The organism is Methylobacterium sp. Leaf112 (assembly GCF_001423295.1).
GTDB lineage: Bacteria > Pseudomonadota > Alphaproteobacteria > Rhizobiales > Beijerinckiaceae > Methylobacterium.
Genome location: NZ_LMNG01000009.1, coordinates 1 through 57383 on the forward strand (window position 1 = coordinate 1; position 57383 = coordinate 57383).

At 69.1% G+C, this 57383-nt stretch carries 46 protein-coding genes, 1 tRNA gene, 1 pseudogene and 2 riboswitches (1 of these 50 running past the window's edge); of the genes and pseudogenes, 16 read left to right on the forward strand and 32 right to left on the reverse strand.

Features of this window, described 5'->3' with window-relative positions; translation table 11 throughout:
* The 10 genes and pseudogenes from ASF52_RS05720 to ASF52_RS05765 all read right to left on the reverse strand — a co-directional run.
* Positions 1-682: pseudogene (locus ASF52_RS05720) on the reverse strand (undecaprenyl-phosphate glucose phosphotransferase); the annotation flags it as partial.
* A 189-nt stretch (positions 683-871) separates the two neighbouring features.
* A complete protein-coding gene (locus ASF52_RS05725; protein ID WP_056169072.1) occupies positions 872-2035 on the reverse strand; it encodes a DUF1624 domain-containing protein in 1164 nt (387 codons plus the stop codon).
* Positions 2032-2295 carry a hypothetical protein gene (locus tag ASF52_RS05730; RefSeq protein WP_244473711.1) on the reverse strand — a complete coding sequence of 88 codons (264 nt, stop codon included), beginning with the start codon at positions 2293-2295 and terminating at the stop codon, positions 2032-2034. The genes ASF52_RS05725 and ASF52_RS05730 overlap by 4 nt, the downstream gene beginning before the upstream one ends.
* 44 nt (positions 2296-2339) lie before the next feature.
* Positions 2340-3818, reverse strand: a complete 1479-nt coding sequence (locus ASF52_RS05735) for a DUF3526 domain-containing protein (RefSeq protein ID WP_056169077.1) — start codon at positions 3816-3818, stop codon at positions 2340-2342.
* A 29-nt stretch (positions 3819-3847) separates the two neighbouring features.
* Positions 3848-5236, reverse strand: a complete 1389-nt coding sequence (locus ASF52_RS05740) for a DUF3526 domain-containing protein (RefSeq protein ID WP_056169080.1) — start codon at positions 5234-5236, stop codon at positions 3848-3850.
* Complete coding sequence (locus tag ASF52_RS05745; RefSeq protein WP_056169083.1) at positions 5233-5955, reverse strand: ABC transporter ATP-binding protein; 723 nt, start codon at positions 5953-5955, stop codon at positions 5233-5235. Before ASF52_RS05745 ends, ASF52_RS05740 begins: the two co-directional genes overlap by 4 nt.
* Positions 5955-8099: a TonB-dependent siderophore receptor gene (locus ASF52_RS05750; protein WP_082515209.1), complete on the reverse strand. Its 2145-nt coding sequence runs from the start codon at positions 8097-8099 to the stop codon at positions 5955-5957. Before ASF52_RS05750 ends, ASF52_RS05745 begins: the two co-directional genes overlap by 1 nt.
* 350 nt (positions 8100-8449) lie before the next feature.
* Positions 8450-8658, reverse strand: a riboswitch (cobalamin riboswitch).
* Between the two features lie 197 nt (positions 8659-8855).
* Positions 8856-10577, reverse strand: a complete 1722-nt coding sequence (locus tag ASF52_RS05755) for a response regulator (RefSeq protein WP_056169085.1) — start codon at positions 10575-10577, stop codon at positions 8856-8858.
* Complete coding sequence (locus ASF52_RS05760) at positions 10577-11038, reverse strand: response regulator (RefSeq protein ID WP_056169090.1); 462 nt, start codon at positions 11036-11038, stop codon at positions 10577-10579. Before ASF52_RS05760 ends, ASF52_RS05755 begins: the two co-directional genes overlap by 1 nt.
* Positions 11039-11041: 3 nt before the next feature.
* Positions 11042-13273: an ATP-binding protein gene (locus tag ASF52_RS05765; protein WP_244473712.1), complete on the reverse strand. Its 2232-nt coding sequence runs from the start codon at positions 13271-13273 to the stop codon at positions 11042-11044.
* Between the two features lie 353 nt (positions 13274-13626).
* On the opposite strand from ASF52_RS05765, the gene ASF52_RS05770 reads away from it, so the two are divergent.
* The 3 genes from ASF52_RS05770 to ASF52_RS05780 all read left to right on the forward strand — a co-directional run bounded on the left by ASF52_RS05770 (position 13627) and on the right by ASF52_RS05780 (position 18578).
* The gene (locus ASF52_RS05770) at positions 13627-14712 is read left to right on the forward strand and encodes an efflux RND transporter periplasmic adaptor subunit (protein ID WP_056169094.1); all 1086 of its coding nucleotides are present in this window, start codon (positions 13627-13629) and stop codon (positions 14710-14712) included.
* Positions 14709-17828: an efflux RND transporter permease subunit gene (locus ASF52_RS05775; RefSeq protein ID WP_056169097.1), complete on the forward strand. Its 3120-nt coding sequence runs from the start codon at positions 14709-14711 to the stop codon at positions 17826-17828. Before ASF52_RS05770 ends, ASF52_RS05775 begins: the two co-directional genes overlap by 4 nt.
* Positions 17829-18035: 207 nt before the next feature.
* Entirely contained in the window at positions 18036-18578 is a 543-nt protein-coding gene (locus ASF52_RS05780) for a TetR/AcrR family transcriptional regulator (protein ID WP_056169100.1), read from the forward strand.
* Positions 18579-18943: 365 nt separating this feature from the next.
* Here the strand turns inward: ASF52_RS05780 and ASF52_RS05785 are convergent.
* The 12 genes from ASF52_RS05785 to xseA all read right to left on the reverse strand — a co-directional run bounded on the left by ASF52_RS05785 (position 18944) and on the right by xseA (position 30190).
* Positions 18944-19020, reverse strand: a tRNA-Met gene (locus tag ASF52_RS05785).
* A gap of 110 nt (positions 19021-19130) precedes the next feature.
* The gene (gene trpB / locus ASF52_RS05790) at positions 19131-20372 is read right to left on the reverse strand and encodes a tryptophan synthase subunit beta (RefSeq protein ID WP_056169103.1); all 1242 of its coding nucleotides are present in this window, start codon (positions 20370-20372) and stop codon (positions 19131-19133) included.
* A 201-nt stretch (positions 20373-20573) separates the two neighbouring features.
* Positions 20574-21236, reverse strand: a complete 663-nt coding sequence (locus ASF52_RS05795) for a phosphoribosylanthranilate isomerase (protein WP_056169105.1) — start codon at positions 21234-21236, stop codon at positions 20574-20576.
* A gap of 7 nt (positions 21237-21243) precedes the next feature.
* Positions 21244-21618, reverse strand: coding sequence for a lipopolysaccharide assembly protein LapA domain-containing protein (locus ASF52_RS05800; protein WP_056169107.1), 375 nt, complete (start codon positions 21616-21618; stop codon positions 21244-21246).
* A gap of 34 nt (positions 21619-21652) precedes the next feature.
* Positions 21653-21970, reverse strand: a complete 318-nt coding sequence (ihfB, locus tag ASF52_RS05805) for an integration host factor subunit beta (protein ID WP_056169109.1) — start codon at positions 21968-21970, stop codon at positions 21653-21655.
* A gap of 30 nt (positions 21971-22000) precedes the next feature.
* Positions 22001-22987 carry a signal peptide peptidase SppA gene (sppA, locus tag ASF52_RS05810; protein WP_056169111.1) on the reverse strand — a complete coding sequence of 329 codons (987 nt, stop codon included), beginning with the start codon at positions 22985-22987 and terminating at the stop codon, positions 22001-22003.
* A 411-nt stretch (positions 22988-23398) separates the two neighbouring features.
* A complete protein-coding gene (gene rpsA / locus ASF52_RS05815; protein WP_056169113.1) occupies positions 23399-25129 on the reverse strand; it encodes a 30S ribosomal protein S1 in 1731 nt (576 codons plus the stop codon).
* A gap of 279 nt (positions 25130-25408) precedes the next feature.
* Positions 25409-25963, reverse strand: a complete 555-nt coding sequence (locus ASF52_RS05820; RefSeq protein ID WP_056169115.1) for a hypothetical protein — start codon at positions 25961-25963, stop codon at positions 25409-25411.
* A gap of 203 nt (positions 25964-26166) precedes the next feature.
* The gene (locus ASF52_RS05825) at positions 26167-26880 is read right to left on the reverse strand and encodes a DUF1013 domain-containing protein (RefSeq protein WP_056169117.1); all 714 of its coding nucleotides are present in this window, start codon (positions 26878-26880) and stop codon (positions 26167-26169) included.
* A gap of 187 nt (positions 26881-27067) precedes the next feature.
* Entirely contained in the window at positions 27068-28012 is a 945-nt protein-coding gene (locus ASF52_RS05830; protein WP_056169120.1) for a ribose-phosphate pyrophosphokinase, read from the reverse strand.
* A 161-nt stretch (positions 28013-28173) separates the two neighbouring features.
* Entirely contained in the window at positions 28174-28401 is a 228-nt protein-coding gene (locus ASF52_RS05835) for a DUF4170 domain-containing protein (protein WP_056169122.1), read from the reverse strand.
* A gap of 145 nt (positions 28402-28546) precedes the next feature.
* Complete coding sequence (gene xseA / locus ASF52_RS05840; RefSeq protein WP_056169126.1) at positions 28547-30190, reverse strand: exodeoxyribonuclease VII large subunit; 1644 nt, start codon at positions 30188-30190, stop codon at positions 28547-28549.
* Positions 30191-30641: 451 nt separating this feature from the next.
* Here xseA and purD point away from each other — a divergent pair, with 451 nt between their 5' ends.
* Complete coding sequence (purD, locus tag ASF52_RS05845; protein ID WP_056169129.1) at positions 30642-31925, forward strand: phosphoribosylamine--glycine ligase; 1284 nt, start codon at positions 30642-30644, stop codon at positions 31923-31925.
* Positions 31926-32136: 211 nt separating this feature from the next.
* Positions 32137-33039: a polysaccharide deacetylase family protein gene (locus ASF52_RS05850; protein ID WP_056169132.1), complete on the forward strand. Its 903-nt coding sequence runs from the start codon at positions 32137-32139 to the stop codon at positions 33037-33039.
* A 123-nt stretch (positions 33040-33162) separates the two neighbouring features.
* On the opposite strand, the gene ASF52_RS05855 is transcribed toward ASF52_RS05850, so the two are convergent.
* The 5 genes from ASF52_RS05855 to otsB all read right to left on the reverse strand — a co-directional run bounded on the left by ASF52_RS05855 (position 33163) and on the right by otsB (position 37156).
* Complete coding sequence (locus ASF52_RS05855) at positions 33163-33942, reverse strand: outer membrane protein (RefSeq protein WP_443136656.1); 780 nt, start codon at positions 33940-33942, stop codon at positions 33163-33165.
* A 315-nt stretch (positions 33943-34257) separates the two neighbouring features.
* Positions 34258-34527, reverse strand: a complete 270-nt coding sequence (locus ASF52_RS05860; protein ID WP_244473714.1) for a hypothetical protein — start codon at positions 34525-34527, stop codon at positions 34258-34260.
* A 242-nt stretch (positions 34528-34769) separates the two neighbouring features.
* Complete coding sequence (locus ASF52_RS05865) at positions 34770-35294, reverse strand: hypothetical protein (protein ID WP_056169137.1); 525 nt, start codon at positions 35292-35294, stop codon at positions 34770-34772.
* Between the two features lie 8 nt (positions 35295-35302).
* Positions 35303-36313, reverse strand: a complete 1011-nt coding sequence (locus tag ASF52_RS05870; protein ID WP_056169140.1) for a glucokinase — start codon at positions 36311-36313, stop codon at positions 35303-35305.
* A 75-nt stretch (positions 36314-36388) separates the two neighbouring features.
* On the reverse strand, positions 36389-37156 hold the full coding sequence (gene otsB / locus ASF52_RS05875) for a trehalose-phosphatase (RefSeq protein WP_443136657.1): 768 nt from the start codon (positions 37154-37156) through the stop codon (positions 36389-36391).
* Between the two features lie 125 nt (positions 37157-37281).
* Here otsB and ASF52_RS05880 point away from each other — a divergent pair, with 125 nt between their 5' ends.
* Together ASF52_RS05880 and ASF52_RS05885 are read left to right on the forward strand one after the other, a co-directional pair.
* Positions 37282-37776: a DUF427 domain-containing protein gene (locus ASF52_RS05880; RefSeq protein WP_056169143.1), complete on the forward strand. Its 495-nt coding sequence runs from the start codon at positions 37282-37284 to the stop codon at positions 37774-37776.
* A gap of 70 nt (positions 37777-37846) precedes the next feature.
* Entirely contained in the window at positions 37847-39073 is a 1227-nt protein-coding gene (locus ASF52_RS05885) for a serine hydrolase domain-containing protein (protein ID WP_056169146.1), read from the forward strand.
* A gap of 91 nt (positions 39074-39164) precedes the next feature.
* Here the strand turns inward: ASF52_RS05885 and ASF52_RS05890 are convergent, their stop codons facing one another.
* Together ASF52_RS05890 and ASF52_RS05895 are read right to left on the reverse strand one after the other, a co-directional pair.
* Entirely contained in the window at positions 39165-39764 is a 600-nt protein-coding gene (locus ASF52_RS05890; RefSeq protein ID WP_056169148.1) for a DUF2147 domain-containing protein, read from the reverse strand.
* Between the two features lie 274 nt (positions 39765-40038).
* Positions 40039-40248 (reverse strand): hypothetical protein, encoded by a 210-nt coding sequence (locus tag ASF52_RS05895; protein ID WP_056169151.1) that lies wholly within the window; start codon positions 40246-40248, stop codon positions 40039-40041.
* A gap of 189 nt (positions 40249-40437) precedes the next feature.
* A riboswitch (cobalamin riboswitch) is annotated at positions 40438-40653 on the forward strand.
* A gap of 316 nt (positions 40654-40969) precedes the next feature.
* Here ASF52_RS05895 and ASF52_RS05900 point away from each other — a divergent pair.
* Together ASF52_RS05900 and ASF52_RS05905 are read left to right on the forward strand one after the other, a co-directional pair.
* Positions 40970-43147 (forward strand): TonB-dependent receptor, encoded by a 2178-nt coding sequence (locus ASF52_RS05900; protein ID WP_056169154.1) that lies wholly within the window; start codon positions 40970-40972, stop codon positions 43145-43147.
* Positions 43148-43174: 27 nt separating this feature from the next.
* Positions 43175-44590: a peptidase gene (locus ASF52_RS05905; protein ID WP_056169158.1), complete on the forward strand. Its 1416-nt coding sequence runs from the start codon at positions 43175-43177 to the stop codon at positions 44588-44590.
* A 6-nt stretch (positions 44591-44596) separates the two neighbouring features.
* Here the strand turns inward: ASF52_RS05905 and gyrB are convergent, their stop codons facing one another.
* Together gyrB and ASF52_RS05915 are read right to left on the reverse strand one after the other, a co-directional pair.
* Positions 44597-47065: a DNA topoisomerase (ATP-hydrolyzing) subunit B gene (gene gyrB, locus ASF52_RS05910; RefSeq protein ID WP_056169161.1), complete on the reverse strand. Its 2469-nt coding sequence runs from the start codon at positions 47063-47065 to the stop codon at positions 44597-44599.
* Between the two features lie 174 nt (positions 47066-47239).
* Complete coding sequence (locus ASF52_RS05915) at positions 47240-47884, reverse strand: MBL fold metallo-hydrolase (RefSeq protein ID WP_056169164.1); 645 nt, start codon at positions 47882-47884, stop codon at positions 47240-47242.
* A 246-nt stretch (positions 47885-48130) separates the two neighbouring features.
* Here ASF52_RS05915 and ASF52_RS05920 point away from each other — a divergent pair, with 246 nt between their 5' ends.
* From ASF52_RS05920 to ASF52_RS05935, 4 genes are all read left to right on the forward strand, one after another.
* Positions 48131-49765 carry an ABC1 kinase family protein gene (locus tag ASF52_RS05920; RefSeq protein WP_056169167.1) on the forward strand — a complete coding sequence of 545 codons (1635 nt, stop codon included), beginning with the start codon at positions 48131-48133 and terminating at the stop codon, positions 49763-49765.
* A 143-nt stretch (positions 49766-49908) separates the two neighbouring features.
* Entirely contained in the window at positions 49909-52965 is a 3057-nt protein-coding gene (locus tag ASF52_RS05925) for a penicillin-binding protein 1A (RefSeq protein WP_056169170.1), read from the forward strand.
* A gap of 148 nt (positions 52966-53113) precedes the next feature.
* Positions 53114-54160: a hypothetical protein gene (locus ASF52_RS05930; protein WP_056169172.1), complete on the forward strand. Its 1047-nt coding sequence runs from the start codon at positions 53114-53116 to the stop codon at positions 54158-54160.
* Positions 54161-54255: 95 nt separating this feature from the next.
* Positions 54256-55029 carry an SH3 domain-containing protein gene (locus tag ASF52_RS05935; RefSeq protein ID WP_244473716.1) on the forward strand — a complete coding sequence of 258 codons (774 nt, stop codon included), beginning with the start codon at positions 54256-54258 and terminating at the stop codon, positions 55027-55029.
* Between the two features lie 53 nt (positions 55030-55082).
* On the opposite strand, the gene ASF52_RS05940 is transcribed toward ASF52_RS05935, so the two are convergent.
* Positions 55083-55301 (reverse strand): hypothetical protein, encoded by a 219-nt coding sequence (locus ASF52_RS05940; protein WP_056169178.1) that lies wholly within the window; start codon positions 55299-55301, stop codon positions 55083-55085.
* A 254-nt stretch (positions 55302-55555) separates the two neighbouring features.
* Between ASF52_RS05940 and ASF52_RS05945 the strand changes: the two genes are divergently transcribed.
* From ASF52_RS05945 to ASF52_RS05955, 3 genes are all read left to right on the forward strand, one after another.
* Positions 55556-55804 carry a hypothetical protein gene (locus tag ASF52_RS05945; RefSeq protein ID WP_082478859.1) on the forward strand — a complete coding sequence of 83 codons (249 nt, stop codon included), beginning with the start codon at positions 55556-55558 and terminating at the stop codon, positions 55802-55804.
* Between the two features lie 245 nt (positions 55805-56049).
* Positions 56050-56856, forward strand: coding sequence for a Crp/Fnr family transcriptional regulator (locus ASF52_RS05950; RefSeq protein ID WP_056169184.1), 807 nt, complete (start codon positions 56050-56052; stop codon positions 56854-56856).
* A 144-nt stretch (positions 56857-57000) separates the two neighbouring features.
* On the forward strand, positions 57001-57383 hold the 5' end (the start) of the coding sequence (locus ASF52_RS05955) for a PAS domain-containing sensor histidine kinase (protein WP_056169203.1). The gene runs 1909 nt beyond the window's last position; 383 of the gene's 2292 nt are visible here — the first part of the coding sequence; it begins with the start codon at positions 57001-57003; its stop codon lies off the right edge, out of view.

Here is a 57383-nt window from a genome sequence, read left to right on the forward strand (position 1 = left end):
CCCCCGCCACGACGGTGTCGGAGCGCCGGTCGCCGCGGTCGTCGAACACGCCGACGATGCGGATGCCGGACTCGGCCTGGGCGTCGAGGGCGCGGATCAGGTCCTCGGCCACGGGCCCGCCGCCCACGATGGCCGTGCGCCGGTCGAACCGGCCACGCCGCATCCGCGTGCGGATGATGCGGGCGACGGCGAAGCGTTCGGCGAGGAGAAGGCCGAGGCCAAGGGCGAAGAGGTTCGCGAGCCAAGCCCGGGTGCATGGATCGTCGGCCTCGGCCAGGACGAGGCCGGTGCCGACGACGAGGACCGTCGCCGTCCAGGCCAGGCCCAGCCGCAGGCCCGTGCGCAGGCTGCGTACGGCGTCGATGCGGTAGGCGCCGGCAGCCTGGAACAGACCGACGGCCAGAACCGCGACACCGAAGGCGGCCGCGAATTGTCGAAACGAGAGTGGGGCGAGGCAGGTGGCGGACAGGTGCCGGACCGCGACGCCGAGGGCGAGGATGAGGAGAAACTCGCCGGCCCGCACGCAATCGACGAGCACCACCGGGGACAGCGGCTCCCCCCTCCCCGCATTCCCCCGTCCCTGCGCCTCGGTTGTCCCGATGGGCTGGGTCGTGGGAGCGGCGGCCTGCCGGTCCGTCTGACCCGCCGCCTCCAACAAATCGCGGACGTCGAAGGCAGGCATCGAAGCCTCCAGATCTCAGGGCATGCGGCGTGCCCCGCGCCACGCCCGGTTCTGAAACCGGACAACAGGGCGCAGGGGGCGTTTCACGAGGGGAAACGCGACCCACAACCCCTGGCATGACCGCCTCACGGAACGTTTAACGCGATCCGCCGGATCGGCGCTCATCGCGTCGGATCTGGGGATACGCCCTCAGAAGTAGCTGACCCAGGGCGCGGTGCTGCGGCGCTTGAACCGGACCGCCCAGCGGCAGGCGGGGTAGAGCGCGAGGCTCAGGGCGGCGGCGATGAGCCAGAGATAGCCCGGACCCGGCGCCTCGATCCGTCCGGCGGAGCCGGCAAGGCCCGCCCAGAGGAGTCCGTCGTGGAGCAGGCGCAGGGCGTAGAGGTGCGTGACGTAGAAGAACAGCGGCACGCCGCCGAAGGTACAGAGCCAGGCGAGCCGACGCGGCGGAACCGCCTCCAGGCATGCCAGCAGAATCAGGCCAGGGCCGAGGGTCGCCAGGAGAAAATCGGCCGAGGGCGGGTACTTCGTCAGGTTCAGGAACGCCCTGAGCGTCGCGTCCCAGGAGGCGCCGGCTTGCCACGGCACCGGTTCGCCGTAGCCGTTGAGGCCGCGCAGGATCGCGAAGCCCGCGAGCGCCGCCGCCCCGAGGCCGAGGAGCCGGCGCGTCGGCCCCGGCATCGTTCCGACGAACCACGGCCCGAGAGCGTAGCCGGCCGCGATGACGCCGATCCAGGGCAGGACGGGGTAGGAGGTGCGCGCGACACCCCACGGCAGGTCGATGAAGCCGCGCTGGTGCAGGATCGTCCACAGGATGTAGCCGGTCTCACCCGGCACGAGGGCGAAGGACGTCAGCAGGTTGTGCCCGAGCATGATCGCCAGGGCGACGCCGATGAGTGCCGCGCGGGGTAGCCACAGCAGTCCGGCCAGGGCGATCATGCTGATGCCGATGGCCCAGATCACCTGGAGGTAGAGGATCGGCGGCAGGAGGCTGCGCGTCCAGGCGACGTTCACCAGGGTGACTTCGAGGAGCACCAGGATCAGGCCCCGCTTCAGCATGAAGGCCGAGGCTTTCGCACGATCCCCGTGCTTGCCGGTGTTTTGTTTGGCCGCGTAGAGGCTGGCGGACAGGCCGGTGAGCAGGACGAAGACCGGCGCGCAGATGTGCGAGGCCGCCCGGGTCCAGAACAAGCCGGGCTCCGTCGCCGCGAGATCCATGGGGTCGCGGACCTGGGCGTGCAGGAAGAAGAACTCCCGCACGTGATCGACGAGCATGAGCAGCATCACGAGCCCGCGCAGGGCGTCGATGGCGGCGATGCGCCCTGTCGGCCGCGCCGGACCGGAGATCGTCATCGTTCCGCTCCCTCCCCAAGTGTGCGCAGCAGCTTCTGCACGCAACTCGCCGCCCAGACGGTGCTGCCGCGCGGTTTGCGGACCCCGCGCCGGGTCATGGCCCGGGCGATGCCGCTCGGCGTCGTGAATCCCTCTGCCCGGATCTCCAGCAGGACCGGCGCGAGGCCGCGCGCGAATCCCCGTGCCCGGGCGATGGCGGCGCGCCGCCCGGCATCGCCGCAACGGCGTGGTCGCGGGCCGGCACCGGAGGTCTCGGGCATGGGGTCCATGGGGTGTGCGGGCAGGGAACGCCGGGCAGTCCGCTTCACGCCGGCCAGGCTTTCAGCCGGGCCCGGGCGGACAGCGCGAGACCGCCCGCGAGGACGATGAGCCAGGCCAGGGCCATGAGGGCGCCCCGGCGCCCGGCTGTCAGATCGATGCTGGGCTGGAAGCGGGGCACGTCGTCGTAGGCGTCGAAATCGAGGCGGGCCTGGCAGCCGGCGCAGACCGGCACCGGGTTCAGGGCCTGCGCGACGATGCGCGGCTCGAAGAAAGCCCGCAGGGTCCGCCGGTAGGCAGCGGCCGAGGCGAGGAAGGCGGCGTGCCGCCCGGCATCGGTGCCGGCGGCCCGCTGGAGGGCGAAGTCGAAGGTGGTGACGGGCGAGGCCAGGGCGAGCCACCGGCTCAGCGCGGCGCTCTCCCGGTCGTGCGCGCGAAAACTCTCGCGACGCGCATCGAGTTGTACGTCGTAATGGGCGTCGCGGGCGAGACGCTTGATCTCGGGCGCCTCGACGAGGTCGGCGCGCCCCGCCGCACCGGGAATCCGGGCCAACCACTGGGCCGTGAGCCGTGGTCCCGCGCCGCCGTTGGCGAAGGCGTCCTGCACCTGCCGGCTCGCATCGATGGCGGCGATGCGCGAGGGCTTGTCCGTGAGACAATCGACCGCGATGGAGGCCGCTGCCGGGACCGCCACCGTGAACAGGGTCCAGGCGAGGACGAGGATCGACAGGGCGGCCACGGCGCCCCGCCACAGGGTCGCCACGAGGGCGCAGGCCGCGACCCACACGAGGATGTAGGCGGCGAGCGCGCCCGCCAGCAGCCCCAGTGTGACGCCCGAGCCGGCGAGGGACCGGATCGCGCCGGTCAGCCATAGGGCGAGACCGGTTTGCCCGAGCACCGCCACCACGAGGATCCCGGCCACGGCCCCGAACTTCGCCCCCGCCACGGCACGCGGCCCGATGGGCTGGGCCGCGATGAGCCGAAGCGTGCCGGAATCCCGTTCCACCGAGAGGCGGGTGCCGGCGAGCGCGATGATGGCGAGCGGCACGAGCACGGCGAGTACGAAGGCGAGATCGAAGGCTCCGAGCTTCAGCCGCGCCGCCGACCCGAGTTCGTACGCGACATCGTCGAAGACGGTGCTCGACCCGAAACTCACGCGCATGAACGAGGGCTGCACGTCGGACTGCCCGGTGGCCAGGGCAGCGAGCGGGGTCGGCGGCTTCACGGCGTGGACGGTGAGGAACTGCGTCATGTAGCCGAAGGCGTTGGTCGGATCCTGCCAGTAGTTGATCTTCACCGGCGTCGCCCGTGCGTAGCGGGCGTAGGCCTCGCGGGCGGCGACGACGGCCCGCCCCTCTTCCGCGGCCAGCGTCGCGAGGGCGGCGCGCTCGGCCTCCACCCGTACGGCCCCCGTATGGGCGCCGAGCAGCAGGGCGGCGAACAGGGCCGCCAGTACCGCCCAGGTCAGCCGCTCGCGCAGAACCATGCCGGTCTCGGCGGCGAGGAGGCGAAGGGCGCGCCTCACGGCGTGATCCGTTCTCCATGGCGTCAGCTTCATGGCGTCAGCCGCCGGACCGCCAGGACGGCGGCTCCGCCCAGGACGGCGAGCCACGTCGCCAGGATGGCGAGGGGCACGGCCCAGGCCGCGTCTGCCAGGGGCATCGGGCCATGATCGAAGGGCGGCACCGTCTCCCAGAGGTCGTGGTCGGCGGTGTAGCGGCGCTCTCCGCCCTGCGGATTGTCGATGATCGCCTGGTTCATCCGCCGCGAGATGCCCCGGCGGTAATGCTCGGCGGCCCAGACGAAGCGGACATGCTGGGGAAAGTCCGTTCCCGCGAGGGCGGCGGAGAGCGCCTGGAGGGCGATGCGCGGGGACAGGAGCCCGGCCCAGGCATAGGCCCGCTCCTGGCGCAGCAGGCTGTCGAAGAAGGCGCCGAACGCGGCATCGAACACCGCGAAATTGTGCTGCTCGTTCTCGCTCATCATCAGGCCGCGCAGGTCGACGGGCAGGGCGTCCGGGTCGGTGACGCCGTAGCGGGCGAGGACGGCCTTGGCCCGGTCGTCGTTCGCTTCCGCGGTGCGGTGCCCCCGGAAGGTCTCCTCGATCCGGGCGCGGGTCTCGCCGTAGGAGAGCGCCGGTGTGGTGGCGTCCACCGCGACGGTGGCGAGGCGGGGAGCGGCCACGCAGACGAGCACCCAGGCCAGCAGCGATGCCGCCAGCGCCGAGCGGGCCGTGCGGGCCGTCAGCGACAGGGTCATGGCCAGAACGAGGAACAGGGCCGCATAGGTGAGCTGTGCGGCCACCCACGGGACGAGGCGCGGCCACACCTCCCAGCCGGGCGCGTCGAGGCTCACCGCAGCGAGGCCGCCGAGGACGAGCAACGGCAGGCCTACGAGGAGGGCCAGGGCGGCGAGGAGCGCGCCGAAGCGGGCCATGAACAGCCGGCCTGGCGCAGCGCCGTTGCCGAGTGCCAGCCGCAGGGTACCGCGCTCGCGGTCGGCGGCGAAGGCGGAGAAGCCGAGGAGGATCGCGGCCAGGGGCACGATGAGCTGGACGATGTCGGCGACGCTGCCGAGGCCGGCGCGCGCGAGCGGGTTGGCGTCCTGGACCGCCCGGAAGACCGCATCGTTGAACAGGTGGGCCTCGATGCGGACCATGCGGCCGGTATAGGGCTCGATGCCGGGATCCAGGATCGCGAGCGGCGCGGACGGCTTGAACACCCACAGCCCGTAATGATCGGCCGAATGCGGGTTCTTGGCGTCCTGGCCGAGCCAGCGTCCGCGCTCGGCCTGCGCGATCGCTCTCACATCGCCGGCATCGCGCACGGCCTGTCGCCAGGCTCCGGCGAGGGCCACGCCGAGGAGCACCACCAGGACGGCGCCGATCCAGCGCAGGCGGGCGTCGCGCAGGAGCTGGCCGAGTTCGGCCCGGACCCGCCTCACGACGCGAGCCGCTCGATGTAGAGGCGCTCCAACGCCGCATGGTCGAGGTGTGCCGGGCTGATCTCCTCGACGATGCGTCCGGTCTGGAGCACGCCGACCCGGTCGGCGACCTCCTTGACCCGGTAGAGGTCGTGGGTCGCCATCAGCACGGTTGTGCCGCGGGCGGCGGCCGCCCGGACCACGGCCGAGAAATCCGCCGACGCGCTCGGATCGAGGCCCGAGGTCGGCTCGTCGAGGAGCAGCAGCCGGGCGCGGCGCGCCAGGGCGATGGCGATGCCGACCTTCTGGCGCATGCCCTTCGAATAGGTCGCAGCCTTGCGCGCGTGCGCCTCGGTCGCGAGACCGGCTTGCGCCAGCAGGCGGTCGGCCGCATCGCGAGACAGGGCGAGGCCCGCCAGCGTCGTGAAGTAGCGCAGGTTCTCCCGGCCCGAGAGCGTGGGATAGAGCGCCACCTGCTCGGGGATGTAGGCGATGGCCGCCCGCGCCGCGATGGGGGCGGCGCCCGCATCGATTCCACAGACCCGGACCGTCCCGCTCTCCGCTTTCAGGAAACCCAGGATGAGGTTGATGGTCGTGGTCTTGCCGGCCCCGTTGGGGCCGAGCAGGGCGAAGACTTCGCCCGCATGTAACGTCAGGGTCAGGCCGTCGAGGGCCCTGCGACGGCCGAAGGTCATGACGACGTCGCCGATCGCCAGGACCGGTTCGTGCGACTCCAGCATCAGAACCGCACCGAGACGGTGCCGGTGAAGCGTCGCGGTGCGCCGGGATAGACCCGGAACACGTTGAGCGAGCTCTCGTAGATCTCACTGTCGAAGATATTCTCGACGTTGAAGCCGAAGCGGATGTTCTCGTAGCGGTAATACGCCAGCGCGTCGGCGACCACGTAGGCCGGCAGGACGAAACCGGTGCCGCCCGCATCGCCGGCGCGTTCGCCGACCCCACGCACGCCGCCCCCGATCCCGAGGCCCGCGTAGGGGCCGGACTGGACTTCGTAGACGGCGAGCAGGCTGCCGCTGTGCTTGGGGATGTTGATGAGGGGGGCACCCACGGGCAGGACGTTGTCCTTCGTCACTACGGCGTCGGCGTAGACGTAGCCGCCGATGAGACGCAGCTCCGGCGAGATCTGGCCCGTGGCCGTGAGTTCGAAGCCCTGGCTGCGCACCCCGCCCGCCGCGAGGGAGAAGCCGCTGTTGTTGGGGTCGGGCGTCAGTACGTTCTCACGCTCGATATGGAACGCCGCACCGGTGAGGCCGAGCGCCCCGCCATAGAGGTCGAGCTTGGCGCCGACTTCGTAGCCGATGCCCGTCTCGGGGGCGAACGGCACCCCGCGCGAGGCCGCCGCCGCATCTGGGCCGATGTTCGGCCGGAAGCTCGTGCCGACATTGGTGTAGAGGGCGAGTTCGGGGAGCGGCTGATAGACGAGTCCGGCGCGGGGCGTCGCGGCGGCGCGCGACTGCTCGACGTCGCTGCGCGGAATGCGCTCGCGGAACGACTGCTCGAAGAAATCGAACCGGACGCCGAGCAGCGCCTTCCATTCGGGGCTGAGCGCGATCTGGTCCTGGGCGTAGAGGGCCGTATTGGTCACCCGCTCGAGGTTGTTGCGCGGGATGGTGAGCGGCGGCAGGGGCTGGCCGTAGCGCGGGTTGTAGATGTCGATGGAAAACGGGTTCTGGCGAATATTCGAGCGCAGATAGACCGTGCGGCTGTCGGTGCTCTCGCGCTCGAAGCCGAGGAGCAGGGTGTGCGCCAGGGGCCCGGTGGCGAAGCGGCCCACCACCTCGGCCTGGCCGATGGCGGTGTCCCAGCGGTAGTCCCGGAAGTTGCGGTCGCGGGCAACGGTGCGATTGTCGGCCGCGATGCTCCGGACCTCGGCGGATTCGCCCTCCAGGGTGCCGGTGTTGAAATGTGCGCCGAGCCGCATCTGCCAATCGGCGTCGAAGCGGTGCTCCAGGCGCACCTGCATCGTGTTCGAGGTCTGCTCGGTGCTCTGGCCCGGCTCGCCGAGGAAGCGCGAGATCGGCAGGAAGCCGAGCTGCCGGTTGATGGCGATCACGCCCCGGTCGAACACGATGCGGTTGCGCACGAATTCGGTCTCGACGGTGACCTTGGTGTCAGGCGTGATCTGCCAGCTGAGGGACGGCGCCACGAACAGCCGGTCGCCGTCGACGAAATCGCGAAAGCTGTTCTGGCGCCCGCCCGCGAAGTTGAAGCGGTACTGGACCGTCTTGTCCTCGTTGAGGGCGCCGCCGGCATCCACGGTGCCGCGGAACTGCTCGAAGCTGCCCCACAGGCCGCCCATCTCGACGAAGCGCTCGGCCGTCGGCTGCTTGGTGATGATGTTGACCACGCCGCCGGGATCGCTGCGCCCGAACAGGGCGCCGCCCGCGCCCTTCAGCACCTCGATACGCTCGACGTTCTGGGTGTCGGGCGGCGGCGGGAACCCTCGGTTGATGGCAAAGCCGTTCTTGAAGATCTCGGACGTGGTCACGCCGCGCACGGCGTAGCTGAACACGGTGAGGCCGCCGAAGTTGTTCTGCTGGGCGACGCCGGGGGTGTAGTTGAACACCCGGTCGACTCGCGTCGCGGCCAGATCGGTGATGACCTCGCGCGAGGCAACCGTGACGACCTGGGGCACGTCGCGCTGGGGCGTGTCGGTCTTGGTGCTGCTCACGGCGCGCGCCGCGCTGAAACCCGGGGTCGGGCCGATGAGTCCGATGGCGCCTTCCGGCACGTTGAGGCCGATGCCGGTGCCCTCCACCGTGAGGGTGTCCAGGGTGACCGCCGTCTCCTCGGCACGGACCGACGGCGTCAGGGACAGGGCCGCGAGGGCGACGCCGAGGCGCAGGCCGTTTTTCAGGAGCATCGTATCGGGTCTCGAACGGGATGAGCGCCGCTCCAGCCCGTCGCCCGATGACGGGACGCCCCCCGGCACCGGCTCAGGAGCCTGAATGGCGTTTGAAACATTATTACGTTGCGAAGCTTGACCATGCAAGCTGAAACCTTGCACGCCGAAACCAAGCAAGCCGAGTTCGGGCACGGGCTCCGTGTCGCCGGGCCGGTTCTGAGCGGGAACGCTTTCGGGAAAGGGGTGATCGATCGCGGCCATCAACACCATCCAAATGGTTCTGGACGTGTCAGGCCGAGCAGCACGGGCGCGCGCCGACCATGACGGGCCGACGTCGATCATGCGACCCACCGGAGCACCCCGCCCGAGAGACGTTCGTCGCCAAGGCAGGTCTCCTGGCTCACGGATCGACGCCTCTGCCTGGCCTTCCCGGTGCATGGCACCAGTGACCGTTCTCGGCAGCGGCTCACCGCTCACAGTTGCGGGGGCAGCTTCGGCATCGCCCCGATGGGCTCGACCGAATTCCCTCTTAGCTCGCGATCCGAGGACCGCGAGAACCTTGACGGCTGTACGGTTCCATCCGGGTCCGGAGAAGTCAAGGCCGAGCGCCCTCGGCCGCCGATCGGAACGTCACGGCGCGAGACCTGCCGGGCCGAGACACGCAGGATCGTGGCGAGCCCCGGCGCCGCGCACACCGAGGACGAAGGCGGCGAGGTCCAGGACGCCAGCCGGCTGTCTTCCTCGAAACCCGCGGATCCGGGGCGGACGATCGATTCAGCTGCCGGAGGAGCCGCCCGAGACCAGGCGCAGACCGGGCGCGGGTCGATTCACGATGGCCTCCCCGACCTTGCGTTCCAACTCGCCGTCCCGGAACGGTTTCTGAACGATACTGTCGGCGCCGACCGCGCCGACCTGCATCAGGGCCGTGGTGTCCGCATAGCCGGTGACGAACAGAATCGGCAGGCTGGGCCAGCGTTTGCGGATCTCGGTGGCGACCTCGGCCCCATTCATGCCCGGCATCGCGAAGTCCAGCACCACGAGATCGACGCAAGGGTCCGCCTCGAGGGACGCCAGTCCCGCGAGGCCCGAGCCCGCCTCGCGCACCGCGTGACCGGCCTCCGCGAGGCGGGTGGTGGTGACCTCGCGCACAGCCGTGTCGTCATCGACGACGAGCAGGACCGATTGTCCGCCCGGCAAGCGGCCAAGCCCGCATGCGGTCATGTGGGGGGCCTCGTGGACGGCGCTCGTTCCGTCCTCGACGCGGGGCAGGTAGACTCGGATCGAGGTCCCCTCCCCGACGATCGTGTCGATGCGGATGCCGCCGCCGGACTGCTTCACGAAGCCGTAGGCCTGGGCGAGCCCGAGCCCCGAACCCTTGCCGACCTCCTTGGTGGTGAAGAACGGCTCGAAGGCGCGCGCCACCACCTCCGGCGGCATGCCCGTGCCCGTGTCGCTGACGGCCACCATCACGTACTCGCCCGGCATCGGCTGCTCGGGGCGCGTCTGGGGGCCGGTGACCGTGACGTTGGCCGTCTCGATGGTCAGACATCCCCCGACCACCATGGCGTCGCGCGCGTTGATGGCGAGGTTGAGGATGACGAGTTCGATCTGAGTCGCATCCACCAAGGCCGGCCACAGGTCGGGCTGCAGGGTCGTCTCGATGCGCACCGCGCCGCCGATGGAGCTCTGGAGCAGGTCGCGCATGGAGGCGACGGTCTGGTTCAGACTGACCGGGGTGGGCTCCAGCCTCTGGCGGCGGGAGAAGGCGAGGAGCTGCGCCGTGAGATTCGCGCCCCGATCCGCCGCTCCCTTCATCATCGCGAGCCGACGCTTCGAGCGCTCGGTCGAGACTTCGCGCCCGAGGAACTCGATGTTGCCCGAGATGACGGTGAGCAGGTTGTTGAAGTCGTGCGCGACACCGCTCGTGAGCTGCCCGACGGCCTCCAGGCGCTGGGCGAGGCGCAGGGCCTCTTCCACCCGCTCGCGCTCGACGATCTGCATCTGCAATTCGGCGTTCGAGGTGGCGAGTTCCCGCGTCCGCTCGGCGATGCGGAGTTCCAGCGTATCGTTGAGCGCCTGAAGCGCGGCCTCCGCCCGACGCTTGTCGGCCTTCGCCTGGGCCTCCGCCAACGCCCGCAGGACGGTGCGTGGAAGACGCTCGAGGCGCTGCTTCGTGATGTAGTCGACGGCGCCGTTCTTCAACGCCTCGACGGCGGTCTCCTCGCCGAGGGTGCCGGACACGAAGACGAACGGCGTGTCCGGGCACTGCTCCCGTGCAACGGCGAGGGCGCTGATGCCGTCGAAGGTCGGCAGGACGAAATCCGCGAGGATCAAGTCATGACGGCCCGGTAGGGCGGCGGCGGCGAAATCGGGGCGGTCCATCACCCGATCGATCACGTAGGGGCGCCCCATGCCGTCGAGGGCGGCCTCCACCAGTTCGGCGTCGAGATCGCTGTCCTCCAGGTGGAGGATGCGGATCGCGTCGTCGGCGTCCATCAGGTGTTCGATGGCCAGCCTCCCTTGTGCGGCGGCGGCTCGTTCAGGACGGCCCAGAACACGCCGAGTTCCTGGATGGCCGAGAAGAATTCGTTGAACCCAACGGGCTTCACCACGAATGCGTTCACCCCGAGGTCGTAGGAGCGCACCACGTCGGTCTCTTCGCGCGAGGAGGTGAGCATCACCACCGGGATGGACCGGGTCTGCGGATCGCCCTTCACCTTGGCCAGGACCTCCAAGCCATCGACCTTGGGCAGCTTCAGGTCGAGCAGGATCACGGCCGGGTCCTGCAACGCTCGGTTCACGTGTGCGCCTCGCCTGTAGACGAAATCGAGGGCCTCCGCCCCGTCCCGGCAAATGACGATTTCGTTGGCGAGCTGACCCGCTTCCAGTGCCGCGAGCGTGAGCTCGATGTCGTTGGGATTGTCTTCGACGAGAAGGATCGGTTTCAGGTTGGCCATCTCTCAGGGTGCCTCGCCCCGCAAGGGCAGCGTGAAGTGGAAGGTCGCGCCCTCGCCGAGCCGGCCCTCGGCCCAGGTCCGGCCGCCATGGCGCTCGACGATGCGGCGCACGTTGGCGAGCCCGATGCCGGTGCCCTCGAACTCCTCGACTCGGTGCAGGCGCTGGAACACGCCGAAGAGCTTGTCGACATAGGTCATGTCGAAGCCGACCCCGTTGTCGCGGACGAAGAAGACAGCCTCGCCGTCTTTTGGGGGAAGCCGTCCGATCTCGATGACCGCCTCGGGTCGGTTCCGGCTGTACTTCAGCGCGTTCGAAAGCAGGTTCTCGATGACGAGGCGCAGCATGAACGGGTCGGCGTAGGCACGGCCCAGGGGCCCGATCTCCCAGCGCACGACGTGTGCGGGCGCCGCATCGCGCAGAACCTTGCGCCGGACCTCCTCAACCAGGGCGTTCATGTCGCCCGATACCCGGTTCAGGGCGTTGCGGCCCATCTGCGAGAAGGCCAACAGGTTGTCCACGAGGGTTCCGGCCGAGAACGCCGCCTCGATGATGGTGTCGACGTAGTGCCGGCCCTTGTCCGACAGGTTGGCGCCCTCGCGGGTCTTCAGGAGGTTCGAGTAGCCGACGATGTGGCGGAACGGGGCCCGCAGGTCGTGGCTGACCGAGTAGGAGAATGCCTCCAGCTCTTTGTTGGAGCGCTGAAGCTCCTCGCTCAGCGCGGCCAGTTCCTCCGCCCGGCGCAGCACGATCCCGAGGACCGAGGCGCGCAGATCCTTGGCCGCCTCGATCTCCGGGACGCTCCAGGGGAGCGCGCGCCCCTTCAGCGTTTCCTTCCAGATCTCGAACGACTTTCGCGGATGCAGGCGGTCGGGGCCGCCCTCCGGATCGGGCGTCGCCGGCTTGACCGGATTGCCGCCCCACTTCACCGTCCGCACCACCTCCGGCCGGAACCAGAGGATGTAGCTCGCGTACTTCTTGGAAACCGAGATCGCGAGCAGGCCGCTGGCCTCGGTGGCGAAAGCCGCGGCCGCCGGCAGAAGCTCCGACAGCGACTCCGTGGCGAAGACCTCCGCCGCATCGCCCTCGACCGAGAGCCAGTCGTACAGGGTCCGGACCTCGGCCTCGGAAGGCGTCGTGCCGATGACGCGGCAATGGTCGCCCGTGACGATGGCGGCTCCCGCCGCGTTCACCAGCGCCAGGACGTCGTCGGGATGCTTCAACAAACCGTCGACGAAGCTGTCCTCCTCGGCCATGAACCCGAGAAGCCGCGCCTGGACCGCCCCGAGTGCCAAGCGCTGCTCGGCCTGGGCGCCCCGCTCGCGGGCGGAGAGTTGCAGGGCGAAGATCTGGGTGAGGACGTCGCAGGCGTTGCGCGCCTGCAGGGGCACCCGGTGCGGAGTGCGGTTGTGGCAGGAGATCAGGCCCCAGAGCGTGTCGTCGACGAGGATCGACACCGACATGGACGCCATCGTGCCCATGTTGCGCATGTACTCGACGTGCACGGGCGAGACGCTGCGCAGGACGGATTGACTGAGATCGAGGGGCGTACCCGCCGGCGTCAGGGGCGGCATGATCGGGACCGCCGCGTATCCGGCATCCGGGATGATGCGCAGGCGGTTGCGGCGGTAGAGTTCACGCGCCTGGGCCGGGATGTCGGAGGCGGGAAAGCGCAGATCGAGGTAGGACGGCAGGACCCCGTTTCCGTTCTCGGCCAGCACGGTGCCGTGCCAGTCCCGGTCGAAACGGTAGACCAGCGCCCGATCGAAGCCGGTGATGTGCCGGATATCCTCGGCGACGATGTCGCAAAGCTCCTCGATGGAGCGGGCCACCCGCAGACGCTGTACGAAGGCACGCAGCCGTGGCGTCAGGGCATCGAGCCCTTCCTCGACGGAAGCATCCGCCTCTTCGAGTTCGAGCACGACGAGGTCGTCGACCCGGTGTGCCGCGACCTCGTAGGTCTGCCGCGCACCCGCCGGGCCGAGCGTCACCGTGCGCAGGTAGTGGGCCCCGTCCTCGGCCGGCGCAGCGTCGAGGTAACGGCGCACCACCGCGACCAACTCGGGCAGGACAGCATCGAGGCTCGCGCCGGCGACGACCCGAGCCGGCGCGTTCGCACTGGCCTGCGCCACGACGAGGCTCGCTGCGTCCAGGGTCAGCAGGAAGCCGTGGGGCTGCACGCTGCCGACGATGTGGATGGGCTCGCGGTCGCAGGCCGTGAGGTCGATCCTCGGCATCGTGTCCATCCGTGGCTTCAACCGGAACAGTCTCCCGCGATGGCGGCTCGTCGGAGCCGGAGGTTTAGGATCATGTAACACTGCGTAACTTCCCCGCCTACGCGCCAACGCCACGGATCGGTCCGTTTGTGAGGGCTCAAAAGTCACATCCGTGCGATGGGCCCGAGCGAGCTCGACCGGGACCGCCATCCGGTCGCTGCGATCGAAGGTTCCGGCTTTCGTGGGAGCACGCGCCGCTCCGCCGCTCCGTCGCAGTCCCGGAAGCGCCCGCAGCGACCATTGACGGCTGCTCCGCGCCATAATAAATGTCGAACATAATTTAAAACGCGCCGGTTCGGTGCGAGGAGGCGGGCATGGATGCGAGATGGGTGTTTGGGCTGAGCGCATTGGCGCTCGCGGCCTGCTCGCCGGCCGAGACCGCCGTGTCTCCGGAGCCACCGCTGGTGCAGACCGTCGCGGTCGTGCCCGGGGTGGGGGGCGTCGCCCGCTACACCGGGGTGATCCGAGCCCGCACCGAGAGCAACCTCGGCTTCCGGGTCGGCGGCAAGATCTTCGAGCGCCTCGTCGATCCGGGCGACCGGGTGACGCGTGGCCAGCCGCTGATGCGCCTCGATCGGACCGACTTCACCCTCGCGCTCAATGCCGCGCGCGCCTCCGTCGAAGCGGCGCGTGCGCAGATGATCAAGGCCCGGGCCGACGAGGAGCGCAGCCGCAAGCTCGTATCGGACGGCTGGACCTCGAAGCAGACCTACGATCAGAACAAGGGTGCCGCCGATTCCGCCATCGCCCAGTTCGCCAATGCGCAGGCCCAGGCCGGCCAGATCGAGAACCAGGCCGGTTATTCCGAGCTCAAGGCCGATGCGGACGGCGTGGTGATGGAGGTACCCTCCGAGCCCGGCCAGGTGGTTGCGGCCGGTCAGACGGTGGTGAGGCTCGCCCGCGACGGATCCCGTGAGGCCGAGGTGTTCCTGCCCGAGGGCAGCCGGCGCCTGGCGCAGGGCGAGGCTTCCGCGACGCTCTATGCGGAGGGTGAGGCGACCTACCCGGCGCGACTGCGCGAGCTGTCGGCCACTGCCGATCCCGCCACACGCACCTACCGGGCGCGGTACATCCTGTCCGGCGGCGGCGAGGACGCGCCGCTCGGTGCCACCGTCACCCTGCAGCTCAAAGCCCTCGATGCGGTTCGTTCCGAGCGGGTGGAAGTTCCCTTGGGCGCGCTGTTCGACCAGGGGCACGGCACGGCGGTCTGGCGCTACGACGCCGCCACCGAGACGGTGCGCCCGCAGGCCGTCAAGGTCGCCCGCATGGGCGAGGAACGCGCGGAGATCGTCACGGGTCTGAGCGCCGGCGACCGGATCGTGGCGCTCGGCGCCCATCTCCTCAAAGCCGACCAGAAGGTGCGCCAAGCGCCCCCGAGCCTGACCGGAGCCGTGCGATGAACGGCCTCAACCTCTCCGCCCTGGCGGTCCGCGAGCGGGCGGTCACCCTGTTCCTGATCATCGCACTCACGGGGGCCGGCTTCTTCGCCTTCGGCAAGCTCGGGCGGGCGGAGGACCCGGCCTTCACCGTCAAGGTCATGACGGTCTCGGCCGCCTGGCCCGGCGCCACGGCGGAAGAGATGCAGCGTCAGGTCGCCGACCCCCTGGAGAAGCGCCTGCAGGAGCTCGTCTACTACGACCGGGCCGAGACCACGGTACGCCCCGGCCTGATGGTGACCAAGGTCATCTTCAAGGACAACATGCCCCCGGCCAAGCTCCAATCGGAGTTCTACCAGACCCGCAAGAAGCTTTCCGACCAAGCTTTGAGCCTGCCGCGCGGGGTGCTCGGGCCTCTGTTCAACGACGAGTTCTCGGACATCTACTTCGCTCTCTACGCCGTGCAGGCCCAGGGCCTGCCCCACCGCCAGCTGGTGCTGCGCGCCGAGGACCTGCGCCAGCGTCTGCTGCGCGTGAACGGCGTCGAAAAGATCAACATCCTGGGCGAGCAGGCGCAGAAGATCTTCGTCGAGATCTCCTACCAACGCCTCGCCACCCTCGGCATCACCGGCCAGCAACTCCTGGCGGCGCTCTCCAACCAGAACGACGTGACCCCGGCCGGCTTCGTCGAGGCGGCGGGTCCGCGCGTCTACCTGCGCCTCGACGGGGCCATCGACGGGCTCGACGCGATCCGCGACCTGCCGGTCGCGGCCGGCGACCGCAGCCTCAAGCTCGGCGACATCGCCGAGGTCAAGCGCGGCTACGAGGACCCGAAGAGCTTCGAGATCCGCAACGACGGCGAGCCCGCCCTGATGCTTGGACTCGTGATGAAGCCCGGCTTCAACGGCCTCAAGCTCGGCGCAGCCCTCAACGCCGAGGAGGTGGCGATCCATCACGAGATGCCTCTCGGCATCGGCTTCACCAAGATCACCGATCAGGCCAAGGTCATCGACGACGCGATCCACGAGTTCATGGTCAAGTTCTTCACGGCACTCGGCGTGGTGATCTTCGTATCCCTGGTGGCGCTCGGCTTCCGGGTCGGCATCGTGGTGGCGCTGGCCGTGCCGCTCACCCTCTCGGCCGTGTTCGTGGTCATGATGGTCACGGGCCGCGACTTCGACCGCATCACCCTCGGTGCGCTCATCATCTCGCTCGGCCTCCTCGTCGACGACGCCATCATCGCCATCGAGATGATGGTGGTGCGCATGGAGGAAGGCGCCGACCGCATCGAGGCGGCGACCCATGCCTGGAGCGCCACGGCCGCGCCGATGCTGACCGGCACCCTGGTCACCATCGCGGGCTTCCTGCCAGTCGGCTTCGCCGCTTCCACGGCGGGCGAGTACGCAGGCAACATCTTCTGGGTGGTGGCCTTCTCGCTGATCATCTCGTGGATCGTGGCCGTGACCTTCACGCCGTATCTCGGCGTCAAGCTGCTCCCGAATATCGAGAAGGTCGAAGGCGGCCACGACGCGATCTACGCCACGAAGAACTACGAGCGCCTGCGCCGCCTCGTGCGCCTGTCCGTCGATCACAAGTGGATCGCCGCCGGCATCACGGTCGGGCTCTTCGCCCTGGCCGTGGTGGCCATGGGCCGTGTCGAGCAGCAGTTCTTCCCGAATTCCGAACGGCCCGAACTCATCGTCGAGGTGTCCCTGCCGGCCGGTTCGGCCTTCGCCACGACGGAAGCCAGCGTCAAGCGGATCGAGACGGCCGTGCGCGACCTGCCCGAGGCGGGTGAGATCACGAGCTACATCGGCCAGGGCATGCCGCGCTTCGTGCTCTCGTTCGATCCCGAGTTGCCGGACCCCGCCTACGCGCAGATCGTGGTGCAGACCGCCGACGCCGCCGCTCGCGATGCCCTGCGGGGCAAGGTGCGAAAGCTCGTCGACGAGGGCCGCTTCCCCGAAGCCCGCGTGCGGGTGCAGCAGATCGTGTTCGGGCCGCCCATCCGCTTCCCCGTCGCCTTCCGGGTGGTCGGGCCCGACCTCGACGTCATCCGCGGCATCGCCGCCGAGGTGCGGGAGGTCATGGCGGCGAACGCCAACATGCGCCTCGTCCACCTCGACTGGGGCGACAGGACCCCGAGCCTGCACCTCGCCCTCGACCAGGAGCGCCTGCGCCTGATCGGTCTGACTCCGAAGGAGGCCGGTCAGCAATTGCAGAGCTACCTCAACGGTACGCCCGCCACCCAGGTGCGTGAGAACCTGCGCTCCGTCGATGTCCTGCTGCGCAGCCCCGGCCCCGAGCGGCGCTCCCTCGGCGAGATCGGCGACCTGACCCTGGCGACGAAGGACGGGCGCCAGGTGCCGGTCTCTCAGGTGGCGCGGCTGGAGACCCGCACCGAGAACGCTGTGCTGAAGCGCTACAACCGCGAGACCTACATCCGGGTCCAGGGCGACGTGCTCGACGGCCGTCAGCCCCCGGACATCCACGCCCAGGTCTTCCCCCTGTTGGCACCGATCAAGGCGAAGCTGCCGCCGGGCTACCGCATCGACACGGCGGGTGCGGTGGAGGAGAGCGAAAAGGCGATGCTGTCGCTGGTGGCGGTGTTCCCGATCATGCTGATCGTGACGCTCACCGTGATCATGATCCAGGTGCGCTCGTTCGCCACGATGTTCATGGTGTTCGCCACCGCGCCGCTCGGCCTCGTGGGAGCGGCGCCGACCCTGCTGCTCTTCCACCAGCCCTTCGGCTTCAACGCGATCCTCGGGCTGATCGCGCTGTCGGGCATCCTGATGCGCAACACCCTGATCCTGGTGGACCAGATCCACCACGACCGGGCGGCGGGCCTGTCGAACTACGACGCCATCGTGGAATCCACCGTGCGCCGGGCGCGGCCCGTGATCCTGACGGCGGCGGCGGCCATGCTCGCCTTCATCCCGCTCACCCATTCGGTGTTCTGGGGGGCGCTCGCCTACGTGCTCATCGGCGGGGTCGGCGTCGGCACCCTGCTGACCCTGCTGTTCCTGCCCGCCCTGTACGCCCTGTGGTTCCGGGTCGCGCGGGAGCCGCGCCGCACCGTCGCATCGGGAGGCGTACGAGGCACGATTCAGGCCGAGGCCGCGGGCCCGGCCGGATGAGAACGTGCCCCGATCGGGGGCATACACGGATCGTACGCCGTCGACGGGGCGTGCGGTACGACGACCGGCCTGCAACTCCTGCCCCCTCGTGCAGGCCGGTCGAATGTCGTTCCTCGTCGGCTTCGTGGGGTCGGCCGGGGCAGCCACCGCTTCGTTAGATGACAGAACGCATTTATATGTCGGGTCGGGTCGTCGAAGGATGAGTGAATGCCGAGAGTTTCGCAGGAGCAGGCCAAGCTGAACCGCCAGCGCGTGGTCGAGGTCGCGGCGGCCCTGTTCCGTGAGCGGGGCCTGCACGGGGTCGGCGTCGCCGACATCATGGCCTCCGCCGGCCTCACCCATGGCGGGTTCTACGGCCAGTTCGCGAACAAGGATGCCCTGGCGGCCGAAGCGTTCGATTCCGCCCTCGCCGAGGATCGGCGCGGGGAGGTGGACGCGATCGTGGCGACTTATCTTTCCCTGGCGCACGTCCGCTCCCCTGGAAAGGGCTGCCCCCTCGCGGCCTTGGCGAACGACGTCTCCCGGGAGGCACCGGGCAGCCCCATCCGGGCGCGGTTCACGCAAGGGGTCGAGCGTCTCGCCTCCATCCTGGCGGACCTGACGCCGAAGGCGTCCCGGGAGCGCCGACGGCAACGTGCCTTGGCGACGCTGGCGACGCTCGTCGGGGCCGTCGTCCTCGCCCGCGCCATCGACGACGAGACCCTGGCGAACGACCTGATCCAGGCGGCACAAGCCGCCGCCACGGCCTGAGACGCATCGGCACACGCCCCCGAACTTTCACGAACGTGATCCGGTCCGGGATCTGCCGCACGGGATCGTCCCGCTCGCAGGATTTTCGCGTGCCCTACGGTGCGACGCGGTGCTGAGGCGCGTCCGATCATCGTTCGAGGTCCGAAGCCGGCCGCGTCGACGCCGACCCGCCTCTCTAAAAAACCCCCGTCCCCTGCGTAGCCGTGGCGATGGCCGAACGGTCGGGGGCGGCTCTCGATACGATCGGGAACGGACCTCGGTTCGCCTTCACGACGGACATGTACAGAAGAGGGCCGGGAAACGAAGAAGCCCCGGACCATCGGTCCAGGGCTTCTCAGCTAAGTCGTTCGCACGACTAAGAAACTTGGTAGCGAGGGAGAGATTTGAACTCCCGACACAAGGATTATGATTCCTCTGCTCTAACCAACTGAGCTACCCCGCCAAGTCACCGCCACTGCGGGAATTCCGCTGCGGCGGCGAGATCGGCGGAATAGGAAATCCGCCTTGCGGTGTCAACGGGGTTTCGACGGGCAAACCGCCGGAACCCGGTGGTCAGAGCTGGGTGCCGAGGATTTCGGCGACCTGCGGAATGTCCTTGTCGCCGCGGCCCGAGAGATTGAGGACCATGAGGTGGTCGGCCGGCTTCGTCGGCGCGATCTCGAACACCTTGGAGAGGGCGTGGGCCGGCTCCAGGGCCGGAATGATACCTTCCAGCAGCGAGCACAGCTTGAACGCCTCCAGGGTCTCCGCGTCCGTGGCCGAGAGATAGGTGACGCGCTTGGCCTCGTGCAGCCAAGCGTGCTCGGGGCCGATGCCCGGGTAATCGAGACCGGCCGAGATCGAGTGCGCGTCGGCGATCTGACCGTCCCCGTCCTGGAGCAGATAGGTCCGGTTGCCGTGCAGCACGCCGGGCTTGCCGCCCGACAGAGAGGCCGCATGGAGGCCCGAGGCGATGCCATGGCCGGCGGCTTCGACGCCGTAGATCTCGACGCTCGAATCGTCGAGGAACGGGTGGAACAGGCCCATGGCGTTGGAGCCGCCACCGATGCAGGCGATGAGCGAATCGGGCAGGCGCCCTTCCATCTCCAGCATCTGCTCTTTCGTCTCGCGGCCGATGATCGACTGGAAGTCGCGCACCATGGCGGGATACGGATGCGGGCCGGCGACGGTGCCGATGCAATAGAACGTATCGGCGACGTTGGTGACCCAGTCGCGCAGGGCCTCGTTCATGGCGTCCTTGAGGGTCCTGGTGCCGGACTGGACCGGGATCACCTCGGCGCCGAGCATCTTCATGCGGAAGACGTTGGGGGCCTGACGCGCCACATCGACGGCACCCATGTAGACCACGCACTTGAGGCCGAAGCGGGCGCAGAGCGTCGCGGTCGCGACGCCGTGCTGGCCCGCCCCCGTCTCGGCGATGATGCGTGGCTTGCCCATGCGGCGCGCCAGCATGATCTGGCCGAGCACGTTGTTCACCTTGTGCGAGCCGGTGTGGTTCAGTTCCTCGCGCTTGAAGAACACCCGGGCGCCATGGCCGGAGGGCGCTTTCGCGCGCAGGTGTTCGGTCAGGCGCTCGGCCTCGTAGAGGGGGCTCGGGCGGCCGACGTAATGGGTCAGATGGCTGTCCATCTCGGCCTGGAACGCCGGATCGGCCTTGGCCGCTTCGTAGGCCGCCTCCAGATCGAGGATCAGTGGCATCAGCGTCTCGGCCACGAAGCGTCCGCCGAAGATGCCGAAGCGGCCACGCTCGTCCGGGCCGTTGCGGAACGAGTTCGGAGGGGGAGCGAGGGTCACGGGCGGCGTCCTTGGATGACTTTGCGTGCGGCCTGGGGTTGGGCGGCCAGGGCAGATGCGACGACGGAACGGATGGTCCACTCCATGGAGCGGTCTCGGCCATGCCGTTCGCCTGCGGCGAGCCAAGCGCATGATCTAGACCCGCATAGGGGGGGCGACAATGCGGCCAACCCGCCGTTTCCCGAATTCGGACGCTGGATGTCAGGCCGCCGCCACCGTGCAGCGAGCGCGCGCAGCGGCGATGAAGGCGGCGATTCGACCCGGATCCTTCTCTCCGGGGCGGTTCTCGACACCGGACGAGACGTCGACGGCGCGAAGACCCGTGCGGGCGAGGGCAGCGCCGACGGTCTCGGGGGTGAGGCCGCCCGACAGCATGGTGCCTTCCGGCAGGAGAGCGCCGGAAAGGAGGTCCCAATCGAAGGCGTGGCCGTTGCCGCCCGGCAGGGCCGCGCCGAGGGGCGCCTTGGCGTCGAGGAGGAGGCGGTCGGCCACGTCCGCGTAAGTCTGGACTGCCGAGAGGTCGGCCCGCGTCGCGATGCCGAGCGCCTTCATCACCGGGCGTCCGGATAGGTGGCGGATGGCGGCGACGCGCTCCGGCGTCTCGCGCCCGTGGAGCTGAACCCAGTCGGGATCGGTGGCGGCGACCGCGGCGGCGAGGAGCGCATCGTCGGGATCGACGAGGAGGACCACGCGCTGCGCCCGGCCCCGGGCCCGCTCCGACAGGTCACTGGCCACAGCGAGGTCGACGTGGCGCGGGCTCCTCCGGAAGTGGACGAAGCCGACGAGGTCGGCGCCGGCGTCGAGGGCTGCCCCGAGGGTCGGCCCGGTGCTCAGTCCGCAGATCTTGATGGCGATAGCGGACATCGGGTTCTCAGCGCGGGGCCGGCAGGGCGACGCGGTCGGAGGGGCCGCGCGACAGGCCGTGGAGCCCCTCCCCGACCGGATTCGGCGCGGTGGTGCGCAGGCGTGCCGTCTCGCCTTCGAGGCGGCGGATCTCGCGGCGGCGCTCGGCGCTGGTGCGCCGGGTGCCCGACTGGCCGAGCCAGGCGCCGCAGCCGCCGAGGAGCACGCCGAGCCCGACGGCGATGAACAGGATCACGTATAGCGGCAGGGTCACGCTGAAGACCGGCATGTCCGGCGAGAACGGATCGAACGACAGGCGCACGGCGTCCCTGTTCGCCACCGCCAGGGCGACGACGACGACCGCCACCGGGAGCAGGACCAAACCCTTGAAGAAGCGGATCATCGAAGCACTCCGATCGAATCTGTAGTCCGGCGGTTCACGAGGCGGCGGCGGTGGCCGCCTCCTCGCCGATGCCGGCCTCGTTGAGGCGCAGGCGCATCTCCTTGCCGGTCTTGAACACCGGGATGGCCTTCTCGGAGACGGCAACGGCCGCACCCGTGCGCGGGTTGCGCCCGCGCCGTGCATCCCGTCGCTTCACCGAGAACGCCCCGAAGCCGCGCAACTCGACCCGGTCGCCCCGGGCGAGGGCATCCGCGATGGTGTCGAGGATCGCGTTGACCAGGGTCTCGACGTCGCGCTGGTAGAGGTGGGGGTTCTGCTCGGCGATCCTGAGCACGAGCTCCGATTTGATCATGCTGCGGCCTTCACGACGTCATGAACGGTTTCAGCGGGCGGCTTCGGCGGGGCTGGGCCGCCAAACGGCCAGGAGCCCGCCCTGCGCCGCGCCCGCCGTCTCGTCACCGATCAGGCGGAGATGTGCGGCGAGCCCGTCTAGGCCCACGAGATCGGCGCCGAGGCCGAGCGCCGACCAAATCTGGAAGTCGCTCTTGGCCTTCGGCTTCCAATCCAGCACTGGCAGGTTCTTGGCGACGCCCCGCTCGGATTCGAGCCAGGCGATGGCCTGGCGCTCGCCGCCGATCCCATCGACGAGCTTCAGGGGGACGCTCTGGCGCCCGCTGAACACCCGCCCGTCGGAGACGGTGGCGAGTTCGCGGTCGTTCATCTTGCGGCGCTCGGACACGAGTCCCTTGAACCAGGCGTAGGTGTCGCCGACCACGGCAGCGAGGGCCGCGCGCGCCTCCGGCGAAGTCGGAGTGAAGCCCGACGGCTCGGCCTTGAGGGGCGAGGATTTCACCGATTCGACCTTCACCCCGACCTTGTCGAGGAGGCCGGACAGGTCCGGATACTGGAACAGGACGCCGATGGAGCCGACGAGCGCCGTCTCCCGCGCGACGATGTGGTCGGCCGCGATGGCGGCGATGTAGGCGCCGGATGCGGCAGTGCCGTCGACGAAGGCCACCATGGGCTTCTTCTCGGCGAGCGCGCGCAGGTTGCGGTAGAGTTCCTCCGAGCCGGTGGTGGTGCCGCCGGGCGAGGAGATCGAAACCACCACGCCCTGGACCGCACCAGCGTCGCGCACGCGCTCGATGAGCTTGGTGGTGGCCTCGGCGCCGGCGATGAAGCCGCCGATGGAGATGCGCGCGATCTGGGGTTTGACCGCTCCGAAGCCGAGGGGTTCGGTGCCGCTGCGGATGCGCAGACCCACCGCGCCGACGGCGAGAACGAGACCGCCGATCCCCACCACCCGCCATAGGGAAAGCTTACGGCGCAGGCGCCTGCGATCGATCAGGAGTTCGGCGTCAGCGGCCATGCGATGGTTCGCTCCCTCGCGCACCGACCGTTCCCGGCCGTGATGGGTTGTCCGAGCTTCGCGCCGCCCGGCTTCGCCGCGGTTCGCGGCAGTGCCCAGGACCCTGTGCCATCCGTCGCCGGATGGACTCAAGCCCTTGCCCCGCCTCGCATCCTCGGCGTGGGTGTTCTAGCCTTGCCCGCCACGGACCGGCAAGAGGGGGCGGGCGGCGGAAGCGGGCGGAATTCGCAAGTCCTCGCAGCCCGGACAAGTCATCTCCGGCAAGTCTTCGCGGTGCGGGATGCCAGTTCTCGCACGGATATCGCGCCGCCAGACGCAAAAACGCCCGCGCGAGGTTTGATCCCCGCACGGGCGTCTTCAGTTCAGGGCCCCGGGAGCCATCGTGGATCCCGGGGTGTCGCGCCGGGACGATTAATCCTGGGCGTCGTCCTTGTCGTCGCTGGTGCGGGCCTTCTTGAAGGCCGCGCCCAGGATCTCGCCCAGCGAGGCGCCGGAATCGGCGGAGCCGAACTGCGCCATCGCCTCCTTCTCCTCGGCCATTTCGAGGGCCTTGATGGAGAGCTGGACCCGGCGCGCCTTGCGGTCGAACTGGATCACGCGGGCGTCGAACTTCTCGCCGGCGGCGAAGCGCTCGGGGCGCTGGTCGCCGCGGTCGCGGGCGAGCTCGGCCCGGCGGATGAAGGTGGTGAGGTCGGTGTCGACGATCTTCACGTCGACGCCCGAATCCTTCACTTCCGTCACTTCGCAGGTCACGATCTGACCCTTCTTGAGCTCACCGGCCTCCGTGAAGGGGTCGCCGCCGAGCTGCTTCACGCCCAGCGAGATGCGCTCCTTCTCGACATCGACGTCGAGAACCTGGGCGCGCAGCATGTCGCCCTTCTTGAACTCCTCGATGACCTGCTCGCCGGGACGGTTCCAGTCGAGATCCGACAGGTGGACCATGCCGTCGACATCGCCGTCGAGGCCGATGAACAGGCCGAACTCGGTCTTGTTCTTGACCTCGCCCTCGACCTCGGAGCCGACCGGATGCTGCTCGGCGAAGGCCTCCCAGGGGTTCTGGAGGGTCTGCTTGAGGCCGAGCGAGATGCGACGCTTGACCGGATCGACCTCGAGGATCTGCACTTCCACTTCCTGGGAGGTGGAGACGATCTTGCCCGGGTGGACGTTCTTCTTCGTCCAGGACATCTCGGAGACGTGGATCAGGCCCTCGATGCCCGGCTCCAGCTCCACGAAGGCGCCGTAATCGGTGATGTTGGTGACACGGCCCTTGAGCTTGGCGTCGACGGGGTAGCGCTGGGCGATGCCCTCCCACGGATCGGCGAGCAGCTGCTTGATGCCGAGCGAGATGCGGTGGGTCTCGTGGTTGATCTTGATGATCTTGACCTTGACCGTCTGGCCGATGGTCACGACCTCGGACGGATGGTTCACGCGGCGCCACGCCATGTCGGTGACGTGAAGCAGGCCGTCGATGCCGCCCAGATCCACGAACGCACCATACTCGGTGATGTTCTTGACGACGCCGTCGATGACCTGACCCTCTTCGAGGTTGGCCACGAGCTCGGAGCGCTGCTCGGCGCGGCTCTCCTCGAGGACGGTGCGGCGCGACACGACGATGTTGCCGCGGCGGCGATCCATCTTGAGGATCTGGAACGGCTGGGGCGTGCCGAGCAGGGGCGTGACGTCGCGCACGGGGCGGATGTCGACCTGGCTGCGCGGCAGGAACGCCACGGCGCCGTCGAGGTCGACGGTGTAGCCGCCCTTGACCTGGTTGAAGATCGCGCCGGTGACGCGCTCGTTGGCCTCGAACGCCTTCTCGAGCTTGACCCAGCTCTCCTCGCGGCGCGCCTTGTCGCGCGAGATGACGGCCTCGCCCAGCGCGTTCTCGATGCGGTCGACGTAGACCTCGACCTCATCGCCGACGGCGAGATCGCCTTCGCGGCCGGGGCCGTTGAATTCCTTGAGGGCGACACGGCCTTCCGTCTTGGCGCCGATGTCGATGACAGCCACGTCCTTCTCGATCGCGACGACGCGACCCTTGACGACGGACCCTTCGGTGATCTCGTGCTCGAGGAAGCTCTCCTCGAGGAGAGCCGCGAAATCGTCGCGGCTCGGGTTACGCTGCAGGGCGTTACCAGCGGTCATTCTGTCTCCTGACAGGCCTCATCGGAGGCCGGCGTCGGCGGTTCGTGTGACGGGGCACCCTCGGCGATCGCCGCCCGCGATCCCCGGGGGACCGGACGGGCTCACCCCCCGGAAGGAGGGCCGACGCATTCTGAAACGATGGTCGAGGGCCATTCTCCAACGGGACGGAGCGACGCGAAACACGCCCACGCCTCGTCGATTCCAATCGGAGAACGGCGGTTCCATACCGGATCGCGCCGCTTTCGGCAATATGACGCGCGATGAGGTTCGGCGCGGCCATCACGCCGGAGGCCGGCCAGGGCGGCGCGTGTTGCGCAGCCAGACCGCCGAGGCAACGGCCAGGGGTTCGAGGGGCAGCACCACCGGTCCGTGTCGCTTGCCCAGCAATTCGATGCCGGTGAAACGGACTTCGCGAATGGCGAGCCAGACGCCGAACGGAAAGGTGGCATCGGTCCCTTCCAGCGGGCCGAAGCACTCCTCGAATGCAAGCGGATCCACCATGATCTGGTCGTAGCGTGACAGGTGATCCGCCATGGAGACTTTGGAACGGAACAGCACCCGGTCGCGGTGGAACGACGAGAAGCATGGCTCGAATTCGGTCAGCGTCACCCAGAGCTTGCCCCCGATGCGCAGATAGGGCGGGTTCGGGCCGGCATCGCCAAAATTCGCCGGGCTCCACCCGGCTTCGGCCATGAGAGATTCTGCGAGGGTCACGGGTTCGGAAGCCCAGAGGTCGGGCACCGATGAGGTCTGGCCAGACGACAGGGGCAAGTCCGTCAGGCCCACTGGATCGGCTACCGTTCCCATCTCATGTCCGGTACCCAACGCGATCATCGTGATCCCCGGAAAATGCTGCCTCGGCCAGCGAGGGTCGGCAATATTGCGCATTTTCTTGGATTTGGCGACCTGGGATCAGTCGCCATGTCTCGTTATCGTGCCGTTCGACGCCATCCTGAGGGCAACACCGAAGCCCGGACGAAAAAATCCGCACCGGAACTCCGGTGCGGATCGGGTTCGTCCATATCTGACGGCGAGAATCAGTCCTCGTCGTCATCCGTGTCGGTGTTGCGCATGCCCTTGAGCTTGGCGAACACGGAATCGGCGTTGAGCTTCTCGTCGCGCACGGAGCGGTGATGCTCGTCGGTCTCGGTGTAGTCCGTCGCCGTCGAGACTTCCGTCGGCAGCAGCGTGGCGCCACCGTCCGTCGGCAGCACGGCGGGCCGATCCTTGGCCGAACGCTGGACTTCGAAGTCGAGGTCGATCTGCGTGCACAGGCCTAGGGTCACCGGGTCCATGGGCTGGAGCGAGGCCGAGTTCCAGTGCGTGCGCTCGCGGATCTGCTGGATCGTCGACTTGGTGGTACCGACGAGTCGGATGACCTGCGCGTCCTTGAGCTCGGGGTGGTTGCGCAGGAGCCAGAGGATGGCGTTGGGGCGGTCCTGGCGGCGCGAGAGCGGGGTGTAGCGCGGACCCTTGGTGGTGCGCTTGACCTCGGGCAGCTTCACCTTCGAGACGGCGACCTTGAGCTTGTAGTTCGGCACCCGCTGGGCGCGCTCGATCTCGTCGCGGGTGAGCTGGCCCGTGGTGATCGGGTCGAGACCCTTGATGCCGGCCGCGACCTCTCCGTCGGCGATGCCCTTCACCTCGAGGGGGTGCAGCTTGCAGAATTCAGCGATCTGCTCGAAGGCCAGGGAGGTGTTCTCCACCAGCCACACGGCTGTGGCCTTCGGCATCAACGGGCCTTGGGTCATCGGGCAACTCCAACGGTTGGGGCGGGACGGGCGTCGGGGCGCCGCCGACGTGGCGCCGCTCGCTCCGGCCTGGGACTGGCCGGCAGCATCCCGTCTCAACGCTGCAATAGGGGAGTTGCGTCTATACAGGTTGCGGAGGGGGATGCGCAATTGCGATCGCGCGCATCCCGTCCCGCTCAGCACGGTATCAGGTGAACAGGCTGGACACGCTCGATTCCGTCGCGGTCCGGCCGATGGCCTCGCCCAGCAGCGGCGCGATGGTGGCGACCCGGATGTTGCGCGCGAGCTTGACCGCCTGCGTCGGTTGGATCGAATCGGTGATGACCAGCTCCTTCATCCGCGAGGCGGCGATGCGCGAGACCGCGCCGCCCGAGAGCACCCCGTGGGTGATGTAGGCCGACACGTCCTTGGCACCGGCGTTGAGCAGGGCCTCGGCGGCGTTCACCAGGGTGCCGCCGGAATCGACGATGTCGTCGACGAGGATGCAGGACCGACCCTCGACCTCACCGATGATGTTCATCACCTCAGATTCACCGGGGCGCTCGCGGCGCTTGTCGACGATGGCGAGCGTCGCGTCGATGCGCTTGGCGATGGCGCGGGCGCGCACCACGCCGCCGACGTCGGGCGAGACCACCATCCAGTCCTTGGGGTCGAGCCGCTCCTTGATGTCGCGCACCTTCACGGGGGCGGCGAACAGATTGTCGGTGGGGATGTCGAAGAAGCCCTGGATCTGGCCGGCATGCAGATCGAGGGTCATGACGCGGTCGGCACCGGCCTCGGTGATGAGGTTGGCGACGAGCTTGGCCGAGATCGGGGTCCTGCCCGAGGTGCGCCGGTCCTGGCGGGCATAGCCGAAATACGGGATCACCGCCGTGATGCGCCGGGCCGAGGAGCGCCGGGCCGCATCGATCATGATGAGCAGTTCCATCAGATGATCGTTGGCTGGAAACGACGTGGACTGGACGATGAAGACATCCTCGCCGCGGACGTTCTCCTGCAGTTCGACGAAGATTTCCATGTCGGCGAAGCGCCGGACCATGCATTTCGCCAGCGGCAGCTCGAGGTAGGCCGCGATGGCCTCGGCGAGCGGGCGGCTGGCATTGCCGGCGATGATCTTGATCGATGACGTCATGCCGGGGTCTTCATCTCGCGATCCTTCGCCCGCCGAGCCGTCCAACCAGGGTCACGAACCAAATCGTAGAAACCCGGAGCGGTTTGTCGGGCCGGTCCATACCAGCCGACGGGGGGGCGTCACAATGCCTTCACGCACTCTGCCCCTGCGCCCTGCACAGATCAGGGCTCGAGCAGCCGGTGCAGGTGCACGATGAAGTAGCGCGTCTCGGCGCTGTCGACCGTGGATTGCGCCTTGGCCTTCCAGGCGCTCTGGGCGGACGCATAGTCGGGATAGATGCCGACGATATCGAGGTCCTTCACGTCGCGAAAGTTCACGCCGTCGAGGCTTTCCAGTTGCCCACCGAAGACCAGGTGCAGTTTCTGGGCGCTGTCGATAGTGGTTGTCATCGCGGCTCCTTCGTATCGTGCGGCCTGCCTTCGGGGCTGGCTCAGGCATGCGCCGTGCCGCGGTTCGCAAACGCGGCCCCGTTCGTCAACCCACGGGTGGGCAGGCGTGCGCGGCACAGCCGGGGCCGTTCGCGAGGCCGAGCCTTCAGCCTTCGAACAGGGAGCCCTGGACGAGGGCCTTGGCCGCCGGTTTCCGTGGGGCGCGCTTGGGACGTGCCGGTGCCGGAACGCCCTCCCCGCTCGATGCGGCGGCGGTCTCGGCCCGCGCCGCCAGGGTGCCATCGGCGAATTCCAGGGTGAAGCGCTCGGCCGCCGACGCGGCCACGGTGCTGCGCAGGGCCGCGCCCGACCCGTCGCGAACCAGGGCGAAGCCGCGCGCCAGGACGGCGCGGTAGCTCAGAGAAGCGAGGAGGCTCGCCAGGGTCCCGAGGCGGTCGCGGCGGCGCTCCGTGAGTCGGCCGCCGGCCCGGTCGAGGCGGCCCTGGAGGGCATCGAGCCGGTCGCGGCGCCGTGCGCCCTCGGCATCGGCTCGGGCTAAAGTGGCGTCGCGCGCCACGACGAGACGGCGGCCGAGATAGGCCAGGGCTTCGCCCCTGTGGCGGGTGCCATGGCGGAGCGCCGCGCCCGGCCGGTCACCGATGCGGGCCAGACGTCCCCGTGCGGTGGCGAGCGCGAGGGTCGGCGGATGCCGTACGAAGCGCTCGACGAGGCGTGACACTCTCAAACGATGCACGCGGGCATTGCCGGCCAGCGCCGGCCCCAGACGGGCCTCGGCGAGGTCGAGGCGCTGGCGCTTGCCCGCCAGGAAGGTGTCGACCCCAGGCATCGCCCGGACGAGGGCGCGCAGATCGCTGCCCTCCCGGTCGAGCTTGCGCTCGACGGCCTCGCGCTGTCGCCGAGCGAGGTCGGTCACCTCGGCCATGAGGTCCGCGCGCACCGGCACCGCCATCTCGGCGGCTCCCGTGGGAGTCGGCGCCCGCCGGTCGGAGACGAAGTCGATGAGGGTGGTGTCGGTCTCGTGGCCCACCGCGGAGATCAGTGGGATGACCGAGTCCGCGGCGGCACGCACCACCACTTCCTCGTTGAAGGCCCACAGATCCTCGATGGAGCCGCCGCCGCGTGCCACGATGAGCACGTCGGGGCGTGGGATCGCCCCACCGGGGAGCAGCGCGTTGAAGCCCCGGATTGCGGTGGCGATCTCGTCGGCCGCCCCCTCCCCCTGCACCCGCACGGGCCAGACGAGGACTGGACGGGGGAAGCGGTCGGCGAGGCGGTGGAGGATATCGCGGATGACCGCCCCCGTGGGCGAAGTCACCACGCCGACGACGCGCGGCAGGTAGGGAATCGGCCGTTTGCGCTCGGCCGCGAACAGACCCTCGGCGGCGAGCACGCGCTTGCGCTCCTCCAGCAACGCCATCCAGGCGCCGATGCCCGCGGGCTCCAGGGTCTCGATGACGATCTGGTACGAGGATTTGCCCGGAAACGTCGTGATCCGGCCCGTGGCGACGACCTCCAACCCCTCCTGCGGCTTCTGGCGAAGGCGGGCGAACGTGCCCTTCCACACCACCGCATCGATGCGGGCGGTGCCATCCTTCAGGGAGAAATAGGCGTGGCCCGAGCCGTGCTGGCCGCGAAAGCCCGATATCTCACCTCGTAGGCGGACATGGCCGAAGGCGTCTTCCAAGGTCCGCTTCAGGGCCGAGGCAAGGTCGCCGACAGACCATTCGGGGACGTTCGAGACGGGCACGCCGGATCTCGAAACGGCGGAAGGCGGGGGAGGAACGGCCATGGCGGCGAACGCTAGTGTGGGGCGCCGTGCAGGTAAAGGGCGGCACCCTGAGGGTATTCGAGCATCAGGCCGCTCTGAGGTCGACTATAGTAAGATGGAGAGAAGCAGGGCGACGCAGGCGGTGGGGAAAGCGCCGACGGCCAAAGCCCAGTACCAGCTCGGTGCGCTGTGTGAACGGCGATTGTCGTTGCACGCCCGCATTGGCATCCGCCCGCTGACCACATACCGCGCGGCATTGATGCCCTGGAATCTGGGCGAAGCCATCGAATAAGAGACGGATTTGCGACATCCTGGCATGATCCATCTAGAACTCCGGAACGGGCACCGGGTTCCCCATGTCCTGTCGAGAAGATCGGGTTGGGTGTGCGTTGGGGCTCCATCCCGTGCAAAGCCGCGCGGACTGTCCGAATCCGCCTTTTCAAGGGCGCTCTTTTGGGGAAGAGCTTGGCCCATGAACATCCTCCTCATCGGCTCCGGGGGGCGCGAGCATGCCCTCGCCTACGCGCTGACCAAGAGCCCGCTCTGCGAGCGCCTGTTTTCCGCGCCGGGCAATCCCGGAACCGCGGCGTTTGGTCAGAATCGACCGGACCTCGACGTCGCCGACCACGCCGCCGTCCAGGCGTTCTGCGCGCAGAACACCATCGGCCTCGTGGTGATCGGACCCGAGGTGCCCCTCGTGGCCGGCCTCGTGGACGACCTCGCCGCGGCCGGCATCCGCGCGTTCGGTCCGACGAAGGCCGCCGCCCAACTCGAGGGCTCGAAGGGCTTCACCAAGGATCTGTGCGCCGCGTACGGCATTCCCACCGCTGCCTTCGCGCGCTTCACGAATCGTGATGCCGCCCTCGCCTACCTTGCCGAGCGCGGTGCGCCCATCGTGGTGAAGGCCGATGGCCTCGCCGCCGGCAAGGGCGTCGTGGTGGCCGAGACCCTCGATCAGGCCGAGGCCGCCGTGCGGGCCATGCTGACCGAGCCCGGCGCCGAAATCGTCATTGAGGAGTGCCTGTTCGGCGAGGAAGCAAGCTTCTTCGCCCTGTGCGACGGAACGCGCGCCGTCCCCATCGGTACGGCCCAGGACCACAAGCGGGTGTTCGACGGGGATCGCGGTCCCAACACCGGCGGCATGGGCGCGTACTCGCCCGCCACCATCCTCACCCCCGCCTTGGAACGGGCGGTGATGGAGACCATCATCGCGCCGACCCTCGCCGGCATGCGCGCCCGTGGAACGCCGTTCACCGGCATCCTCTATGCCGGCCTCATGCTCACGGTCGATGGGCCGAAACTCATCGAGTACAACACCCGCTTCGGCGATCCCGAGGCGCAGGTGCTGATGCCGCGCCTCGCCGGAGACCTCCTCCCGGCCCTGATCGCGGCCTGCGACGGCAACGTGTCCGGCGTCGATCTCCCGTTCGACGAAAGTCGCGCGGCGCTGACCGTGGTGATGGCGGCGGCCGGTTATCCCGGCGCGGTGATGCGCGGCTCGGTGATCCGGGGGGTCGACGCGGCGGATGCGAGCGACGACGTCATCGTGTTCCAGGCCGGCACCCGCATCGAGAACGGGCAGCTGCTCGCCGATGGCGGACGCGTGCTCACCGTGACGGCCCTGGGGGCCAGTATGATGGAAGCCCAGGCCCGCGCTTACACGGCCATCGCCCGGATCGACTGGCCGGAAGGGTTCTGCCGCCGGGACATCGGCCGCCGCGCCGTGGCCCGCGAGGTCGCCGGCGGGGGGATCTGAAGCGCTGTCCTTCGTCCGTTTGAGGGCGACGCTCCAAATTCCCGTCGTTGTCGCGACTTTCGCCGAAGGCCGGTCTCAGCATTTCGGGGCGATGCTCTGGCGTTCGCCTCGCGGAGCGTAGCCATCCGGTTCGGGCCGGGGAAGCCAAAGGCTCGGCGGTGACCTATCTCGGGAGGCACGGAGCCCCGACCTCGAGCGCAAAGGCATCAGCATGGATACATCGGCAGGCCATGGCCGATACGGCTACAGCGCGCTGCCCGATCGGCCGGTCTACGACTGGCCGGGGGGCAAGCGCTTGGCCGTGTACGTCGCCCTCAACCTCGAAACCTTCGATTTCGGATCTGGGCTCGGCGCCGAGCTCGCGCCCGGAGGCCCCCAACCGGACGTGCTGAACTACGCTTGGCGCGATTGGGGCAACCGCATCGGCGCGTGGCGGATGAAGGCGATGCTCGACAGTCTCGCCCTGCCGGCGAGCGTGCTCGTCAACAGTCGGCTCTATGCGGATTGCCCGGGACTCATCGAAGCGTTCCGGGCCCGTGGCGACGAGATCGTCGGCCACGGCCGCACCAATGCCGAGCGTCAGGGCACCCTAGACGAGGCCGCCGAGCGGCGCCTCATCGCCGAGGCGACGGAGATCCTCGCCCGGCACGAGGGCGAGCCGCCGGCTGGTTGGCTCGGCCCCTGGATCTCGCAATCGCGGGTGACGCCGGATCTCCTGGCCGAGGCCGGGTACCGCTACCTTCTCGACTGGGCGCATGACGATCAGCCGGTGTGGTTCGCGACGCGCGGAGGGCGGCGCATCCTCTCGGTGCCTTATCCGCAGGAACTGAACGATATCCCGGCCATCGTCGCCCGTAAGGACACCGGCCGTCAGTTCGCGGAAGCCCTCGTCGATGGCTTCGACGAGATGCTGGTCCAGTCTCAGGATGCCCCTCTGGTCATGGGGATCGCATTGCATCCCTACATCGTCGGCCAACCACACCGCCTGAAGCCCTTGCGTGCGGCCCTGGAGCACATCGCGGCGCACCGGGACGCGGTCTGGCTCACCACCGCCGGTGCCATCGCCGACCATGTTTACGCGATGGCCGACGGGGCGCCCGCCGTGAACGAATAACGCGTTTCGCGACCCCCAAACAGCGACACCCCGAGGATTTCTCCTCGGGGTGTCGCCTCGACGAAAGCGGCCAGATGATCGGGGCTGGGGACGCTCAGGCCGAACCTGAAGGTCCCGCAGGTCCTAGTACGAGCCGAACTTGTAGTTCAGGCCGGCGCGGACGACGGCGAACTCGGTGCCGGAGTTGCGGCCGGCGAAGCCGGGCTGACGGTAGACGACGTTGTTGGTGTCGACGGCGTAGACGCCGGCGTTGCGGTTGTTCTGGTCGAGGTTGACGTACAGGCCTTCGACCTTGAACGTCACGGCCGAGGACTTGAAGAAGTTGAAGAACGAGTCGGTGGGGAGGGCGTACTCGATGCCACCGCCGGCGGCCCAGCCGGTGCGGAAGCTGTCGTTGCCGCGGAAGCCGCCGAAGGAGCGCTCCTCGCTGCCGGCGCCGTAGGCGAAGCCGCCGGTGCCGTACACGAGGGTGCGGTCGAAGGCGTAGCCGAGGCGGCCGCGGACGGTGCCGAAGTAGTCGAGGCTGGCGGTGCCGCGGGGATCGACGAAGGTGACGCCGGCGACGGGAGCGAAGCCGGGGGTCAGGACGAAGTTGTTCCGGCTACGGCCGAAGTCGACGTACTGGGCGTCGGCTTCGATACCGACGACCACGCCCGAGCCCGGGGTGAACTGGTAGTTGTAGCCGATCTGACCGCCGCCGGTGAAACCTTCGTTCGAACGGTCGGAGTAGGCGACCTGCGAGGGGCCACCGGCGCCGGCAAGACCAGCGGCGCCGCCGCGGACCAGGTTCGGGAACACGTTGTTGTAGACGTTGGTGTCGCGGTTCGAGGCGTCGAAGCCGTAACCGGCGTTGAAACCGGCGTAGAAGCCCGTCCAGGTGAACACCGGCACCGGCACGAACACCGGCGGAGCCGCGCGGCGCGGGCGGCGGCGGTGCTGGCGAGGAAGAGCGTCTTGAACATTGTGTGACTGCCAGAAAAGCTGAGGCGCACTCTCGGTGCGGCGTGACCTGGGCTTAGCAAGGCTTGGCACGACGCTTCTAGTGTATTTCGGCAACACCGAGATTGGATCGCATCATCAATGGAAAAGACCAGTCCTTTACTTTGTGTTTACATTAATTGTTTGAGCGGAGGCGATAACGCAGGGTTTGCCATTCGGTTCCGCGATAGGGTCGCTTTTTTAGGATTTGCCCGAATGGCCCGGGTGATCGCGTGAGCCTCAGTGCGGCGCGAACACCGTGATGTTGCTGTTGAGCTGATAGGCGGGGGCGGGCGGCGTGTTGACGAACCGCAGGCGGATAGGACTTTCGCCGAGGATCGCCCCGAAGGCCGGTGTGACGGAGATCGGAAGGCACCGTGACAGGGCGCCGGTCGCAGCGTCCTCGTAGCGTTTGCGGGCTTCCCCGTCGCCGTTCAGCCGCCGGGCGGTGACGAGGGGCGGCCCTCGCAGGGCGCCCGTCTTGTCGAGGCCGAAGCGGAACGCGATCAACGATCCCTCGGTCCCCGGCGGCACCGACCAGCACGCGGCTAGAGCGGTGCGAAGATCCATCCAGTTGTTGATGGGTGACGGACCCTGGGCCAGGGCGGCTGCGCACAAGACGGTGGACACGCCTCCGAGAAGCGCCGCGCTGAAGGGGCGCCCGCTCGCCCGTGATCGTGTCCGTCCGGTGCGCATGCGCCGCATCTTAGGCGAGCGTTTACGCCTGTGTAAAATCGCCTTGGACTCTTCGCTCAGTGTTCCCGCTCGGGTGGCGCCAGGTCGCCGGGAATCCGACGCGGGTCGCCGTAGAGGTCGTCGAGCGCCCCGAGGACGGCCTTGGTCCAGCGTCCCGTCCCGTCGTCGCCGGGATGCCCGCCGGCATAGGCCTCGATCCAGAAGTCGATCTCCTCGTCGCCGAGGTGGATCGTCCGGATTCGCTGGCGGAGGCGAAGCAGATCGGTGCGTGCGCGCAATTCGACCTCGTCCTCGCGCAGGTCGTCGCGGGCCTCCCGCACGGAGATCAGCTGGGTCGCGGAGGACAGGGTGGTACGGTCGAACGCCAGGACGGCACCCTGCCGAACATCGCGGGCGGTGAGCCCCGCCGCACCGTCGTCCCGGCGGTCCTGCATCGCCTGGGCGACGAGGCCTGCCACGGTGCGATCCCGGAAGAAGCGCAGGCTCGGCCGGTCGCCGTCTCCTGTCGGGGCAACGGACAGTCGGTCGAGGATCCAGGCCTCGACCAGATCGGGTACGACGATGGGGTGATGCAGCTGCATCCCCGCGCTCAGTCCGCCGTCCAGGTCTGACCGTGATACACGAACACGTCCGGCCGGCTCGCCAAGGCGGCGAGGCCCGAAAGGGCCGGGTCGTGGAGGGCGATCACGCTGGTTGGAATCGCCTCCATCTGCGCGACGAAGGGCGGCTTGTGCTCGAAGGCGGCGCGGAAGCTGCCCTGGTGCAGCACATCGATGATCCGGGGGGCGATGCCGCCGCCGATGTAGACCCCGCCGGTGGCGAGGAACGTCAGGGCGAGGTCGCCGCAGACCCGGCCGAGCAGCTTGGCGAAGAGCGCGAGGGCGGCCGCCGCATCCGGGTCCGTGCCGCCGAGTCCTGCCTCGGTGACCGCGGCGGGATCGAGCCTGGGGCCGTCCTCTCCAGTGCGCAGACGATGCAGACCGGCGTGCAGGCGCGACAGGCCTGGCCCGGAGAGCAACGCCTCGACGGTGATCCGTCCCTCGATCCGCTCCAGGTGCGGCCACAGGGCGTGCTCCTCGGCGTCGCTCGGGCCGAAATCCACGTGCCCGCTCTCCGTCGAGACGATGGCGAGGCGATCCCCCACGGGCAGCAGGGCCGCCGCGCCGAAACCCGTGCCGGGGCCGAGGACGAGGCGGGCGCCCTGATCACCCTTGATCCCACCCTCGCGATGGGGACCCACCGGGGTCAACTCGCCGGGACTGATCTCGGCCGCGCCCGCCGCCACCGGCACGTAGTCGTTGACGATCACCGCCCGCGACAGGCCGAAATCCCGGCCGATCCGCGCGCCCTCGATCACCCAATGGGCGTTGGTAAGCTGTACCGCCGGGCCATCGACGCGCGCGGCGACGGCCAGGATGGCCGAGCGCGGCGGCGGACCGCCACCTTCGGCGAGCGCCGCCCGGATCGCGGCGCTCGGGTCTGGATGGCCGGCCGTCTCGACATGGGCGAGAAGGCGCGGCTGTGCACCGGACTTCGGCACCACGGCGAAGCGGGCGTTGGTGCCGCCGATATCGCCGACGAGGACCGGAAATTCGAACATGCGCGCTCCTTCTCGAAAAAGGCCGGGTTCTCAGGTGTGGCTGACGCGGGTGAGGCCGTTCTGGGCGCGGCCGGGTCAGGCCGGCGGCAGGGCGTCGGGATCGATGGGGGCCCCGTCGGCCCAGGCGTAGAGCAGCCGGCGCACGTCCTCCGGAGTGGCGAGGCGCCGTGTGGCGATGGTTTCGGCCGCGCCGATGCGGACGCTGACGCCCCCGCTCGCGTTGACCACCGCGAAGGCCTTCTCGTCGGTGAGGTCGTCGCCGAGGAAGATCGCCCGGCGGCCGGCATAGGGCGGGGCTTGCGCGAACACCCGGATGGCCTGGCCCTTGGTGGCCGAGGCGGGCACGATCTCGCCCACCGCCTTGCCGAGCTGGAGCCGGTAGGCGGCACCCAGGGCATCGGCGGTGATCTTGACCGCCGCTTCCGCGAGCGCCGCGTCGGCCGGACTGGCGAGGCGCCAATGCACCGCCACCGACGCGCCCTTGTCTTCGATCAGAACGGCATCGAGCCCGGCGACGGCCGCGGTCAGGCCGGCCATGCGGGCACGCAGTTCCGGATGGTTCTCGGCGCCTCCCCCGCTCACGATGCCGTCGACCCGCCGCTCGACCCCATGCAGGCCGGCGATATCGAACCGGGCCGGCGCCAGGAAATCGTCGATCACCCCGATGGGCCGACCGGTGACGACGGCGAGCGCGCCGCCGAGGCGGGTGCGCAGCCGCTCCAGGGCGCCCGGCAGGGCCGGATCGACCCGGACCAGATCGGGCCGGGGGGCGATTTCCACGAGGGTCCCGTCGAAGTCGAGGTAGAGGGCGAAGTCGGTCGGCTCGGTCACGCTCTCGGTCACGCTTCGCGTCCCTCCATCCAAGACCGGCCTGCGCTAGCATGACGCGCGCCAGTGGAAAACGGGGCGCGGCCCACGCCGTGCCCTAACTCACGCATCCGTATCCCGACGCCAGGAGCCCGCTGCGCATGTGGCCGACACCGATTCACCCCGGTCCCGACGAGGAGAGCGTCTGGGATTACCCGCGGCCGCCCCGCCTGGAGCGCGTCGCCCGGCGCCTGCGGGTGGTGTTCTCGGGCGAGACCATCGCCAGCACGGTGGCGGGCTGGCGCGTCCTCGAGACCAGCCATCCGCCGACCTACTACATCCCGCCCGCCGACGTGGCCCCAGGCGTGCTCGGCCCGCCGCGCCGGGCCGGCCTCTGCGAGTGGAAGGGCCGCGCCGTGCTCCACGACGTCTCGGCCGGCGGGCGCCGCGCCGAGGGGGCGGCCTGGGCCTATCCCGATCCCACGCCGGATTTTCGCGCCATCGCCGGATACCTCGCCTTCTATGCCGGACCGATGGACGGCTGCTTCGTCGGCGACGTCCGCGCCACGCCGCAGCCCGGCGGGTTCTACGGCGGTTGGATCACGCCGGGCCTCGTCGGCCCGTTCAAGGGTGGTCCCGGCTCCATGGGTTGGTAGGACCATGGCGCCGGGGTTGCGTCCCCGCCAGGCCCGGCTACATGCCGTCACGGTGTGATGGAGCGATGGCATGCACGGTGAGATCGACGTCGAGGCGCGGGCGGTGGGGCTGTGCCCGGATCGCCTGGGGCGAATCGACGGCTGGATGGAGCGGCTGGTGGCCGACGGGAAGCTCGCCGGCCTCTCGGTGATGGTGGCGCGGGCGGGCAAGACCGCGTATTTCCGCACCCACGGTCTCGCCGACATCGCCCGGGAGAAGCCGTTCGCCCCCGACACCATCGCGCGCATCTATTCGATGACGAAGCCGCTCACCTCGGTGGCGGTGATGATGCTCTACGAAGAGGGGCGCTTCCAGCTCGACGATCCCATCACCCGTTTCCTGCCGGAATTCTCCGACATGCGGGTGCTCACCGGCGGCAACCGGGTGAAGTTCGACAGCGAGCCGGCGCAGCGCGCCATCACCATCCGCGACCTCCTCACCCATACCTCCGGCCTGACCTACGGCTTCATGGAGGCCACCCTCGTCGATGGCCTCTACCGCCAGAACGGCGTCGATTTTGGCGAGGCGCAGACCGACAGCCTCGCCACCGTGGTGGAGCGCCTTGCCCGCCAGCCCCTGCTGGCCCAGCCCGGGGCCGAGTGGAACTACAGCGTCGCCACGGACGTCCTCGGTTACCTCGTCGCGGTCGTGTCCGGCCAGGACTTCGCGGAGTTCATGCGGGAGCGCGTCCTGGCGCCGCTCGGCATGCTCGACACGGATTTCTTCGTTCCACCCGACAAGGTCGAGCGGTTCGCGGCGAATTACAGTCTGTTTCGCGAGCGCAGCCTGAAGCTCTACGACGATTGCGTCGGGAGCCGGTTCGCGCGTCCGCCGGTGGTGGCCTCCGGCGGCGGCGGCCTCGTCTCCACGGCGGGGGACTACATGCGCTTCTGCCGCTTCCTCCTGGCGCGCGGAGAACTCGACGGCGTGCGGCTGCTGGGGCGCAAGACCGTCGATCTCATGCTCACGAACCACCTCGACGGCGATCTGGCCGCCATGGGCCAGCCGCGCTTCTCCGAGACGGCCTATACGGGCATCGGTTTCGGGCTCGGCTTCTCGGTGATGCTCGATCCGGCCCGTGCGCAGATCGTCGGGACGCCCGGCGAGGCCGCCTGGGGCGGGCTCGCCAGCACCGCATTCTGGGTCGACCCGGCCGAGGATCTCGCGGTGGTGCTCCTCGCCCAGCTCATCCCGTCCTCGGCCCTGCCGATCCGCCGGGAGTTGCGGGTGCTGACCTACGCCGCCCTGGTGGACTGATCCAGAGCTACAAAAAGCCGGCTCCGCTGGGCGAAGCCGGCTCGAAATTTTCCCGATGAGTCCTGCCGCCCGATGCGGGCGACGCGCGATCCTACTCCGCCGCGGGGGCGGCGGGTGCGGTTCCGGGAGCGGCCGGCTTCGCGCCCGGCTTCGGGGCCGCGGGCTTGGGCGCCCATTCGGCGTCGGAACGCGGGCCGCCGGGCTGGTTCGTCGCCGCGGTGAGCTGGCCCGGAACCACGTCGTTGACCTTGCTCCAGGTCTGCGATCCGCACAGGAACCCGAGCATGCAGCCCCGCACGGACAATTCGGTGGGCTGATCGGCCCACATGGTCACGTCGTAGAACTTGCCCTCGTCGGCGTTGTAGATCTTCCCGGCGTAACGGGCGTCGGCATCCGGCTTCAGACCCATGATGAGCTGGTGCCCCAGCGACGGGCGTGCCTGCTTCTTGGTGTCGGGATTCTTGAAGTCGACGCGGGGCTGGCCCTTGTCGTTCAACGGCACCTTCAGCCAGACGACGTAGCCGCACAGGTTGGTGTTCTGCGGACCGCATTTCTCGACGCGGATGCGCGCGCGGCCATCCTCGGTGAGGTAGGTCCCGGTCGCGTCGTTGGGCGTGGCGGCCAGGGCGGACCCGGGCAGCGTGGCCAGGGTCAGGCCGGCCAGAGCGGCGAGGGTCGATCGGTCGATCATCTGTTGGACATCCTCAAACTTCGAAAACCTGCCGGGCGGCGCCATCAGCCGTGTCGTGTCGGCCCGCCGGAGCCGCGCCGGACGACCGTCACCGGGCCACACGCGGTCGTCGCCCCGTGCGGTGATGCCCCGCCTTCGGACGCGAAGGTGACCGGATCATGACCACGACGCCCTGCCGTCGCTGGAATCCGGTTCGCAGGTCGTCGGTCCGGACCCGAACGCAAAAAGCCGGCGCTTTCGCGCCGGCTCGTAGAGCTTCGTGATGGGGGCGCGCTTATTCGGCAGCGGTCATCTCGGCCGTGAAGTGACCGCACCAATCCTTGGACGCCACCACCGGCCAAAGGCCCGGGGACTTCGGCTCCGGCTGGCTCACGGGCGGATTGAAGCGGCACAGGCCCGCATCGCCGGCTGCCGCGCCGCCGTTGAGCTTGTGATCGTCGAAGAAGCGGCAGCTCTCGCAGGCGTTGCTGTGGTTGCTGGTCATCGTGTCTCTCCCGGTCGGATGGGCAGTCGCTCCACCCGTTCTGTTCTTAATTAGAATAACTCCAATCAAGCGTCAACGTCGTTTTCGGCGCTTGGTCGTCGTCGGTCCGTTGGTGTGCCTGGAATTCCGCTTTGCTGCTGGATCGACCGTCACGATCCGCGCTTCGGCTTGACGGGGTGATCGGCGAAGTCCTAGCGTGACCGTGACGGTTCCTCTTCGGAGGATCAAAAGGGAACGCGGTGAGGGCTTCGGCTCGATGCCGCGGCTGCCCCCGCAACTGTAAGCGGCGAGCCCATCATCAACACGTCACTGGGTCTTCCGGATCTGCCAAGATCCCGGCCTGGGAAGACGATGAGAGGGCGGTGACCCGCGAGCCAGGAGACCTGCCGTCAGTCGTGGTCACACGCGAAACGCATCGGGCGGGGTGTCCTGATGGGTGTCGGGGCGTTCGCATGCCGCGAACGGATCGGCCTCGTTCGCGGTGACGTGCCACACCGCGCCCCGTGCGCGCCCGCCGTTTCCGCATGCGCCCGCCCGAACCACTGCCTTCATTGCCTATCGATCGTGATCGCGTACCGCACCCGTGCGGCCGTCGAGCTCATGCGTCGTCGCACGAAAAGGCTTGGCCAGGACTGAACGATTGTAACATTATAACATTCGTTTTAGGCGTAGTGGAAGCGTCGTCGCGTACGTCGCGCGCCCTCGGACAATTCGCATCGCCATGCTGTTTCCACGTTCCTGCCTCGCGCATCATCCCGGCCCCGGTCCCGGGATCGTCGGAGGATGTCTTCTCCTTGTCCTTGCTCCCATCGCGGCCTCGGCGCAGGAGCCGGCCGTCACCCTCGACACCCTGTCGGTGGCCGGTTCCGGCGTCGCGCCCGCCGGGCTCAACCTGCGCACGGTGGATCGCGGCGCCAGCCGCCTCGGTCTGACGCCCCTGGAGACGCCGGCCAGCGTCGACGTGATCGCGGGCGAGACCGCGCGCCGGCGTGGCCAGAACACCGTCGCGGAGGCCGTGACAGAGAACGCCACCGGCATCACCACCGTGGCGGCCCCCGGCAACGGCAATGGGGCCTTCACGGCGCGCGGATTCGCCGGCCCGAACTCGATCCAGCAGCTCTACGACGGCACGCGCCTCTACGTGGGCGCCGGCACCGTCACCTTCCCGTTCGACACCTGGAACGTCGAGCGCATCGAGGTCCTCCGCGGCCCGGCCTCGGTACTCTACGGCGACGGGGCCATCGGCGGCGTCGTCAACGTGGTGACGAAGAAGCCGGTGTTCACGCCTATCAACGAGGCCCGCGCGGCCCTGGGCTCGGACGGTCTCGCCCGCCTCGCCCTCGATTCCGGCGGCCCCATCGGTGAGGCCCTGGCCTACCGCTTCAACATCAGCGGCAACCGGTCCGGCGGCTGGATGCAGCCCGACGGAGATTTTCGCAACCTCGCGGTCTCCGGCGCGCTGACCTTGCAGGCGGCCCCCGACCTCGCCTTCACACTCAGCCACGACCTCGGCTACCAGGAGCCCGCCCGCTACTGGGGTACGCCGCTGGTCAACGGGCGGATCCTCGATTCCATCCGGTTCAACAACTACAACGTCCGCGACGCCAAGATTTTTTGGACGGACAACTGGACCCAGCTCAGGACCGAGTGGAGCCCGAGCGCCGACATCACCGTGCGCAACACCGCCTACCGGCTCCAGAGCCGGCGCCAGTGGCTCGACGTCGAGCAATACGCCTTCAACCGAGGCACCGGCCGCATCGACCGCTCGGACTACCTTGAGATCTACCACCAGCAGGAACAGGTCGGGAACCGCCTCGACGCGACGGTCCGGGGCACCCTGTTCGGGTTCCGCAACGAATTTCTGGCCGGGTTCGACGTCAATCACATCGCCTTCCGGCACACTAACAACTTCCAGTCCGAGGGCGGCGGTCTCACCACGAGCGTCGATCCGTTCGCCTACGATCCCGGCCTGTTCCCGGCCAACGGCCGCGCCTCGCCCGCCTATGCCACGTCGACCAACCAGGCCTCGGTCTTCGCCGAGAACCGCCTGATCCTGTCGGATCAGCTCTCGCTGCTGACGGGCGTGCGCTTCGACGCCCCGACCCTGAACCGCCGGAACCTCGTCTCCGGCGCCACCTTCCAGCGCGACTTCCAGGCCCTGAGCTACCGCTTCGGTGCCGTCTACGCCCCGACGCCCGACCTCTCCCTCTACGCCCAATACGCCACCGCCACCGATCCGGTGGGGAGCCTCATCACCCTGTCGCAGAGTCTGGCGAACTTCCGCCTCTCCACCGGCCAGCAGGTCGAGGTCGGCGCCAAGGGCATCGCCTTCGGGGGGCTGGCCGAGTGGACGCTCGCCGGCTACCGCATCGTCAAGGACAACCTCGTCTCCACCGTGCCGGGCCAGCCCACCGTCTCGACCCAGGTCGGCCGGCAATCCTCGCAGGGCGTCGAGGCGGCCGTGTCCCTTCACCTGTTCGACGCCTGGCGGGTGGATGCCAACGTCGCCCTCCTCCACGCCCAGTACGACGATTTCAATCAGGCGGTGGCTGGTGCGGTGGTGTCCTATGCCGGTCGTCAGCCCATCGACGTGCCGGAGCGCGTCGCCAACCTCTGGGTGAACTGGGCCTTCGCCCCGGCCTGGGAGGCGCGCATCGGCGTGCAGTATGTCGGCGAGACCTTCAGCGATTTCGGCAACATGGCCCGGCGCCCGGACTACGCCCTGCTCAATGCCGGGCTCGACTATCAGGTCGGGCCGGCCTCGCGCCTGTCGGTGCGGGCCTACAACCTCGCCGACACGGTCTACGCCATCAGCGGCAACGCCGTGAACGGGGTCGGCACAAACTGGCTCCTCGGCCGGCCACGCTCGTTCGAGGTCGCCTACAGCGTCAGCTTCTGACGCGCCGTGCGCCGCCTCCTGAAACCAATGCAGCGGTGGCTGATCCTCGGCCACCGCTGGCTCGGCATCGCCACGGGGATGTTCCTCGCCACCTGGGTCCTATCGGGCCTGGTGATGATGTACGTCCCCTTCCCCAACCTGACGGAGGCGGCGCGGCTCGCCGGCCTGCCCCCCATCGCCTGGGATCGGGTGCGGCTCGGCCCCGACGCGGCGCTGAAGCCCCTCGGCCTGACGCGCCTGCCCCTCGCCCTGTCGCTCGGCATGCGCGGCGATGCGCCGGTCTACCGGACCATCCTCCCGACGGGCGAACTCGGGACGGTCTCGGCCGAGACCGGCGCGGTGCTGGGACCCTTGTCGGGGGTGGAAGCGCTGGCCCTCGTTCGGGCCCGGGGTGGGACCGGTCCGAACCCCAGCGTGACGACGATCCAGCGCGACCAGTGGACCGTGACGGCGCGCTACGATCCGTTCCGCCCGTTCCACGTCGTCGCCCATGACGATTCCGCCGGCACCGAGCGCTACGTCTCGCAGGTCACCGGCGCCGTCGTTTTAGAGACGACGCGGTTCGCGCGCGGCTGGAACTGGCTCGGGTCGATCCCGCACTGGATCTACCTCACGCCCCTGCGCGCCCGGGCCGAGCTGTGGCGCGACGTGGTGCTGTGGATCTCCGGCATCGCCGTGGCCGGTGTCCTGAGCGGCCTCGTCCTCGGGGTCTGGCGCCTGCGCCTGCGCCGGCCCTACGCTATGGGAGTCTCGCCCTATCGCGGCGTTATGCGTTGGCATCACCTGTTCGGGATCGTCGGCGGCGTGGCGCTCCTCGGCTGGGTCGCGAGCGGTTGGCTGTCGATGAACCCGAACCGCTGGTTCTCCGGGCCGAGCCCAACACCCGCCATGCGGAGCGCCGTCATGGGAGAAGCGCCCCTCCCCGGCTTCGACGCCCTGCGCACCGTCGCCGTGTCCGGTCCCGTCGAGATTCGGTTCACCGGCATCGCCGAACAGGTCCACGCGGTCGCCACCAATGCGGACGGGCGACGCCATGTCGAACCGCCTGTGGCGCCGCAATCCTTGAGCACGGCGGCGGCGCGCATCCTGCCGGGCGCGCAGGTCGTCGCGGCCGAGACCCTGACGGCCTACGACGCCTATTGGTACCCGCACCACGAGACACGGGTGCTGCCGGTGTTGCGCGTCCGGTTCGACGATCCGGCGGAGACCTCGGCCTATCTCGACCCGGAAACGGGCGAGATCCTGATGCGTCTCGACCGAAGCGGCCGGGCCAACCGCTGGCTGTTCTCCGCCCCCCACCGCTTCGATTTCGCGATCCTGACGCGCCACCGCCCGGCCTGGGACCTCGTCCTGTGGACCCTGAACGGGCTCGGCGCCGGCATCGCTCTCACGGGGATCGTGCTCGGCTGGCGGCGTCTGCGCCGCCCCGCGCCGTCTCGATGACGCGCCTCACACGTCGAGGTTGGCGACGCTGAGCGCGTTGTCCTGGATGAACTCGCGGCGGGGCTCGACCACGTCGCCCATGAGCTTCACGAACAAGTCGTCGGCGTCCTGGGTGTCCTTGACCTTCACCTGGAGGAGCGAGCGCACGTCGCGGTCGAGGGTGGTCTCCCAGAGCTGCTGGGCGGTCATCTCGCCCAGACCCTTGTAGCGCTGGAGCTGGAGACCCTTGCGGCCGAACGCCATCACCGCCTCGAACAGGCCGACGGGGCCGTGCAGGGTCGTCTCGTCGCCCTTGCGGGCGTAGGTGACGGGCTCGTGATAGATCTCGCGCAGGGCCTCGGCCCGGTCGGCGAGCCGCGTCGCTTCCTGCGAGGCGATGAGCCCGGCATCAAGGGTCGCGACCTGACGCACCCCGCGCAAGGTCCGGCTCATGACGTAGCCGCCCTCGCTGACGGAGCCTTCCCAGCCCTGCTCGATGTCGTCGGCGATCCGGTCGAGGCGTCGGGCCACCCGGTCGGCCAGAACCTCGGCCTCCGCCGCGTTCTCGTCGACATTGACCCGGAAGGCGCCGGCGATCATCGCCTGCTCGACCACGGCGCGGTCGTAGCGGGTGTGGAGCGCCTGCATCAGGCCGCGGAACTGGCGCGCCTCCTCGACGAGGGCCTTCAGTTGCTGGCCGCCGAACTCGGTGCCGGAGGCCAGGCGCAGCACCGCCCCGTCGACGCCCGCGTCGATGAGGTAGTCCTCGAGCGCGCGCTCGTCCTTGAGGTAGATTTCCCGCTTGCCCTTCGAGGCTTTGTAGAGGGGCGGCTGGGCGATGTAGAGGTGCCCGCGCTCGATCACCTCCGGCATCTGCCGGTAGAAGAACGTCAGCAGCAGGGTGCGGATGTGCGAGCCGTCGACATCCGCGTCGGTCATGATGATGATGCGGTGGTAGCGCAGCTTCTCCGGGTTGAAGCCCTCGCGGTCCGTGGACGAGCGGCCGATGCCGGCGCCGAGCGCCGTGATCAACGTGCCGATCTGGTCCGACGACAGCATCCGGTCGGCGCGCACCCGCTCGACGTTGAGGATCTTTCCGCGCAAGGGGAGAACCGCCTGGAAGGTGCGGTCGCGACCCTGCTTGGCCGAACCGCCGGCGGAATCGCCCTCCACCAGGAGGATCTCGCACTTCGACGGGTCGCGCTCCTGGCAATCGGCGAGCTTGCCCGGCAGGGAGGCGATGTCGAGGACGCCCTTGCGCGTCACCGTCTCGCGGGCCTTGCGCGCCGCCTCGCGGGCCGAGGCCGCCAGGATCACCTTGCCCATGACGGATTTCGCCTGGGCGGGGTTCTCCTCGAGCCAGTTGGACAGGCCCTCGTTGAGGACGTTCTCCACCGCTGGCCGTACGGCTGCCGTGACGAGCTTGTCCTTCGTCTGCGAGGAGAAACTCGGTTCCGGCACCTGCACGGAGATCACGGCCGTGAGGCCCTCGCGGCAATCCTCGCCCGTGAGCGTCACCTTCTCGCGCTTGGCGATGCCCGACGATTCCGCGTAGCCCGTCACCTGGCGGGTCAGCGCGGCGCGGAAGCCCGCCATGTGGGTGCCGCCCTCGCGCTGGGGGATGTTGTTGGTGAACGGCAGCACGGTCTCGTTGAACGAGTCGTTCCACCAGAACGCCACCTCGACGCGGATCCCGTCGCGTTCGGACCGCACCATGATGGGCTTGGCCATCCCGTCGATGGGTTTGCGCGAGCGGTCGAGGTAGCGCACGAACGCCTCGACGCCGCCCTCGTAGTACAGCTCCTCGCGCTTGTGCTCGGCATGGCGTGCGTCGGTGAGGACGATCCGCACGCCGGAATTGAGGAAGGCGAGCTCGCGCAGGCGCTTCTCCAGGGTGGCGTAGTCGAACTCGATGCTCGTGAAGGTCTCGGTGGATGCGAGGAACGACACCTCGGTGCCGCGCCGCCCGTTGCCGTCGCCGACCACCACCAGCGGCGACACTGCGTCGCCGTGGCGGAACTCCATGGCGTGTTCCTTGCCATTGCGCCAGATGCGCAGGCGCAGCCATTGCGACAGGGCGTTGACCACGGAGACGCCGACGCCGTGAAGGCCGCCGGAGACCTTGTAGGAGTTCTGGTCGAACTTACCGCCCGCATGGAGCTGGGTCATGATGACCTCGGCCGCCGAGATCCCCTCCTCCTTGTGGATGTCGGTGGGGATGCCGCGGCCGTTATCCGAGACGGTCACCGAGCCGTCGGCGTTGAGCGTGACGGAGACGAGGTCCGCGTGGCCCGCGAGCGCCTCGTCGATGGCGTTGTCCACCACCTCGTAGACCATGTGGTGCAGGCCCGAGCCGTCGTCGGTGTTGCCGATATACATGCCCGGTCGCTTGCGCACGGCATCGAGGCCCTTGAGGACCCGGATGGATTCCGCGCCGTAGGCCGCGGCCGCGCTGTTGTGGGTGGCGTCTGAGCTGTTGTGAGTCGTGTCGGACATGAAGTTCCTCGGGCAGGCGGGTCCGGGCGTGATCCTTCGTGCCCCGGCGCGAGCCCCGGACACGCCTGCAATGCGTCAACGGCCTTTATAAGCCTTCCGCCTTGAAAAAGCATTGCTTTCGCTGTGCGTGGCGGGGGCTGACGGGTGCCCCGTCCACGGTGTCGTCGCGTCGGGTCAATCCTGCAGGAACGGGTTCGTGAGACGCTCCTCGCCGAGCGTGCTCGTCGGGCCGTGGCCGGGGATGAAGGCGATGTCGTCGCCGAGTGGCAGGACCTTCTCCTTGATGGCGCGGATGAGCTGGTCGTGGCTCCCGCCCGGCAGGTCCGTGCGGCCGACCGACCCCTTGAACACAACGTCGCCCACCAGCGCGAAGCGCGCGTCCCGGCTCACGAACACCACGCTGCCCGGCGAATGGCCCGGCGCGTGGAGGATGTCGAAGGCGAGGCCCCCCACCGTGACGGCGTCCCCCTCCACCAGCCAGCGGTCGGGCGTCACGGCCCGCGCCCCTTCGATCCCGTAATTGGCGCCCGTCTCCGGCAGGCTGTCGAGCAGGTAGCGGTCGGCTTCGTGCGGACCTTCGATCGGCACCCCGAGGCGCTCGCGCAGTTCGTCCGCGCCGCCGGCGTGATCGATGTGGCCATGGGTGAGCAGGATCTTCTCGATGGTGATGCCCTGGGCCTGGATCGCCGCCTCGATCCGGTCGAGGTCGCCGCCCGGATCGACCACGGCGCCGATCTTGGTCTCGTCGGACCAGATCAGGGTGCAATTCTGCTGGAAGGGCGTCACCGGGATGATTCCGGCGCGGGGCGTGCCTGGCATCGCGTCTCTCGCACATGCGCCTCGAGGGCGCGGAAACTGCACATGCGCCCCGAGAGGCGCGGAAACTCCACCGGCGCCGGGAGGGCGCGGGAAGCCGCCTGTCTAGCGCGAGATGACGGGTTGGGCGAATCCGCCGCGTGATCATCGCCGTCAAACTTCGGCCTCGCCAAGGGCCTAGCCGAACCGTACCACGCCCAGGCTCGTTGTCAGGGCGCCGCCTCCTCCCCAGTCGAGTCCCAAGCGCACATGCTGAAAACAGCCTTCGTCGCCGCGCGCGACCGGCAACGCCTCGGCGAGATTGCCTCCGTGCTCATCGGCTACGGGGTCACCAAGGTGGTCGAGCGCCTCGGCATCGCCCACGTGGCGCGTTTCGCCAAGCGCCGCACGCCCCGTGTCGATATCGCCCGCCTGTCGCAGCCGCAGCGCGTGCGCCGGGCCATCGAGGCCCTCGGGCCCACCTTCGTCAAGCTCGGGCAGATCCTGGCGAGCCGCCCCGACCTCCTGACCCCGGAATGGACCGAGGAACTCGAGAAGCTCCACAGCCAGGTCGCGCCGATCCCGTGGGAGCGAATCCAGCCGCAGCTGGAGGAGGACCTCGGGGCGCCGGCCGACGAGGTCTTCGCCGAGTTCGACAAGGTGCCGCTTGCCGCCGCCTCCATCGCTCAGGTCTACCGGGCACGGCTCCACACCGGCGAGGAGGTGGTGGTCAAGGTTCTGCGCCCGGGCTTGCGCAAGATCATCGAGGCCGACCTGCGGCTCCTGGCCCATGCCACCCGCGTCGTCGTCACCGAGTGGCCGGAATTCGGGCGCTACCAGCCGCAGGAGCAGATGCGGCACCTGGCCAGCGGCCTCTACGGTGAGCTCGATCTCATCAACGAGGCACGCAACTGCGAGACCATCGCGGCGATCTTTGCCGACCGCGAGGACATCGTGGTGCCGAAGATCCACTGGGAATGGACCTCCGAGCGCGTCCTCGTCCAGGAGTTCATCCACGGCATTCCGCCCAACGACCACGCCCGCCTCGACGCCGCCGGCATCGACAAGGTGGTGCTTGCCCAGAAGGGCACCGACGCCTTCCTGCAGATGGCTCTGATCGAGGGCGTGTTCCACGCCGATCCGCATCCGGGCAACATGCTGATCATGACCGGCGACCGGATCGGCTTCATTGATTTCGGCATCATCGGCCGCCTGTCGGAGCGCCGCCGCACCCAGCTCCTCATGCTCATCGGCTCGATGCTGAAGGAGGATGCCGACGGGCTCATGGCCGTGCTCCTCGACTGGACCGGATCGAGCAACCCGGATCTGACCAAGCTCGAAGCCTCGTCGCAGGCCTTCATCGCCCGCCACACCGGGGCATCCCTCGATTTCGGCGCCCTGCTCACCGACTTCATGACCATGGCTCGCGAGAACGATCTCGCCATGCCCACCGACCTCGCCATCCTGTTCAAGGGGCTGGTGACCGCCGACGGGGTGATGCGCCAGCTCGACCCGAATTTTGACCTGTTCTCGGCCGCCGGCCCCACGGTGAAGCGCAAACTCGCCTCGCAGTTCTCCATCAAGGGCCTGACCCGCAAGGTGGAGGCGGTGGGCGCCGGCCTGTTCGGCGCGGCCTCCGAACTGCCGACCCTGATTCACCTCATGCTGGTGCGCCTGAAGCAGGGCCGCGTCACCGTCGAGATCGAGCTGAAGGGCATCGAGAAGCTCACCCGCGGCATCGAGCGCGCCGCCGCCCGCATAGCCGTCGCCCTCATCGTCGCGGCCTTCGCGACGCAGCTGGCGCCCCGGTTCATGGATCTCGGCACCCCGGCCTTCGTCACCGTGGGGGCGATGGTGTGCGTGATCGGGATCGGTTGGCTGGTGCTGCTCGGGCGCAACAAGTAGGCGAAAACCGCTGAACCGAACTGGATTTCCCGGAGGCCGGGTCGGCCCAAGCGCCACCTTAAATCAGCCGCGTTGTGCGGCGCAGTCTTGGCCGCAGTCGCGCGCCGACCCGCCGCGCCCCGAAGATCCCCTGCTCGGCTTTCATGAACATCATTCTGATCAAGCTGTTTGCGACGGCCCTGACGCTGAGTCAGGTCACGACGCGGTCGGATGCGGTGAAGACCCAGTTCGATCCGGTGGCCGACAAGGGGCAGGTCGTGCAGATCCTGCGCGACGGCTGCGCCCACATGCGCAAGGCCTTCGACATCGAGGACATCAACCTCGACGAGCTCATCTCCACGGCGATGGAAGATCCGACCGCCATCGCGGGCGCGAGCGCGCCGAAGCTCCTGCACGGCCTCGACATCGGTGAGCTCAACGTCAGCTACCGCCAGTTCTGCAAGGGCGAGAACCCCAAGGATTCCCCCTTCGATGCGGGCGAGGTCATCGCCTTCTACAACAAGGCCGTCCTCGACCTGCCCTCGGCCGAGGCCCTGAAGGAGCGCAAGCTGCCGGGCGCCAGCCTCATCCTCGACGGGGCGGGTAAGCGCTACGCCGAGGCCTTCGAGGCCAACGGACGGCGCCTCAGCGTGCCCATCGCGGAGGTGCCGGCGATGGTGCAAAAGGCCTTCGTGGCGGCGGAGGACAAGCGCTTCGAGACCCACCACGGCATCGACGAGCGCGGGGTGATCCGCGCCTTCATCGGCAACCTCGCCTCCCCGGGCCGGCCGGCCGGCGGCTCGACCATCACCCAGCAGGTGGTGAAGAACCTGTCGGTGGGCGACGACGTCACCTACGAGCGCAAGATCCGCGAGATGATCGTGGCATCCCGGCTCGAGCGCATCCTGCCGAAAGCCGGCATCCTCGAACTCTACCTCAACGGCATCTATCTCGGGCGCGGCGCCTATGGCATCGAGATGGCCGCGCGCAGCTATTTCGGCAAATCGGTCGGCCAGCTCACGGTGCCGGAGGCCGCCCTTCTGGCCGGCATGCCCAAGGGGCCGAACTTCTACAATCCCGACAAGTACCCCGATCGCGCCCGGGAGCGCCGCGCCTACGTGCTGGCCCGGATGAAAGAGGAGGGCGTCATCACCGAGGCCCAGCTCGTCCAGGCCGCCAATGCGCCCCTCGGCCTCGCCTCCATGGAGGCGGCACGGCGCGATTCCGGTTTCTACTTCGTCGATCACCTCACCCGGGAGACCCGGACCTTCGCGGGGATCGACTCCCTGACTTCGGCTTCGCACACCGTGCGCTCCACCCTCAACGCCGGCCTCCAGACCGCCACCGAGACCGCCCTCCAGGACGGACTCGCCAGCTACGAGCGCGCCACCGGGCGCCAGCGCTACGAGGGGCCGGAACTCAACCTCGCCGAGGCGGTGCGCAAGCTCGACGGGGCCGCCCCCGCCCCCGAGGGCTCGACGCTCTCCGTGCCGCTCCTCGTCGGCGGCGAGACCAAACCCTCCGAGGCCTCCAAATCCGTGCCCACGGGCACGAAGGCCGAGCGCAAGGCGGCACGGGCCGCGGCTGTGGCCGCCGCCAAGGTGACGTCCCCGAAGCCGGCTGGTCCCAAGCCCACCTGGCAGCGCGCCCTGGAGAACGCGCGGCCCGTCCTCTACGATGTGCATTGGCCGCTGGCCGTGGTGCTCGATCCCGGCCGCGGCGGTCCGGCGAAGGCGGGTCTGGCCGACGGGCGCACGATCAGCCTGGAGCCCGGTCCGGCGCGCGGTCGGCTCGCCCCCTACGACGTGGTGCGGGTGAAGCTGCGCGATCCCTCAGCCAAGACCCCGCGCGCCGACCTGCGGGTGCGCCCGAGCGTCCAGGGCGCCGCCCTGGTGCTGGAGAACCGCACGGGGCGCATCCTCGCCATGGCGGGCGGCTTCTCCTACCCCGTGAGCCAGCTTAACCGGGTGACCCAGACCGTGCGCCAGCCGGGCTCGACCCTGAAGCCCGTGACCTATCTCGCCGCCCTCAATGCCGGCCTGCAGCCCAACACCCTGGTGATGGATGCCGCCGTGACGCTCCCGCCCATCGGCGGGGTGGGCGATTCCTGGTCGCCGAAGAACTACGACGGGGGTGGAGCCGGGGCCACGACCCTGCGGCGCGGCCTCGAATTCTCGAAGAACCTCGTCACCGCGCGCCTGCTGCAGGGCGGCATCGCCGACAAGGCGCCGGCGAGCCTGCAGAAGGTCTGCGACCTCGCCCTCGAAGCCCAGCTCTACGCCGAGTGCGAGCGCTACTACCCCTTCGTGCTCGGCTCCCAGCCCGTGCGGATGGTGGATCTCGCGGCCTTCTACGCGGCCATCGCCAACGAGGGCGCGCGCCCGGCCCCCTACGCCCTCGAATCCGTGGAGCGGGACGGCAGGGTTCTCTACACCCGCAGCCCCCGCGAGCCCGTGCGCATCGCCTCGGCCGACCGGGTGGCGTTCTACCAGCTGAAGACCATGCTCCAGGGCGTGACCCAGCACGGCACGGCCGCGGCGCTGAGCCGGTTCTCGTCCGCCATCGCCGGCAAGACCGGCACCTCGGAGAACGAGAACGACGCGTGGTTCGCCGGCTTCACCAACGAGATCACCATCGTGGTCTGGGTCGGCTACGACAACGCCGACGGCACGCGAAAAACCCTCGGGCGTGGTCAGACCGGTGGGCATCTCGCCGTGCCCATCGCCGGGTCGATCCTTCAGGCGGCCTGGGCCAACGGCGTGCCGCGCACCAACCTCGCGCCGCCCTCGGCCGAGGCCCGGCCGTATCTGGCCGACCTGCCCATCGACGCCCGCAGCGGCGAACAGGTGTCGGGCGGCGGCTTCCTCGAGCATTTCCGCCTCGCCAATGGGCGCATGGCCGACACCCAGTACAAGCTCCTGCCGCGCGAGACCCGGACCGCCATGCGGCCCGACGCGGAGGATGGCGACCTCGGCGGAGCGGAGGACGGGGCGGATGTGGCCGGCGACCTCTTCGGCTCCCTGCCGGGCCGGCGCGCGGAGCCCGATGTCCTCGACCCGTTCGGCGAATCCCGGAGCCGGACCCCGAGCCGCCGGGCGCAGCGCGACCCCGATCCGGTCTGGCCCGGCACCCAGCGCTCGCCTTTCGGCGACGAGGAGGTCTATGCCCGTCCGCGCCGCCGCGATCCCGACTACCTGTTCGGGGACGACCCGCGCTACTGACCCGTCATTCCGACCCGCTTCGCCCGACCGGCGACGAGCGGGTCTCCCTCCCCCGTGGAGAGGGACCAGGGGGCGTCGGCCTGCGCCGAGCGCGGGCCGGCAACCCCCACCTCCCCTATCCCGAACGACCAAAGGCTTCGACGTGCCGATGCACCCTTCCGCGTTTCTCCGTCTCGCCGCCCTGTTGGCCCTGTCCCTCCCCGCGCACGCGCAGGAGGGCATGAAACAACAGCCCGCAGCCTCCGACCGGGTGAAGGAGGTGCCGTCCATCGAGGCGGTGGGTCTTTCCGGCCTCAAGCCCGGCACCATCCTGTTCACGGACCATCGCGACGACCCGGCCAAGCCCGAGAACGGCCTCGTGCCCTACCTCGACTGGGGCCGGGTCCGGCCGGCCGAGCGGGCGGCGCTGGCGCCCTACGCGGGCTACGCCGAGCCCGATTATCTGCAGACCCTCAACGGCGTGTCGAAACGCCGGCACGAGACCCTCAAGGTCTACGTGGCGCAGGGGCGCTTCGTGGTGCCGAGGCCCGCCGACTCCATCGATCTCGCCTCCTACGCCACCCTCGGCTTCGTGGCGAAGATGGACCCGGTCATCAAGCACAAGACCCTGAACCCCGCCGACGTGACGCCGACCAAGGACCCGGCCGCCGCCTTCGCCAAGCGCCCCGACCGGCCGTGGTGCGATCTCGGCACCGTCTGCATCGAATCGCGCTACGACCTCGAGGGCAAGCTGCCGCTGGGCGTGAAGCTCGCCAACAAGCTCGAGGACGGGGCGTCGAAGAAGGTCGCCGAGTTCGTCTCGTTTCAGAGCGAGCTGCGCACCCTTCCCCCCGCCGAGACCGCGCCGCTCGCCGGACTCACCAAGATCGACGCGCCGGTGACGGGGGGGCTCGAACAGACCATCTTCTGGGTCAACCAGATCCTGCGCTTCGGCAAGTTCCTCGCCGTGTTTCAGCCGATGCCGGGCGATCCCGCAAAGACCGTGGTCACCACCTATATGGCGTTGGCCATCAAGGCCGACGTCCTCGACCGCAAGCAGGAATACGCCCGCGTGCCCGTGCTCAAGAACCTGCTGCCGGCCCAGGTACTCATGGGCAACTCGTCGTTCAACACCGGCACCTCCATCAGCGCCGGCCTGCCCACCTACGCACGCAACCGCATGACCGCCTTCGCGGACGCCCTCGCCAAGAACTGAAGTAAACCTGAGGTTGATTTATTGCCGGGATTTCGCGACATTTCTCGTGGAATCAGGAGGCTTGGATCATGGCGACGGTTCGTGAGGACACTCGAATGCAGATTCGGTGTCGGGCCATTTCGGCGGAGCTGAAGCAGCTCCTCAGCCTGGCGGCCGATGTGGCGGGCGTCGCCCTGGTGCGGGTCACCTCCGGGGGGCAGGCGCCCAAAGGGTCCGGTGGCAAGCGCACCGGCTCGACGCGTCATGATCACGGCCGAGCCGCCGACCTACAACTCCTCGTCGACGGCAGTCGCGCCCTCGATTTCACCGATCCCGATGATCTGCCCATCGTCGAGGCTTTCGTCACCGCCGCCGCGGCCCTCGGCGCCAACGGGATCGGGGCGGGCGTCGACTACATGGGCAAGACGACGCTTCACATTGGATTCGGCACATCCCCGCGGGATCGGTCCGAGTTGGTTTGGGGCGCAGGCGGGCACGTCGCGAATGCACCGATATGGCTTCAGAATGCCGCGCAAAAGGGTTGGGCCAATCCGGTGGCGTCGGGCCGCAGGCTGGCGGACGCCCTGCCGCTGGCCGGGACCGTGGGCCGCTTCATGGTGGCGGCCCGGGACGGTCTACGCCTGCGGGCAGGGCCGGGGCTGACCTTCGATCGGCTGCGGACGATCGGCCCTGGGAGCGAACTGACGGTTCAATCATTCGACGGCCCGAATGGGGACTGGGCACGCGTGGACTTGAACCACGATGGCCTGATCGACGGACACCTGCATGCCGCCTTCCTGGTGCCGGTCGCCCCGCCGGGCGACGGACGTTTCGACGACAGGCTCGATTCGGACGAGGGCGTCGAGGAGCCCGAGGCGACCTACGCCTGAGGGTTCCCTGACCTCATGGAACCCGACCGGAGCGGGATCCATGAGGTTCGAGGTCAGTTGCCGCGGCTGGAGATCGAGGGCAGCGAGGGCTGGGTGTAGAGGCGGTTCACGTCGCGGCGGGTCTGGGTTCCGTTGGTGTCGGACGAGCGACGGTAGTTGCTGGTGTCGAAGGTCTCGGCGATCCCACTGCGGGAATTCGGGCCCTCGGCGCTGTTGCAGGCGCACAGGCCAGCCATTGCGAGGGTGGAGAGGGCGAGAGGAAGAAGGCGCATCGGGGCTGTCCTGGGGGTCTGTCCTGCAAGATGGATCGGCGGAGGTGGGCCCGCCGGGCGTCCCGCGTCAAGCGCCGCCGGGGCAAACCGGGAAAGGATAACGAACCGTCGCCGCCACGTCGCAGAGTGATGGGGCATCGCCACGGAAGCGCTCACCACGCCGCGCTTTGAGACCCGGACAACCCCTCCGATCGCACGAAATCACCCCCCGGCCTCCTGGCGCCCGGCCCCGAACCACGCGAAACATCGTGGTCATGAGTAACGTCATTTCCTTCCGTCGCCGCCCCTCCCCGCCCGCTCCGGCGGTGCACGACGTGGTGGCCGTCGCCGACGACCTCTTCGCGGTCCTCGAGCATCTCCAGGCCGTGGGCGCCCGCGCGGCGGCCATGAACCGCCCCCGGCGCGAAGTCGACAGCACCGTGCGGAACCTCCTCGATGCCGTGACGGCCGTGGAGCGCGCCCTCGACTGCGTCGGCGAAGGCGACGAAGCCGGCCAAGCCTGATCGAATTCACCCCAAGCCTGATCGAATTTGTCTGATTCTGCCGAACTCCGGTGGGGGAGCTTGCGGCACGCGTCCGGCATCACCGTTTCGTTCATGCGGACGAGTTTCTGCTGCCAAGTGATGAGAAGTTCCGCCGCATCCCATCAAAACGACAAAATCGTTCGGCTTCTGTATACTATTAGACAGACGTGCCAGAGCTTCGTGCGCTAGTGGCGGGAAGACAGACCGTGAACGCAGCGCACGCCATGCCTTCGGCCGCCGATCCACTCTTCCAGGGCAATCTGCTTCTGAAGGCCCTGAGGACCGAGGATCGCGCCCTGCTGGCGCCGCATCTCGAGTGGTCGGTGCATCAGCGCGGGGAAACCTTGTTCGCAGCGGGCGCCGAGGTGACCACCATCGCCTTTCCGTGTGGCCAGACGGTGGCGACCCTGATCATCGCCATGCGGGATGGGCGCAGCGCCGAGACCGCCACCATCGGCCGCGAGGGCGCCGTCGGCGGTGTAGTCAGCCAGGGCTATCTTCCCGCCTCCACGCACGCCGTGATCCAGATCGGCGGCCCGGTCCTGCGCATGGACGCGGTGCGCTTCCAAGAAGCCAAGCGCCGTTCGGAAAGCCTGCGCAACCTCTTCGCCCGTTACGGGGATTGCCTCCTCGCCCAGGTGCTGCAATCGGTTGCCTGCAACGCCCTGCATCCCATCGAGGCACGCTGCCTGCGTTGGTTGATGACGCTGCAGGACCGGATCGCCAGCGACACCTTGCCGGTCACCCAGGAGCTGCTCGCGGCGATGCTCGGCGTTCAGCGCACCTACCTGACCCGGATCTTGCGTACCCTGCAGCAGCAAGGATTGATCGAGGTCGGCCGTGGCCGCATCACGGTCAGGGACCGCGCCAAGGTCGAGGCTGCGGCCTGCGAGTGCCACGGTGTGGTCCGGCATCATTACGAGACGGTGCTCGGCGCGGGCTACGATCGTCTCGGCCGACTCGTCCGCGTCGAGCCTCCCGACGAAACGGTTCCCACCGAGCGGCCCTACGCCCAGCGGGAGACGGCCTGAGATCCCGCGGTTTCCCGCCCAGGATAGAATCCCCGCCACAACACCCGATCCGAGCCGGACGCCGCCACCCCGCCGATGACGAACCACGCCGCCCCTCCCGTGCCGCGCGCGACCGGACCTCGGACCGGCTCCGCCGAAACGCCCGTGGCCGAAACGTCTGTCTCGAGGGCGCCGGTCCCGGACGGCGCGGCGCCCGACGTGGTGGACCCGGCCGAGAGCGCCGTGCTCCTGCGGCTGGCCGTCGAGGCTACGGGCATCGGCATCTTCGACTACGACCTCGCCACCACGATCCTGCGCTGGGACGCCCGCACCCGCAGCCTGTTCGGCGTGGCCCCGGACGTGCCCGTCACCTATGCGGAGACCTTCCTGCAAGGCCTGCACCCGGAAGATCGCGAGCGGGTCGATGCCGCCTTGCAGGCCGCCCTCGATCCAGCCGGGACCGGTCAGTTCGACAGTGAATACCGTGTCGTCCCGGCGGATGGCGGCGTCCCGCGCTGGATCGCGGCACGGGGCCAGCTCATCGTCAG

What these genes read in the sequence shown, in the direction of transcription:
- ASF52_RS05725 (WP_056169072.1), bottom strand. Translation starts at nt 2,035, where the DNA reads ATGACGATCTCCGGTCCGGCGCGGCCGACAGGGCGCATCGCCGCCATC.
- ASF52_RS05730 (WP_244473711.1), bottom strand. Translation starts at nt 2,295, where the DNA reads ATGCCCGAGACCTCCGGTGCCGGCCCGCGACCACGCCGTTGCGGCGAT.
- ASF52_RS05745 (WP_056169083.1), bottom strand. Translation starts at nt 5,955, where the DNA reads ATGCTGGAGTCGCACGAACCGGTCCTGGCGATCGGCGACGTCGTCATG.
- ASF52_RS05750 (WP_082515209.1), bottom strand. Translation starts at nt 8,099, where the DNA reads ATGCTCCTGAAAAACGGCCTGCGCCTCGGCGTCGCCCTCGCGGCCCTG.
- ASF52_RS05755 (WP_056169085.1), bottom strand. Translation starts at nt 10,577, where the DNA reads ATGGACGCCGACGACGCGATCCGCATCCTCCACCTGGAGGACAGCGAT.
- ASF52_RS05760 (WP_056169090.1), bottom strand. Translation starts at nt 11,038, where the DNA reads ATGGCCAACCTGAAACCGATCCTTCTCGTCGAAGACAATCCCAACGAC.
- ASF52_RS05765 (WP_244473712.1), bottom strand. Translation starts at nt 13,273, where the DNA reads ATGCCGAGGATCGACCTCACGGCCTGCGACCGCGAGCCCATCCACATC.
- ASF52_RS05770 (WP_056169094.1), top strand. Translation starts at nt 13,627, where the DNA reads ATGGATGCGAGATGGGTGTTTGGGCTGAGCGCATTGGCGCTCGCGGCC.
- ASF52_RS05775 (WP_056169097.1), top strand. Translation starts at nt 14,709, where the DNA reads ATGAACGGCCTCAACCTCTCCGCCCTGGCGGTCCGCGAGCGGGCGGTC.
- ASF52_RS05780 (WP_056169100.1), top strand. Translation starts at nt 18,036, where the DNA reads ATGCCGAGAGTTTCGCAGGAGCAGGCCAAGCTGAACCGCCAGCGCGTG.
- ASF52_RS05795 (WP_056169105.1), bottom strand. Translation starts at nt 21,236, where the DNA reads ATGTCCGCTATCGCCATCAAGATCTGCGGACTGAGCACCGGGCCGACC.
- ASF52_RS05800 (WP_056169107.1), bottom strand. Translation starts at nt 21,618, where the DNA reads ATGATCCGCTTCTTCAAGGGTTTGGTCCTGCTCCCGGTGGCGGTCGTC.
- ihfB (WP_056169109.1), bottom strand. Translation starts at nt 21,970, where the DNA reads ATGATCAAATCGGAGCTCGTGCTCAGGATCGCCGAGCAGAACCCCCAC.
- sppA (WP_056169111.1), bottom strand. Translation starts at nt 22,987, where the DNA reads ATGGCCGCTGACGCCGAACTCCTGATCGATCGCAGGCGCCTGCGCCGT.
- rpsA (WP_056169113.1), bottom strand. Translation starts at nt 25,129, where the DNA reads ATGACCGCTGGTAACGCCCTGCAGCGTAACCCGAGCCGCGACGATTTC.
- ASF52_RS05820 (WP_056169115.1), bottom strand. Translation starts at nt 25,963, where the DNA reads ATGATCGCGTTGGGTACCGGACATGAGATGGGAACGGTAGCCGATCCA.
- ASF52_RS05825 (WP_056169117.1), bottom strand. Translation starts at nt 26,880, where the DNA reads ATGACCCAAGGCCCGTTGATGCCGAAGGCCACAGCCGTGTGGCTGGTG.
- ASF52_RS05830 (WP_056169120.1), bottom strand. Translation starts at nt 28,012, where the DNA reads ATGACGTCATCGATCAAGATCATCGCCGGCAATGCCAGCCGCCCGCTC.
- ASF52_RS05835 (WP_056169122.1), bottom strand. Translation starts at nt 28,401, where the DNA reads ATGACAACCACTATCGACAGCGCCCAGAAACTGCACCTGGTCTTCGGT.
- xseA (WP_056169126.1), bottom strand. Translation starts at nt 30,190, where the DNA reads ATGGCCGTTCCTCCCCCGCCTTCCGCCGTTTCGAGATCCGGCGTGCCC.
- purD (WP_056169129.1), top strand. Translation starts at nt 30,642, where the DNA reads ATGAACATCCTCCTCATCGGCTCCGGGGGGCGCGAGCATGCCCTCGCC.
- ASF52_RS05850 (WP_056169132.1), top strand. Translation starts at nt 32,137, where the DNA reads ATGGATACATCGGCAGGCCATGGCCGATACGGCTACAGCGCGCTGCCC.
- ASF52_RS05865 (WP_056169137.1), bottom strand. Translation starts at nt 35,294, where the DNA reads ATGCAGCTGCATCACCCCATCGTCGTACCCGATCTGGTCGAGGCCTGG.
- ASF52_RS05870 (WP_056169140.1), bottom strand. Translation starts at nt 36,313, where the DNA reads ATGTTCGAATTTCCGGTCCTCGTCGGCGATATCGGCGGCACCAACGCC.
- ASF52_RS05880 (WP_056169143.1), top strand. Translation starts at nt 37,282, where the DNA reads ATGTGGCCGACACCGATTCACCCCGGTCCCGACGAGGAGAGCGTCTGG.
- ASF52_RS05885 (WP_056169146.1), top strand. Translation starts at nt 37,847, where the DNA reads ATGCACGGTGAGATCGACGTCGAGGCGCGGGCGGTGGGGCTGTGCCCG.
- ASF52_RS05890 (WP_056169148.1), bottom strand. Translation starts at nt 39,764, where the DNA reads ATGATCGACCGATCGACCCTCGCCGCTCTGGCCGGCCTGACCCTGGCC.
- ASF52_RS05895 (WP_056169151.1), bottom strand. Translation starts at nt 40,248, where the DNA reads ATGACCAGCAACCACAGCAACGCCTGCGAGAGCTGCCGCTTCTTCGAC.
- ASF52_RS05900 (WP_056169154.1), top strand. Translation starts at nt 40,970, where the DNA reads ATGCTGTTTCCACGTTCCTGCCTCGCGCATCATCCCGGCCCCGGTCCC.
- ASF52_RS05905 (WP_056169158.1), top strand. Translation starts at nt 43,175, where the DNA reads ATGCAGCGGTGGCTGATCCTCGGCCACCGCTGGCTCGGCATCGCCACG.
- gyrB (WP_056169161.1), bottom strand. Translation starts at nt 47,065, where the DNA reads ATGTCCGACACGACTCACAACAGCTCAGACGCCACCCACAACAGCGCG.
- ASF52_RS05915 (WP_056169164.1), bottom strand. Translation starts at nt 47,884, where the DNA reads ATGCCAGGCACGCCCCGCGCCGGAATCATCCCGGTGACGCCCTTCCAG.
- ASF52_RS05920 (WP_056169167.1), top strand. Translation starts at nt 48,131, where the DNA reads ATGCTGAAAACAGCCTTCGTCGCCGCGCGCGACCGGCAACGCCTCGGC.
- ASF52_RS05925 (WP_056169170.1), top strand. Translation starts at nt 49,909, where the DNA reads ATGAACATCATTCTGATCAAGCTGTTTGCGACGGCCCTGACGCTGAGT.
- ASF52_RS05930 (WP_056169172.1), top strand. Translation starts at nt 53,114, where the DNA reads ATGCACCCTTCCGCGTTTCTCCGTCTCGCCGCCCTGTTGGCCCTGTCC.
- ASF52_RS05935 (WP_244473716.1), top strand. Translation starts at nt 54,256, where the DNA reads ATGCAGATTCGGTGTCGGGCCATTTCGGCGGAGCTGAAGCAGCTCCTC.
- ASF52_RS05940 (WP_056169178.1), bottom strand. Translation starts at nt 55,301, where the DNA reads ATGCGCCTTCTTCCTCTCGCCCTCTCCACCCTCGCAATGGCTGGCCTG.
- ASF52_RS05945 (WP_082478859.1), top strand. Translation starts at nt 55,556, where the DNA reads ATGAGTAACGTCATTTCCTTCCGTCGCCGCCCCTCCCCGCCCGCTCCG.
- ASF52_RS05950 (WP_056169184.1), top strand. Translation starts at nt 56,050, where the DNA reads ATGCCTTCGGCCGCCGATCCACTCTTCCAGGGCAATCTGCTTCTGAAG.